The sequence below is a fragment of the Algoriphagus faecimaris genome (assembly GCF_900101705.1).
GTDB classification, from domain to species: domain Bacteria; phylum Bacteroidota; class Bacteroidia; order Cytophagales; family Cyclobacteriaceae; genus Algoriphagus; species Algoriphagus faecimaris.
On the sequence record NZ_FNAC01000007.1, the window covers coordinates 57,672 to 115,342 of the forward strand.

The 57,671-nt window shown below is 37.5% G+C and carries 43 protein-coding genes (2 of these 43 cut by a window edge); all 43 read right to left on the minus strand.

Annotated features, from left to right (window positions below):
- Positions 1-6,858, minus strand: partial view of a PKD domain-containing protein gene (locus BLQ57_RS21605; protein ID WP_087938293.1) — the 5' portion only. Its footprint begins 1,002 nt before the window's first position; only the first 6,858 of its 7,860 coding nucleotides appear in the window; it begins with the start codon at positions 6,856-6,858; its stop codon lies beyond the left edge, outside the window.
- Positions 6,859-7,027: 169 nt separating this feature from the next.
- Positions 7,028-7,981 carry a glycosyltransferase gene (locus BLQ57_RS05245; protein ID WP_087938292.1) on the minus strand — a complete coding sequence of 318 codons (954 nt, stop codon included), beginning with the start codon at positions 7,979-7,981 and terminating at the stop codon, positions 7,028-7,030.
- Between the two features lie 251 nt (positions 7,982-8,232).
- Positions 8,233-9,228: a hypothetical protein gene (locus tag BLQ57_RS05250; RefSeq protein WP_087938291.1), complete on the minus strand. Its 996-nt coding sequence runs from the start codon at positions 9,226-9,228 to the stop codon at positions 8,233-8,235.
- 12 nt (positions 9,229-9,240) lie between these two features.
- Positions 9,241-10,287, minus strand: coding sequence for a hypothetical protein (locus BLQ57_RS05255; protein WP_087938290.1), 1,047 nt, complete (start codon positions 10,285-10,287; stop codon positions 9,241-9,243).
- 105 nt (positions 10,288-10,392) lie between these two features.
- The gene (gene asnB / locus BLQ57_RS05260; RefSeq protein ID WP_169712712.1) at positions 10,393-12,243 is read right to left on the minus strand and encodes an asparagine synthase (glutamine-hydrolyzing); all 1,851 of its coding nucleotides are present in this window, start codon (positions 12,241-12,243) and stop codon (positions 10,393-10,395) included.
- 18 nt (positions 12,244-12,261) lie between these two features.
- Positions 12,262-13,560, minus strand: a complete 1,299-nt coding sequence (locus BLQ57_RS05265) for a phenylacetate--CoA ligase family protein (protein ID WP_087938288.1) — start codon at positions 13,558-13,560, stop codon at positions 12,262-12,264.
- Positions 13,561-13,564: 4 nt separating this feature from the next.
- Positions 13,565-14,596 carry a glycosyltransferase gene (locus BLQ57_RS05270; RefSeq protein WP_169712711.1) on the minus strand — a complete coding sequence of 344 codons (1,032 nt, stop codon included), beginning with the start codon at positions 14,594-14,596 and terminating at the stop codon, positions 13,565-13,567.
- A gap of 22 nt (positions 14,597-14,618) precedes the next feature.
- A complete protein-coding gene (locus BLQ57_RS05275; RefSeq protein ID WP_087938286.1) occupies positions 14,619-15,518 on the minus strand; it encodes an NAD-dependent epimerase/dehydratase family protein in 900 nt (299 codons plus the stop codon).
- Positions 15,518-16,702, minus strand: a complete 1,185-nt coding sequence (locus BLQ57_RS05280) for a glycosyltransferase family 4 protein (protein ID WP_217639524.1) — start codon at positions 16,700-16,702, stop codon at positions 15,518-15,520. The genes BLQ57_RS05275 and BLQ57_RS05280 overlap by 1 nt, the downstream gene beginning before the upstream one ends.
- Positions 16,703-16,707: 5 nt before the next feature.
- A complete protein-coding gene (locus BLQ57_RS05285; RefSeq protein ID WP_139162665.1) occupies positions 16,708-17,916 on the minus strand; it encodes an O-antigen ligase family protein in 1,209 nt (402 codons plus the stop codon).
- Positions 17,917-18,215: 299 nt separating this feature from the next.
- Positions 18,216-19,388, minus strand: a complete 1,173-nt coding sequence (locus BLQ57_RS05290; protein ID WP_087938283.1) for an acyltransferase family protein — start codon at positions 19,386-19,388, stop codon at positions 18,216-18,218.
- Positions 19,385-20,455, minus strand: coding sequence for a glycosyltransferase family 4 protein (locus tag BLQ57_RS05295; RefSeq protein WP_087938282.1), 1,071 nt, complete (start codon positions 20,453-20,455; stop codon positions 19,385-19,387). The genes BLQ57_RS05290 and BLQ57_RS05295 overlap by 4 nt, the downstream gene beginning before the upstream one ends.
- Complete coding sequence (locus BLQ57_RS05300; RefSeq protein ID WP_240507744.1) at positions 20,448-21,287, minus strand: glycosyltransferase family 4 protein; 840 nt, start codon at positions 21,285-21,287, stop codon at positions 20,448-20,450. The genes BLQ57_RS05295 and BLQ57_RS05300 overlap by 8 nt, the downstream gene beginning before the upstream one ends.
- 358 nt (positions 21,288-21,645) lie before the next feature.
- On the minus strand, positions 21,646-22,782 hold the full coding sequence (locus tag BLQ57_RS05305; RefSeq protein WP_169712710.1) for a glycosyltransferase family 4 protein: 1,137 nt from the start codon (positions 22,780-22,782) through the stop codon (positions 21,646-21,648).
- A 29-nt stretch (positions 22,783-22,811) separates the two neighbouring features.
- On the minus strand, positions 22,812-24,194 hold the full coding sequence (locus BLQ57_RS05310; protein ID WP_087938279.1) for a glycosyltransferase family protein: 1,383 nt from the start codon (positions 24,192-24,194) through the stop codon (positions 22,812-22,814).
- The gene (gene asnB, locus BLQ57_RS05315) at positions 24,194-26,056 is read right to left on the minus strand and encodes an asparagine synthase (glutamine-hydrolyzing) (RefSeq protein WP_087938278.1); all 1,863 of its coding nucleotides are present in this window, start codon (positions 26,054-26,056) and stop codon (positions 24,194-24,196) included. Before asnB (BLQ57_RS05315) ends, BLQ57_RS05310 begins: the two co-directional genes overlap by 1 nt.
- Before the next feature lies 1 nt (position 26,057).
- On the minus strand, positions 26,058-27,134 hold the full coding sequence (locus BLQ57_RS05320) for a glycosyltransferase family 4 protein (RefSeq protein WP_087938277.1): 1,077 nt from the start codon (positions 27,132-27,134) through the stop codon (positions 26,058-26,060).
- An 11-nt stretch (positions 27,135-27,145) separates the two neighbouring features.
- Entirely contained in the window at positions 27,146-28,951 is a 1,806-nt protein-coding gene (locus BLQ57_RS05325; RefSeq protein ID WP_087938276.1) for an ABC transporter ATP-binding protein, read from the minus strand.
- Between the two features lie 5 nt (positions 28,952-28,956).
- Complete coding sequence (locus BLQ57_RS05330; RefSeq protein ID WP_087938275.1) at positions 28,957-29,676, minus strand: hypothetical protein; 720 nt, start codon at positions 29,674-29,676, stop codon at positions 28,957-28,959.
- Positions 29,677-29,684: 8 nt separating this feature from the next.
- On the minus strand, positions 29,685-30,425 hold the full coding sequence (locus BLQ57_RS05335) for a class I SAM-dependent methyltransferase (protein WP_087938274.1): 741 nt from the start codon (positions 30,423-30,425) through the stop codon (positions 29,685-29,687).
- A gap of 6 nt (positions 30,426-30,431) precedes the next feature.
- Positions 30,432-32,813 carry a GumC family protein gene (locus BLQ57_RS05340; protein WP_087938273.1) on the minus strand — a complete coding sequence of 794 codons (2,382 nt, stop codon included), beginning with the start codon at positions 32,811-32,813 and terminating at the stop codon, positions 30,432-30,434.
- A 2-nt stretch (positions 32,814-32,815) separates the two neighbouring features.
- Positions 32,816-33,643, minus strand: coding sequence for a polysaccharide biosynthesis/export family protein (locus BLQ57_RS05345; protein WP_240507743.1), 828 nt, complete (start codon positions 33,641-33,643; stop codon positions 32,816-32,818).
- A 64-nt stretch (positions 33,644-33,707) separates the two neighbouring features.
- Positions 33,708-35,006, minus strand: coding sequence for a nucleotide sugar dehydrogenase (locus tag BLQ57_RS05350; RefSeq protein WP_087938272.1), 1,299 nt, complete (start codon positions 35,004-35,006; stop codon positions 33,708-33,710).
- Between the two features lie 215 nt (positions 35,007-35,221).
- Positions 35,222-36,913 carry a capsule assembly Wzi family protein gene (locus BLQ57_RS05355; RefSeq protein WP_240507742.1) on the minus strand — a complete coding sequence of 564 codons (1,692 nt, stop codon included), beginning with the start codon at positions 36,911-36,913 and terminating at the stop codon, positions 35,222-35,224.
- Positions 36,913-37,773: a glycosyltransferase family 2 protein gene (locus BLQ57_RS05360; protein WP_087938271.1), complete on the minus strand. Its 861-nt coding sequence runs from the start codon at positions 37,771-37,773 to the stop codon at positions 36,913-36,915. The genes BLQ57_RS05355 and BLQ57_RS05360 overlap by 1 nt, the downstream gene beginning before the upstream one ends.
- Positions 37,774-37,778: 5 nt before the next feature.
- Positions 37,779-38,531, minus strand: coding sequence for a glycosyltransferase family 2 protein (locus tag BLQ57_RS05365; RefSeq protein ID WP_087938270.1), 753 nt, complete (start codon positions 38,529-38,531; stop codon positions 37,779-37,781).
- A 6-nt stretch (positions 38,532-38,537) separates the two neighbouring features.
- Positions 38,538-39,221 carry a glycosyltransferase family 2 protein gene (locus tag BLQ57_RS05370; RefSeq protein WP_240507751.1) on the minus strand — a complete coding sequence of 228 codons (684 nt, stop codon included), beginning with the start codon at positions 39,219-39,221 and terminating at the stop codon, positions 38,538-38,540.
- Positions 39,222-39,277: 56 nt separating this feature from the next.
- Positions 39,278-40,480, minus strand: a complete 1,203-nt coding sequence (locus tag BLQ57_RS05375; RefSeq protein ID WP_087938268.1) for a hypothetical protein — start codon at positions 40,478-40,480, stop codon at positions 39,278-39,280.
- Entirely contained in the window at positions 40,481-41,473 is a 993-nt protein-coding gene (locus BLQ57_RS21645; RefSeq protein WP_087938267.1) for a glycosyltransferase family 2 protein, read from the minus strand.
- Positions 41,460-42,545, minus strand: a complete 1,086-nt coding sequence (locus tag BLQ57_RS05385; RefSeq protein WP_087938266.1) for a Wzz/FepE/Etk N-terminal domain-containing protein — start codon at positions 42,543-42,545, stop codon at positions 41,460-41,462. The genes BLQ57_RS21645 and BLQ57_RS05385 overlap by 14 nt, the downstream gene beginning before the upstream one ends.
- Positions 42,546-42,563: 18 nt before the next feature.
- Positions 42,564-43,430 (minus strand): glycosyltransferase family 2 protein, encoded by an 867-nt coding sequence (locus BLQ57_RS05390; RefSeq protein WP_169712708.1) that lies wholly within the window; start codon positions 43,428-43,430, stop codon positions 42,564-42,566.
- A gap of 328 nt (positions 43,431-43,758) precedes the next feature.
- Complete coding sequence (locus BLQ57_RS05395; protein ID WP_087938264.1) at positions 43,759-45,168, minus strand: hypothetical protein; 1,410 nt, start codon at positions 45,166-45,168, stop codon at positions 43,759-43,761.
- Positions 45,168-46,571 (minus strand): lipopolysaccharide biosynthesis protein, encoded by a 1,404-nt coding sequence (locus tag BLQ57_RS05400; RefSeq protein ID WP_087938263.1) that lies wholly within the window; start codon positions 46,569-46,571, stop codon positions 45,168-45,170. The genes BLQ57_RS05395 and BLQ57_RS05400 overlap by 1 nt, the downstream gene beginning before the upstream one ends.
- On the minus strand, positions 46,564-47,238 hold the full coding sequence (locus BLQ57_RS05405) for an acylneuraminate cytidylyltransferase family protein (RefSeq protein ID WP_240507740.1): 675 nt from the start codon (positions 47,236-47,238) through the stop codon (positions 46,564-46,566). The genes BLQ57_RS05400 and BLQ57_RS05405 overlap by 8 nt, the downstream gene beginning before the upstream one ends.
- Entirely contained in the window at positions 47,238-48,284 is a 1,047-nt protein-coding gene (locus tag BLQ57_RS05410) for a nucleotidyltransferase family protein (RefSeq protein ID WP_087938261.1), read from the minus strand. The genes BLQ57_RS05405 and BLQ57_RS05410 overlap by 1 nt, the downstream gene beginning before the upstream one ends.
- The gene (neuC, locus tag BLQ57_RS05415) at positions 48,268-49,392 is read right to left on the minus strand and encodes a UDP-N-acetylglucosamine 2-epimerase (protein WP_087938260.1); all 1,125 of its coding nucleotides are present in this window, start codon (positions 49,390-49,392) and stop codon (positions 48,268-48,270) included. Before neuC ends, BLQ57_RS05410 begins: the two co-directional genes overlap by 17 nt.
- Entirely contained in the window at positions 49,389-50,417 is a 1,029-nt protein-coding gene (neuB, locus tag BLQ57_RS05420) for an N-acetylneuraminate synthase (protein ID WP_087938259.1), read from the minus strand. Before neuB ends, neuC begins: the two co-directional genes overlap by 4 nt.
- Positions 50,414-51,040, minus strand: a complete 627-nt coding sequence (locus tag BLQ57_RS05425) for an acetyltransferase (protein WP_087938258.1) — start codon at positions 51,038-51,040, stop codon at positions 50,414-50,416. The genes neuB and BLQ57_RS05425 overlap by 4 nt, the downstream gene beginning before the upstream one ends.
- Entirely contained in the window at positions 51,027-52,172 is a 1,146-nt protein-coding gene (locus tag BLQ57_RS05430; RefSeq protein ID WP_240507739.1) for a LegC family aminotransferase, read from the minus strand. The genes BLQ57_RS05425 and BLQ57_RS05430 overlap by 14 nt, the downstream gene beginning before the upstream one ends.
- Positions 52,172-53,374 (minus strand): UDP-N-acetylglucosamine 4,6-dehydratase, encoded by a 1,203-nt coding sequence (locus BLQ57_RS05435; RefSeq protein WP_087938256.1) that lies wholly within the window; start codon positions 53,372-53,374, stop codon positions 52,172-52,174. The genes BLQ57_RS05430 and BLQ57_RS05435 overlap by 1 nt, the downstream gene beginning before the upstream one ends.
- A gap of 57 nt (positions 53,375-53,431) precedes the next feature.
- The gene (locus BLQ57_RS05440; protein ID WP_087938255.1) at positions 53,432-54,043 is read right to left on the minus strand and encodes a DapH/DapD/GlmU-related protein; all 612 of its coding nucleotides are present in this window, start codon (positions 54,041-54,043) and stop codon (positions 53,432-53,434) included.
- A gap of 45 nt (positions 54,044-54,088) precedes the next feature.
- Positions 54,089-55,408, minus strand: a complete 1,320-nt coding sequence (locus BLQ57_RS05445; RefSeq protein WP_087938254.1) for a UDP-glucose dehydrogenase family protein — start codon at positions 55,406-55,408, stop codon at positions 54,089-54,091.
- 15 nt (positions 55,409-55,423) lie between these two features.
- Positions 55,424-57,671: the 3' portion of an SLBB domain-containing protein gene (locus BLQ57_RS05450; protein ID WP_087938339.1), read on the minus strand. It continues 374 nt past the right edge of the window; only the last 2,248 of its 2,622 coding nucleotides appear in the window; its start codon lies beyond the right edge, outside the window; its stop codon occupies positions 55,424-55,426.

Genomic DNA, 57,671 nt, shown 5'->3' on the forward strand with positions numbered 1-57,671 from the left:
CCAAGTAAAGATCTCATCGGGAATATTCTGAGGTACACTTGGAGTGAGTGTTGCCGTCTCCCCTAAACAGATACGCTGATCCTCAGCAGTAATAGCCGTAGGTACTTCGGTTACTTCAATCTCTTGAGGAATAGCTATCTCACAACCAGCATCGTCCACTACCCTGATCTGATAATTTCCTACACCAATATTTAGGATTTCAGCAGAGCCTGCCTGATTGACAACAATTGAATTTTCAGCAGCTCCATCTTTGGAGAAATATACCGTGTAACTTGGGTAGCCTCCATTAATATCAAACCGAATGATTCCGTTTTCCAAACCACAAGTTGGGCTATCCAATTCCAGATTTGTCGCCTCTAGGGCAGCATCAGGACCACGTACCTCAATATCTTCCAACAAAATACTGCAACCTGCAGAACTCAATATTTCTACGGTGTAGGTTCCTGTACTCACATTAAATACTGGATCATTTACAAATGCCCCACCATTTAAACTATAGGTATAAGAACCTGATCCGCCTGTGGCGTTAACCGTAATTTGTCCCCCATCTCCAAAACATACTTCATCCACAACGGTAGCTGTACCAGAAGGAATCCCAAATACCTCTACTACACCCTCTCCAACAAAACCTTCACAGACCGAAGGTCCGCTAACTGTCACAAAATAGGTTAAAGTGGCCCCATTGGTATCAAATCCTGAAATATTCAGTACCCCAGTTCCTGAATCAAACTGATAGATCAATCCATCCGAAGCCGGCGTCGCACTACTGTTGATTGGCTGCGTCAATGCTTGATCAAAATACCATTCGAACGTAGTGTTTGAAGCTAGCGGGTCTAAGATTGGACTTAAGGTAGCCACATCATTAGCACAAACCTCCACTTCATCAACAAGGATTTGTGTAGGCCCATCGACTAATTCGAGTGTATTTGTACTTATACTACAACCTTCAGCGTCGGTAATCACAAGATAATATTCCCCTATGGTAAAGCCGTCAAGCTCAACATTCCCATCACTTGAGGTGTGGCTTTCTATGCTTGTCCCATTTCTGAATACTTCTATTTCATAAGGGGCCCAGCCTCCGGTGATTGTCGTAAATAACTTTCCATTTGCCGATCCACAGCCAGGATCTATTCCTGTCAATGGAGAGGCTTCGAGAGGGGCAGTTGGACCCTCAATGGTGAAATCAATTACCTGAGAACAACTAGCTGGCGTAAATACCTCTAGCTGATAATCTCCTGCCGGAAGAGTTAGAGATTCAATAGCAGCCTGATCCACCGGACTAGCGCCATCAAGGCTATAAGTGTAATCAGCGTTGGTTCCCCCTGTAAAACTGATTGTTCCATTACTATCCCCAAAGCAGGTGATTGGAGAAACTTCCAAAGTAACCGCTGGCGTATCGTAAATGCTCACTTCCACCTCTAATTCCTGTCCTGTACAGACCACGTAGAAATAATAGGTATAATCTCCTGCCGGAAGTCCTGTAATCAACAATTCAGGATTTAACCAATCAGAGTCATCTATGCTATACTCGATAGAAGCATTATCCGGATCGGGACCATCAGCTATTAAGCTCACCTGACCGGGCTCCTTGTACCATCTCACTTCGGTAGCCGCGGCAGGAGGCAAAGAAGGATCTGGAGCCAAATGAATGGGTCTAATCCGCACATCATTTCCCACACAATCATTGATTGGGGGTACGATTTGATACACTGGATCAGAGGATTCTTCAATTTCAAAATCAAAAATAGCTGGACATCCTTCGGCATCCGTAAGCAATAGAAAGTAAGTATCAGGAGCTAAATCAGTAATGCCTGTCTCTGTCCCTGGAACAATTGGGCCTGTTTCAGAACCTCTTCTCCATTCCACGGTATAATTTCCCCATCCACCGCTGATCACTAAATCCTGAATACTTCCATTGTCCAAATCACAAGATGCTCTGACAATCGTTGGATTATTGATTTCAATAGCTTGATCTGGTCCTTCTACAGTCACCGTTTCGGTGTAAACACATCCTATATCATTTTGGACTTCAAAAGTGTAATCACCAGCAGCTAGGTTATTATAAATCAAATCGCCCGTAAAAGGGCCTCCATTCATACTGACTTCAAAATTCCCGTTTCCACCACTTGGGTTAACGGTAATCGATCCATCCGTATCCCCAAAACAAGTGATATTGTCAATAGCAAAGCTAGCGGTAAGGGCTGGATATATCATGACCTCTGCTGTTTCTACCAGCGTACAAATACCCGGTCCCGAAATTTCCAAATAGTAATTTCTAGTTCCTTCAGGCAAGCCTTCAATAGTTAATTCCCCATTGGATGCGTCTATCTGATAGCTGATGCCTTCAGCATCTGTCCCATTGGTAACAGTCTGAGTCAAGGCTGCGTCCTTATACCATTTCAAAACAGGAGTAACTGGAAGCGAACTGGTAAACTCAGGGAGAATGACTGCCTCCAAACCTAGACATACTTCGCTTTCCATGGGCTCTAAAGCAACGGTCAAGCCATCATCATTCACCAAACTGACCATGTTTGAAACCGACAAAGAGCAATTATTACCGTCAATCACCTCTACCGAATAGGTACCTGGCTCTAAGTTTCTGATTTCATATTGATTTCCATTCAGACTATTAGAGAAATCTGTAATAGGCAGATTGTTAATTTGAATCGTGTAATCGGGAGTTCCTCCAATCAATTCAAAGGAAAATGATCCGTTAAATTCCCCACAGGTAGGGTTGGTGGAATTTACGTTTAAGATTTGAAGCTCATCGGGCTGGGTGATCTCTATTACTTCTTCAGAAAAACAAGGGGCTCCATCTTCCTGAATCCTAATTGTATAAACTCCTGCTCCAAGGTTAGAGAAGTCTCCTGAAGTATTGCCTTCACCTGTCTCAACAATCGTAAAAGTAAAGCTACCGCTTGGATCCAAACTCTCGAGACTAATCGTCCCATCATTACCCCCAAAACAGGATACATTTTCAGCGCTAAATATCGCCTCAGGAATTTTCAGGACTTCTACCTGAGCAGGTATCAAGTCATCAGGACAAACACCATCACCGGTAACTTCAAGGTAAAATGTGTAAGGACTATTGGAGTTGATCAAACCGGAAATGGTCAATTCTCCAGAAGTGATGGAGTAAGAGATATTCCCTTCTTGATCCCCATCGTTAATTGGTAGGTATTGACCGGGATTTGCTTGATCTTCCTTAAACCATTGATAGCTAGGAATTGCTCCAATCGTATTACTTACCACGACAGGTGTTAATAGTGCATCAGTTCCTTCACAAATAGATACATCTACCACATCAAATTCCGGAGTTGGAAGATCTTCCACTAGGATGGTAAGAGAGCTTGGACATCCGTTATCATCACTCGCCTCAATTTGGTAAGTACCCGGTCCCAAATTAGAGATTGTAAACGTATTCGAAGTGGGCTGTGTGAGATCTGTACCAAAAGAGGAAATATCAGCTCCATTTACGGTAATTGAATAGGTACCTGAAGCATCAGGGCTTCCTCCAGAAATCTCGAAACTTATCTCTCCATTATTCTCCTCGCAACTTGCATCTATAGCATTCAACTCAACTAACTCAAGAAGTGGGGGGGCTGTCAAAACCAAATCAGAGATAATGGCCTCACAGTTACCTGCATTACGTACCGTCAATTCGTAAGTACCTGGAGCTAAGTTGGTAAATAAGCCATTATTGGACTGGAAGCCATTACTGGTATAGCTGTTATTTCCAACAAGGCTGTAGCTAAAGTCTGAAAGGTTCCCGGAACTAACCTGTGCTTGAATGGATCCATTATTTGCTCCAAAGCAGGAAATCATATTTAAAACGGGTGTATCCAATGCCGGAATAGGATTCACTATGATTTCTGCAGGAATATAACCTTGATCGCAGACTCTGCTTCCATTTACCTGTAGATAATAGGTGTAGGGGGAGTTGGATGATGCTAGACCTGCAACTTGTAATTCATCTCCACTAAGCGTAAATGTTCCTTGCCCATCCGAGGCTCCATTGTTGATTTGGATATAATTTCCTGACCCGTCCTGATAGAACCAAGTATAACTTGGAGTAGAGCTACTTTGCTCTATCACCTGAGGGCTTAGCGTGGCTGTTTCTCCTTCGCAAATCTCGTCATCAGTCGAGTCAAATTGTGTAATGGGGTCTCCGGAAATAGTCATGGAGATTTGGGCTGTACATCCTTCAGTATCTGATACCAGAATGGTATAAGTTCCAGCTGCTAAACCTGGTATAGAATATAAATTTCCTGTAGGCGTCAAGCCATTCTGCACTGTCCCATTTAGCGAAACTGTATAGCCCGCATTACCCCCATCAATAGTAAAGTCCAGTTGACCGTTGGGATCCCCACAAAAAGCATTGAGGGTGTTGCCTTGAACCAAAGTGAGGGGTTGATCAGGGCCTAGGATTTCAAATTCGATGATTTCGCTATTACAAGCAGGGTTAGTAGAAGTCGCAAAAACCTCATAATTTCCTTTGGTCAAGCCGGTGAAATTTCCGGAAGTATTGGTGTCTACAATATTGCCACTTGGGTCCGTAAGATAATAAGTGATGTCACTTGCGTTAGCTTCATTAGCTTGAATACTCCCTGTATTTTCAAGACAAAAATCATCTGAGGTTTTTGAAGCAGTGAAGTCTAGTGGTGGATAGACTGTTACTCTGGCTACTGATAAAACATCTCCAATGTAAGGACAGAAATTACCACCAGGATTATCTTCTTTGGCTTCTACATAAAAAACATAATCTTTAAAACTATTCCCGTTGGAAACTAAACCCGATATTACAATTTCCCTTTCATTAATTATTTGAAAGCTGATCGTTTCCCCATCTATGACACGGGTACTTCCATTTGTTATAGCACCTCCAGCTCGGTCTGCCGACAAATACCAAAAAAATTCGGCTCCTGCATCAGAGCCAAAAGCAGGGTCTATGATCGGATTAAAATTAACCTCTTGCCCTTCGCATATTACTTGGTCATTAAGCTCAATATCAACCGGAGTTCCTTGTTCCTGATCAACTGTAACATCAATACGAGTCTCACATCTTCCATTATCGGAAGGGTTCCAAACTACAAGAGTGTAAGTACCAATATTTAAACCCTGCAATTCAAAAGAAGCTTCATCACCGGTCAGGGGACCTACACTCGCTCCAGTTTTTCCTATAGAAATCCCATTGAATAACCATTCATAATCAAAACCAGCGACTAAATCGCCTACAATTAGATCCGCTAATAAACCATCTGACTGACCATCGCAGGTAGGGTTTGTAATGGTTGGATCTTGGTTTTTTATTGGATCAGGGTTAGAAACTACCGTAATGGTGTTTGCTTCGGAAAGTAAACCATAATTATCAAGAACCTGGTAATAAATCTCTGCTGTTCCCACAAAACCTGGTTCCGGTATGAACCTAACACTTGCAGCGAATCGCTCTTCATCAAAATTACCTGTTGTCAATTCCTCCAATTCAACAGTAAAGGTTCCTTTACCAGGGAGGGTTATAGAATTATTATTTGGATCACACTTTTCGATACAAACGTTGGATAACCCACAGTTTGTCAGTGATGGATCACCTCCAGTAGGCGGAGAATTATCTGGTGGACCAGGATTATTTTCAAATAATTGAACGCATCTAAGGAACGAGTTATCGCTTGTCAAGTTTACATCAAATTCAAAGAGATTTTCATCCCCTTCACAAACCTCAGCACGTAAATCATCTATTTCGGGGATAGGGATGGACGCATAATCTGAAACTTGTGCTGTTACATTGCGAATTCTATGAAAATTTGTATTTGGAGTTCCTGTGGAAGCCGCAAACCCAATCTTTAAATTCTTAGGCGCAGGAAAATTATAAGGAACATCTGTAAATATATTTTCTAACCTAAGCGTCCCACCATTATTGACCAACATGTCGACAGTAACAAGATAGTTACCTCCACCGATGGGGAAAAGATCGATAAAAACCTTTCTATATCCATCTTGAGTACACAGTTCCGCCAAATTGTCAGCACCGATCTTAAACCTTCTTGCTAAATAATCAACAGGGTCCAATGAATTAAAGAGGTAATATCCAGGGTCAATCGGATCTGTGTAGACTAGCGGTTGTTCCTCATTTAAAAAGCTTCGGCTAAAAGTTCTCTTTCCATCAATGAATTGGTAATTCACGCTCTCTGGACCTCGAATAGCTATTGAATTATAATATTGTCTTTCATCTGGTACGGGACCAAACCCCTCTCCTGAAGGATCCTTAAATCCACCAAACCTACCCTCATATTCATTGCCCCAATTTCTGAAAGCATCAAACCCTATACCTATATACCCTCCCTTCAATCCTGGCTGATCTGGTATTGCAGTCATATTTACATTTCTCCTCCAAGGAGCATATCCCAAAGATCCTCCTAATCCTCCAATCTGAAAATCAGAAGGACCAATATCGCCATCAAACATGAAAAAACTGATTCCATCAGCAAAGGCAGGTGGGTTAATCCCTCCGTAAGCAAAATATTCAAAACTGACTTTGATTCCATAGGCAGAGGAGAAAGGTAAGTCTATAAAAACATACCCTCTTTCATCTGTGGTATTATCTGTCAATTGTAAGTAGCCGCCCCCTTCTGGATCTCCGGCTCCAGCTGTCAAAAAAGCAGGATTCGGAATACCATCAAAAACGGTATTTGCTCTTGTTGTTGAGTTTGTGAATGGTTCACAATAGGGAAAACCATCCCTAGGAATAATTACTGTCTGCGCTACAACTTGGTTCTGAAAAAAGGTCAGTAAGAACAGCCATGCTCCGAAAAAGAGCAGGAAAAGGGGATAATTTGGTGTTTGGGTAGAAATTTTCACCATACTTTCAGTCTTGACTACAAATAGGTCGCCTTACAAGCGAAAATTGTAATCATTTCTTAGCACTAATATCGTACCTATTTGTCAGCATCGATAAAAAAACACTAAAAATCAAAGGAATTAAAGAAAAATATTTCCTTTGATAGGCCTTTGATTGGAGATAAAAACCGGTTTAAGCCTCTTGGGAAAGTTGAAGGATTCTTTTGGCTTGCCTATCAGGAAGGCAATATCGATTGAAATAAGAATTCCCGCCCTGAGCTACTTTTTTTCTGTACTCAGGGTTCTTAAGTGCAAAATCAATTACGGGTGCAAACTCCGATGCATCTTGAATAAAATGCATCTCTTCACCATGCTTGGGGATAATGGGCACATCGATTTTAAAGTCAAAAGAGATGACGAAGCAACTGTAATTCAGGTATTCTGCCAATCTCCAGCTTACCGCATCTAATACCGCGGGGTTATTAAAACCTATAATGGATTTTCTTGACTTTTCAGAAAAAGCCACTGCCGGGAATTTATCTGTCAACACCGATTCAGGCATGCCACAGGGATCCCCATCCTGACGACGGACCATCCCTCCCTCAAATTGGATTAGTGGATTATTTTGGCAGGCCTCAATATAAGATTTTCGGATCTGATTGGCCCAAGATTCTTTCTTCCAAATACTTCCTGAAAAAAACATGTAATTCCCCTCCTTAAATTCAAAAGGATAATTGAAAAATTCAGGTCGTCTGTATAGAATATAAAACTGTCTTGCAAACTCCTTCAAGCCAAGTTGATGGGCTCCTTTCCATCCAAAAAGCTGTACGTAATCCCAGCAATTATTGATAGAATAATGAGGAAATATCCCCTGGACCTTTTTCCAATTGTAATCTTCTCTTTCTTTCAACTTATTGGTGGCAAAATAAAGATCACATAGCTCGTAGGCCTTTTTATCTACCCCGACAGGATCATCATTTTCTATAACTATAATTTTTTCTTTGTATTCAAAAACCAAATACGGTTTACCATTTAAATGGGCAAACTCAGGCTGAGGGGAAAATCGCAGTTGAGCAACTTGACTTAATCCCAAATGAAAATAGCTGCAATAGTAGTTTGGGATATTTAAAAAGGTAATTTTTTCCATAGGAAAGTAGTATTGAGGTGAGGTTTAGTCTATTGGCAAATATTGAAAGCCAGAAAAATGAAATCTGATTATACGCTATTCTGCCAGTAGACGAATATTACCTTGAGTTTGAGATGGAAGACCGAAGAAGTCCAAGGATTGGCATTTACTAATTCATTTGAACTTTTAAAAAGGCTTCTGGCACAGTTCCGTATATCCAAAAAAAGAAAATCACTTAATTCCAGATAAAAGTAGTTCGAGTTAATTTTTGTTTATAGCGAAGAGAGAATGCGTGAGACATAGGCTACAGGTTCAAGAAACTGACTGCACCATTTTTTGTTGTTATGCTGGATTTCTTTGTAAAATTCATTTTTTCTCAGCTGATGAATCAGATCAGGTATGAGAGAGAAGTTATCCCTTGTACCCGTGGATAAATAATGCATTCCTTCTTGAAAACCTTCCAGGTGGATAGTGATGGGTGTGCTGATTATAGCCTTTCCAAATAGCGCGTACTCTCCTATTTTCCATCCTGGTGTATCCTTAAGGCCATCATCAGCTACCCCAATATCACAGTTTGCCAGAGTTTTCAGGTATCCTTTTTTCTTGGTATCTCTCACATCTAACAAGACATCATTAGCCGTTTTTCTGGCAAATTCATCCGGGTATAAACCAACGATAGATTCTGGGAAAGTTTTCTTGATGATTCGACAAGCATTCGCTCTAAAATGATTTTGCTTTCGTCTTCTCTCTTTCTCCTCAGGGTCATCATTTCGATCAGGATCCCATAGTCTGGTCATGAATATCACCTTTCCGGAGGAATCCCTTTCACTACTAAATTTTCTAATATTAATACTTCCGTGAAATTCATTAGTAAACCAACCCCAAGCGTCTGAGGCTCTAATAAATTCAATAAAGGAGCCTTTTTTGAAGAAGATGGATGAGTCCATTTGTGACATCAAACGAAACGGCTTGTCAGCGAAATTCACATGAAAATTTAAGGGAAATATATTGTCGTAAGATTCTAAATCCAGAGGGTTCAGAGATCTTTTAAAATAGGCGTCATAATCATCGGGAGAAGCAATCAATTTCCTGTCATCTGAGTAATCGAAAAACACTATCTTTTGCTCCACATATAAAATGGCTCCATTCACATGAATTTCTTCATTCAAGGTAATACGGAGTTTCAGTTTTTTTGCTTCTGCATAAATCGAAAAGCTATACAGAAACTGATTGTGATGTGTGGTCCAAGCTGGGATTTGGATTTTCATTTTTTTTAAAGTCTAGTGGCTTTCTGATTTAATTACCTGGCTTAATGTTTTTGCCACATAGTGAATTAGCCCCCTCTTTTGATAATATTCCTCCCAGATCTCCCTACATGTAGCTTGGATTTTCAATAGTTCTTCTTCGGACTTTGATTTAAAATAAGTTACGAGTTCCTCTACAATATCTTCTTTTTTCTCAAAGGGAATAATTGGAATCAATGTATTGAGCTGGTTAAATTCCTGAAAAGCGATTCTTTCATCGGTATCTACAAGGATTGGTATTCTTCCCATAGCCAAAGTCTGATAAAAACGGACTGAGTAATTGCCCATCCCTCTCAAGCAAACCGTAAATAGATTCCTATTGATGTTTTGGTAAAACTCTTTTTCTACTTTCTCTTTTTCTTCCGGACTAACAGCCCCTCCCTTGTATTGATTTCGTAAAATAAAATCAGTTTGGATTCGTGAATCCTTTTCAAAGTAATTCAATAGCCTTTTGCGTTGAAAGGCTGGTAAAAAAATAGGTCCCGGATTGGATAGTGTAAGTCCAAGTTTGTTTCTTACTGCGGTCCCGGCAAAAGTGAAAAAGTCTTTTAAAGCTTTTAATGGATGACTTGTAGCTTGCCCACAAAACCCAACATTTGGGATGTCCTGAATAGGTGTAGCTTCCCATGTTGGGCCAATCCATTTTAGGTAGGGATCTTCAGCTAAGGTGGCAGGAAGAGCAATTTGATTGGGTTTAGTTTTATAAGCTCCTGGAGTTAGGATATAAGCGTTCTCCACTTCTACATCCACTATAAAATCTGAATTTGAAAATAAAGCAAATGGTTTGCTGTGCTTTTTGGCAAGGTTGGCACTTTGTTTAATTAAGCTTCTCCCCTCTTTATCCAGTAATTCTGTAATAAAGACTGGAATAATAACCCAATCTGAATCTTCAATGGTAAGAGATAAGCTGAACTCTCCAAGAGCAAGGGAGGCGATTTCTATCTCTTTACTTTTAGTATGAGTGAAAATCTCAAAAACTCTTTTATTTTGATAAGAATATGGAGGGACAAAAATTTTAAGCACTGACAGAAAGAAAATGGAAACTGGAAGAGGATTTTTAGGGTAGCGCTATGCCTGAACCATAGGATGAGCGGCAAGAAGGCATTGAGTGATTAATAAATCAACCCTTTAAGCACCTTCAAACTGAATATTGAACCATAAAGACAAAAAGAAAAACTGCTTGATCATGGGCAAAAAGGACTTATCTCCACCTTCGAACCTGTTCATCATTTTCCTAATGTCAATTTTATCAAAAGGATCCATCTGAAAAAGTTTACAGCGAGGTATTTCTTCATAGCTTTCTCTAAAGTCTTCTCGACTCAGAAGGTACCTATCCCAAGGAATAGAGAAACCTATCTTGGGATGATTTCTAAGGTAATCCGGAAGTTTTTGTCCGATACTTTCAAAAAGCAATTTTTTTCCTTTGCCGCTAGTATCAAACCAATCGTCTCCCAAACTTGCTATACCTATCACTAAATTGGGATCTAAAAAAGGATCTCTACATTCAATTGAAGCTCCCATGGTAGTTCGATCATTCCTATCATTTAGGGTGTAAAGATGGGTATGCTGCTCGAAGTAAAGTAATTGTCTTAAGGGGTTATTAGGATATATTTCTTTAGATTCTTGGAGGATTTTCTCCTTGTAGCTTACTCTAAAATCTGATTCAGAAAATCCAAATTGACTAAAATCAGCAAGAAAATGTTCATTGCTGTTTGTCATTATTTGTAGGTTTTCATTCCCTTGGGACAGGTATCGCTTCATTTTTTTCCAGCGATCAGCTTTCACAAATGAATTGGGTAAAAAAGGTAAAACTTGTAAAAGCTGATACCTCAGACGCTTATCATGAACCTTATACCTCACATAGCCTCCCATAATTTCATCAGCACCTTCTCCACTAAGCAATACAGATACTTCTTCTTTGGCCTTACGGGATAAGCCTAATAAATGACCGTCTTGTAAGTGCATTAAAGGCTCATCATTATTGATGATAGCCTGCCTGATCAGACTCATCAATTCATTCCCCTTAAATTCAAATGTATTGAATAATACATCTCTGCTCTCGGCAAAACGTTTGGCCAAGCTCGATTCATCAAATTGATAATTAGAGATAGAGACATTCCAAGCACTTAAGTCTTTATATCCTTGGCTAGACTGACTGTATAAAACAGAACTTGAATCCAAGCCTCCACTAAGCATAGTGCCTACCCGGACATCTGCAATCATTCGGTAAGCAACAGATTGATCAAAAGTAGTCTGAAACCAATTTAGAGGATCATTGATAGGGGCGTGATTTAATGCTTCATTTTTTAAATTAAACCATCGTACTACCTTCTTTGAATTAGTTGCCGTAGAAATACTAAAATAGTGACCTGGTAGGATTCTTTTGACAGACTGGAAAACAGTAGATTCTCCTGAAACGTATCGATAGAACAAAAGCTCCGAAAGTACTTCAGCATTAATATTTTTATTAGCCCCTGCTTGAAAAATAACTTTTGGTTCACTACCAAAGATAAATTCTTGATCATTCTCCAGATAAAATAAAGGCTTTACCCCAAATCTATCTCTAGCAAGGAAGACTTCTTTCTTGCTGAGATCATAAAAAGCAAAAGCAAAAAAACCATTTAATCGAGAGAGGACCTTCATCCCATATTCCATCAAAAGGAATAAAAGAACTTCTGTATCAGAAGAGGAAGAAAAGGAATAACCCTTTGCCTTTAGTTCTGGATAAAATTCTTTGAAATTAAATATTTCCCCATTGAAGATAAGGATGTAATTACCATCTGAACTATAAAATGGTTGATTCCCAGACAAGCTCAAATCTAAAATGGATAGTCTTCTGTGGACCAATCCGACATTATCCTTAATAAAAAATCCTGATGCATCTGGTCCTCTATGGGCAATAGATTGGCCCATGCTTTTCAAGGATTCCTCCAAAATAGGTTGATGATTATACTTTATAATACCGGCTATTCCGCACACAATAAATACTGTTAAAATTTAAAAAGGAAGGTGAGAAATAAAATCTCTTAATTTCCCTGACTGCTGTCTAAAATCATGATTTTCAAGAAGTAAGATATCGATATCAGAAAAATACTTCTTTGATTCTTTTAAAATCAAATTTGTCAAATCCTCAGTTATTGGTTCTTTTATCCAAATCTCAAGTTTACCTTTCTCGAATTGATGAGCCTGAAAATCAATCTTTCTTTGACTATTAAAATAAATATTTTTGAAAATATAATACAAGGTTAAACTCGGATAACTTTGATGTTTACCTAATATTTTTTTTCCTATTCTACCTGTTACCTCCACTATTATTGGGCCTTGCATTCCACAGGAGCAGCGAAAAGAATCAGGGGCTAACTGTATTTGATCGCCTAATTTATATCGAATAGAAGGAAAAGAAAACGATTGGAGATTGGTAACCACAATACCCAAATCATCAGGATCTTGCTCCACATATACTCCCTCCATATTGATGTGCATATTCCCATCAGGACATTCAAAAGCAATAATCCCTGATTCTGTCGAACCATATTCATTGACGATTTTATGTCCATATACTTTCTTTGCGATTTCTTGGTAATGAGGGAACACTTTCTCAGATGTACCTTTTACCAATTTCAGTTGATTAAAATTAACTTCCTTCCCTTCCATTAAAAGGGCTAATTCATAAATCATAGAGCTATAGCCCTCGATAATTTTAACCTTACCTAGCTTGGATTCTAGTCTTTTAAGTTTTTTGGACTCATAATCAAACAGTCTAAACCGATTTACCGTGAAATCCATCATACTCAACTTAAGTCTTTTAAAAAAATCACTGTTATATCCCCAAAAATAAAGTTTTCTATCCCAAGGATTTGCACCAAACCAAGAATAGCCTCTCCAAATAGCAGCCCGATTAAAAGAGTCCCATGATTCGTCTCTGAAAAAGGTCAGAATTTCTCCTGAAGTACCTGAGGTCTCTACAAAAAAACGCTTTTTAAAGAGTTCTTTTGGAGTATGGATTTCCTCATTTTGACGAATCAAGTCAGACTTTTGCGTAAATGGGATTTTTTTAAACTCCTCAATAGACCAATTTTCATCGGGGTCAAAACCTACATTTTTAAACCTCTCTTTATAAAATAAGCTATGCTTGAAAGCAAATTTACAGATCTCTTTTAACCTATTTTCATTGAGTAATTTAAGTTCTTCAAAGCTTAAATTTTCTGTTCTTTTTAAATCTTCATAATGATTAAAAATTGATGGATTTCTTCTCTTAGCCCCCCGGAAGAATAACCATTTATGAAATCTACTCATGGTCTTAAGCAGAGGTTTTGGTAATAAAAAGGGATTTGTACTTCTCCCAAATCTTTTGCATGTTTTTGTTTAGGTCCACATTATCCTCAATAAATTTCCTATTGGAAAGTATACTATCTTGAAAATTGACGGCGTTATTCAAATAATTGGAAATGGACAACGCGAGGCTTTTAGGATCATTGACAGGTACAAGAAAGCCATTTTCAGCATCTTTAATAAATGCTCTTGTGCCTGGTAAATCAGTGACTATGGGAAAACAGCCTGAAGCCATTGCTTCGAACAAAGAAGCCGACACTCCTTCTGTGGAAGGTACCGAGATATACATACTAGCCCTCTGAAGTAAGCCTGGTAAATCTTCATTTGGTATTCTACCCGTAAATTGAACCATTTCTTCAAGGTCCAAACTCTTAACCCTTGCTTCAAGTTCAGTCATCAATTCCCCATCACCAACGATAATCACTTTAATTTTTATTCCTTGGTCTCTTAAAATTACAAGAGCGTCCAAAACATCAGCATGATTATATACTGAAGTGAGAGATCTAGTGACAATAGCCAAATCTCTCTGTTTTTCTTCAAAGCCTATAAATTGGTACAAGTCGAGGTCTATGCCTTTAGGCAAGATAAGAATGCGATTAGGGTCTGCTTGAGCATCTAACATTGCAGGGACCATTACCTCACCCCAAGCATGGATCAAGTCTGCATTTTGATACGCTTTGCTCTGAAAAATTGGTTTTACTTTGAGGGAAAAATTAGTGAGCGGCCATATATCAGTGATTCCCTGCTGAGCGACGACACGTTTTTTTGCATTTACAAAAAGAGAAAAGAAACCATAGCTTGTAGATCTTTCAGCAAGAACTATGTCATAGGATTTTTTAAGATTCGTCTTGAAAATTTGAAATAAAAACACCAAAAACATGAATATCCTGCCTAAACGAGTTTTGGTAGACTTGACTTCAAGAGTATCTATTTTCAGACCCGAAACATTTTCGATACCCTTAATCCAAGTTTGGGCATCAGCACGATACGTCTCTCCCAAGAAGAGAATCTTTTTTGGATAATTACCTTTCAATTTTTTCTAAATCTAAATTTCCAATTACCGGCAGAGGATTCCATAATAACTCATACCTTGCCTTTCTATCGTCAAAGGTTAAAGAGAAAGTGAGCTTTTCTAACCTATATGAATTGATTGGGAAAGCAGAAACGCGATCTCCTATTTTCCCTGCTAATTTCACCCATTGAAGGGGTAAGGAATGAATCTTTCTCTTATGAAATTTCGCAATATAGCTTTCCAGCTCCATCAATGTAGGGTGAATCCCATCTGTAAGATTAAAAACCCCTGATTTGTTAAACAAAGTAGGAATTAATCTCCCTACATCTTCCGCTAAAACCATGGATTTTTTTGAGTTTAAACCTTTAATCCTAAAGTAGTATCCTCGTTTTATGGCACTTATCATCGCTCCAAGATTGCCAGGAGCATTTTTAGAGCCTGCGACTAAAGGAAGTCGAAGGATGGTAAGCCTAATATTATTTTTATTCGCATAATCACTTAATAGCTTCTCGGCCTCCAACTTGCTTTTTCCATAAGGAGTGGAAGGATTTGGAATTTGTTCTTCTGAAATGAGCTCTCCTTGGTCCAAACCATAGACAGCCACAGTACTAATCAGTACGATACTTTGAGGTTTGGATTTCAAGGCATCAATTCCCAAAAGCAAATTTTTAGTCCCTTCTACATTTACTTTAAAGAATAGCTCCTCCTCTTCCTTAGTTTTTGGCACTCTATGGGCTAGTCCTGCATTATGGATCAAAAAATCGCAGGTAGATAATTTTGGAATATCATTAGAAAGATCTACCTGAATATCATTACCATGTCCTCTCCCCAAGGTGAGCACATTTTCTGGTAGAAAGGGGAGAATATACTGCCCCAAAAATCCGCTTGCCCCTGTGAGTACTACTTTCACTAATTAAGTGATTCTATTTCTTCTATAAATTTATTGCTGAGCACTGATCGGTCAAATTTTAATTTTGCAAGTTCCCTTGCATTTTGTCCCATTCTAGAAGCAAGAATTGGATCCTCAATCAATTGGCTCATTGCGCTGGCAAAACTCTTTGGCTCCTCAGGGTCTACATTGAAGCCACAGTCATATTCTTTCACAAGATCTGCTATCCAACCTTTCGTAGATTGAATTACCGGAACTCCAGCAGCAAAGGAATCAAAAAGCTTATTCGGAGAATTAGTGTGAAGAACTGGGATATTTTTGAATGTCACGAAGCTTGCTGTCGCTTTTGAAAACCAATTCACTACCTCTGTTTTTGGAATTAGTCCCAAAAAACTGACCTGCTTCTCAAGGTCGTACTCTTTGGTCATTGCCATTAACTTTTGCTTCTCGGCCCCATCTCCTATGAAGATAAAGCGATAATCTTTTCTTTGAAGGGCGTGTAATCCATCTAAGATTTGAGCGCATTCGTCCATATAACCCAATGAACCGGCATAAATAAACAGAGGCAAGTCGGGTTGGGCGGAAGATAGCATTCTACCATGTTTTGCGCCGCTTTGAAATAGCTCAAGGTCAGCAGAATTGGATATGATTAGCGTTTTCGCATTTGGTTGAACTTTCAACACTCCCTCCTCCATTCCAGGAGAGCAAGCTACCACAAGATCTGAATTTTTGTAGACCATCTTTTCAAATCTCAAGGCTAATTTTATAAAAAATGGGTTCTTCAGCTTTCCGAGTTCTATCCCTCCCCGAGGCCAAAGGTCCCTAACCTCAAAAACCAAAAGCTTATTCTTTATGAATTTTGCTACCAAACCAGGTAATGCCGTAGTGATAGGACCTGAACTAGAAATAATACAATCAGCGGGCAAAGCAAGACCATAATATATGGCTACCGTAGCAAATCTAATGGCATTAAATGCTCTTGTGAAAAAATTATCTTTATTAGAATCTGGAGAATTAATAACGATTAAATCCACTCCCTCAATATTCATTTTCCTAATGAAACCCTCAGCTTTAATATCGGACTTGTAATAGGGTGAAGTTACCACAGTGACTTGATGCCCCCTCTCCACCCATCTACGAGTAAACTCATAATATCGGGTACTCCACCCTCCTTTTGGTGTACCAAAATATTGATAAAAAATCACAATCCTCATTTTTTATCCTCCCCTTCTACCAGTATAGGTGTAAACGTCTGATTATCCTTTTTCTCGGGCTGTTTTGTCTGCTGAGGATCTGAAATTCTAAGCATACTAAGTCCTATCATTAAAGGGGAGACGAAAGTCCTCATTGCTGCATGGAAACTTGTAAATAATCCTACTGCAAATAATGCGAATAGCAATCCAGACAGTGCTGGATTTGGACTCGACCTGACTACCTTAAATCCATAGTAAGATAAAAGGATAAAATAAGCTAAACCAAAAAGCCCGTGCTCTGCAAATAACCTACTCAATTCGACGTGGGCTACGACACCGGTCATTCTTTCTCTCAAATACCTGGAAGCTGCCACGCCCACCCCCGTAACTGGGTGATCTGCCCACAACTCTAAGTCACCTAAAAAGATGTCCAATCTACCAGATGTTATCAAATTGAGATCCTTTTCTTTGGTCCCTGCATAAGAACCAGCAGTTTCTCCCTGATATCTCAGAAATAACATACCATTGGTTATTCTATTGACTACAAAAAAAGAACCTAAAATCAACACAAAAGCAGGAATCAAGTATTTTCCAATTCGGACCAATCTGTATTTGGTTATTTGAATCTTAGAAGCAGTTCTCAAGTAGTATAGTACCACGAAAACCCCTAAAAAACCTGTCATCATTCCTCCGCGTGAGAACGTCAATAAACCCTGAACAGTAAAAAGGATAAGTATCAAAGCATCAAGCCATCTAAAACCAGTTAATCTCCATCTATTGATCCAAAAGATAAAAACAAAAAAAGCAGCTAATCCCAAGCCTGTGGAGACCTGATTAGAACCGAAACCTCCTGCCGCTGCTGAGTTGGCACTTAAACTAAACTCAACTTCTTCGATATCTGGTGTTCTAAAAATTGCATAGGAAAAAACAGCAACCATTGGGTATATCATCAACCTTAAATAATGAAGCATCATGCTTTTTGAGACTGTTTTTCCTCTGAAAAAAAGAATTGCAAGTGCTGCATTTAGAGGTCCCATAAAATTAAACATGATATCCAAAAAAGAAACTTCACCTGATTTCTCAATTAATAAGCCTGGTATGAGAAAAATAACCATCCAGAATGCCGGCCATTCAGTTGTTCGATATTTAAAAATACCTCCAATTAGTAGTAGAAAAAGCAGGTATTTACCCATTTCGTATGGAATAAATGGGGAAGCTCCCGCCATTCTAGCAATGATTTCAGATGAAATCACATAAAGTATCAACGAAATGTATAAAGAAGCAGGTGCATTAGGTCGCAGTAAGATAAAAAGTGAAGATAATAGGACTAGATAAAACCAGCCTATCAGTACAAATGGTGTGAATATTGAAATCAAACCAAGTAAAAGATGGACAACGATCCAAAAGATTGGATTTTCAAATGTGATAAAATATTTAATCACCTAACAAAATTTTATGATGGATGAAATTTATGAGGATTCTAAAGTAAGTAAAACACTGAAAAGTTAATCAAGGTAAGAATAGACTATCTAGTCTGAGCCAAATTTAATTTCTTGAGAACTTTTAAGTGCCAATCCTTTTCCATACAGGGTTTTTCAATGAGCAGGTAAAAAACAGAAGAGATGATCATCAGGCCTATTAATACCGGAAACAGGTAAATCCAAAAGTTTAGGGAAAATGTATTTCCAAAGATGTATTTCTGAGCCAACTGTGAAGTAAGACCAAAGAAAGGTAAATGAAGTAAATAAATGGAATAGCACATTCCTCCAATGAGGTAAACCCAGGATCTTGTGAAAAACCAATTTAAAACCCAAGATTTAAATGCGGCTACAAAAAGAACGAAAATTGAGATATTAAAAAGGACTTGATTGATGAAACCAGCTTGTGGCTTGTACCAATAAAAAATACCTATAAGACTACAAAAACCTACTAGATCCCAGACCCAATTTTTTTTGATCAGCCACCTATTCTTTTTTAAATAGAGGTAAGCAAATACGATACCCACAAGAAAATGACTGAAAAACCCAGTAATATTAGCAATCATTCCAAAAGTACCATGCGAAAGATAGTAACCTCTAAGGTAAATGGACCCCAAAAACAGGAAAAGCCCTATCAAAATGGCCTTAAGTTTTGAAGAATTAGGACCTAGGACCCATGCTGCCAGAAAAGGAATCAATAAATAAAACTGAACCTCTGTTTCCAAACTCCAGGTCACTGGATTGATCACTGAATATTCGTTAAAGATCAGCGTATGCACATAGAATATTGTGGCTAGATAATTTGGCAAAAGATCTAAAAATGAAGCTCCTAATAGACCAATGTGAACACAAAAAAAGGCGGTAATAGCAACTAAAAAAGGCGGTTCCAGCCGAGTCAACCGACGGATAAAATAATTTTTTAAATCTACTTTTCTTCCACCAAACCAATACTGGTTAAAAAAAGGAATACTCAATATAAAACCACTTATTCCAAAAAATAATTTAACACCCAAATCCATTCTAGATAGCCACCAGCCAGCAGTAAGGATTCCTGAGGTTTCGACATCCATTAAAACCTTACCGTCTAAATGCCTCCATAATAGAAAGTGGAAATGAAAGACCACTACTGTAGCAATAGCCAAAAATCTAAGTCCATCAATCTCAGGTATAAAGTTTTTACTTGATGTCGATCTCCGAAAAGTCCTTACCCAATAATTCATAGTACCTGAAGCAGAGATACGTATTTTTGGAAAAAACCTTCTCCGCCATATTCTTTAAAAATTTTGGCTTTCAACTTCTCTCCCATAGACTTAGCTTTTTGAGCATCCGAAATAATCGTATTCATTCCTTCAGCTAGGGCAACAGGGTCTTTTGGGGATACTAAGATCCCTAATTCAGAAGAAGATATTACCTTCGAACAGTCTCCTACATCCGTGCAAACCACAGGTAAGCCTGCCAATCCATATTCTAATAATGCTACTGGCAATCCCTCTGAATCTGAAGATAAAATTCCTGCTTGACAAGAATTCAAAATTGCGGATACCTCATTTTCAGGTCCATGTACTTCAACAAGGTCTTGGAGATCATCAGTATTGATGGTGGCGATTACTTGCTCTTTAATGGACTCCTCTACAAACTCACCTACCATCAAAATTTTAAAATCATTTCTTTTTTGAGCCAATATTTTAGTGGCTTCAAGTAAGTTCATGTGATTTTTTTGTGAACGGAAATTTGCCAAATGTAAAAAAGTAAACAGGCCTCTTTCGGATTTACTTCCCATGATCAAAAAGGGGAAGTTTTTAATAGTAGCAATGTCTTTTTTCCTTTTAGGAAGAAGGCTTTTCCAATAGGTCGACAGCTTATCGTTGACACATATAATTTTATCTGTCCACCTTAGAAGCGGAAGCATTTCTTTCCGAGGAAATTTATCCAACTGATCACTTAACCCAAAGTGATCATGCCAAACTAAAAGAAATTTACCTGAAATAATTTTTAGAGCTACAGCCCAATAAATAGAGGTACTATGTGCATGAAGAATATTGGGCTGATATTTCTTTTTTAATTGGGTCAATCGAATAAAAGCAGCAAAATCATAAAAAGCTTTTTTATTTAAAAAGTGAACTTGTACAGCATTTGGAATATGAGCTGACATCCCACCCGTGCGACGGCTTACAATGAGGTGACTTTGGTAACCTTTCTCCGCCATCACTGCGGCTATATTGATACTCATACGCTCAGTACCTCCCATTTCAAGAGTATCAACCATCTGAAAAAAAACTTTAGCCACGAATCAAAAGATTTTTAATCTCTGATTGAAACCTTTCAAGAGTAAAAGCTCTAGACCAAGTCATCGCTTTCTCCACCTTTTTTCTATAGTCTTCAGGATTTTTAATTAGTGCTTTTACACCTCCGATAATCTGTACGGGGTCTGAATCTATTAAAAGCCCTCTTTTCCCTTGATCTACCATTTCAGGAACGCAGGAAACTCGGGTTGTAATAGGTAAACATCCCCAAAACATAGCCTCTGCCACAGCTTTTGGCCACCCCTCGCTTTTAGATGCAAACAATAAAAAATGAGATTCAAGATAGGCTTTTTTCAAATCAGAAGAATTTACATTTCCATGGAGGATGATTTTTTCATGAAGTGAATTATCAGCAATAAATCTCTCAATAATTTCTCTTTCAGGACCCTCTCCATATAAATGCAACTCGCTTGGAATACCTTCATCTTGAAGCAGCTTCAATGCCTTGCAACTAATAATTGGATTTTTCCCTTTGACCAAGCTACCCACAAAAATAAATTTTAAGGGAAAATTTAATTCTCGAGGAATTGTAGGTTGAATCTCATTATTCTTGTAAGTAGCTGTAAAAAACGGTTTCAGGTTAGGATTTGCTGCATCCCAATCACCATACACTAAAACTTGCATATTTTTAGTGAGAAAGCGATTGGCTAAAATCCATTGTTGCAACCTATACGTAGCAGGCTGTTTGCTTTTAGGGTCCCAATTACCTGCATATTTTGCTGTTTTCGGTTTCCTTGGAAAAAAAACTTGTGCCAAGCAACCCAATAAGCCCATATTCCCGGGGCATCTCAAATGAATATGATCAGCGGCTTTCATTTCCTTAATGATCTTTAGGAAAATGCTTGGAATAAGAAAAGTAGATTTAAATTTTGATTTCCAAGCCAATAAATCGAACGAAGAAACAGGGATAAAATTTATTCTCGAATGATCATAAGGGAGATCTATAGGATCAATAGCTTGATCTAAAGAAAGTGGGGCTATGACAACGACCTCGGAAACATACCGAAACCATAGGTTCATTTCCTTGACATAGGGACCATAAGCAAAATATTTGCCATTGACCTGCTTATGCTCTACATGCGTCACGATTAAAAATCTCAAATCAGAACTAATTAGTATTCTATTGATGCGACCCTAAGATGAGGGTGGGTTTTCCTATTTCAAAAATTTTTGATTAGTTAGAATCAGCCGCAGATTTTAAAGACCGATAGTACTTAAGATTTTCTTCCAAAATATTTTTAATATTAAACTGAACATTAACCTTTTTGCAAGCATTTATTGCTCTTCTCTTCATCTCTTCGGAATCATTGAATATTTCGATTAGCTTCTGCGCGATATCTTGGGGGTCACGTGGATTACACAGCCAACCTGATTCCCCATCTTCAACTACCTCAGGACCTGGCCCGGTGGTGGTGTAAAGGACTGCTCTTTGCATAGCCATAGCTTCTGGTGCCACTAAGCCAAGTGTCTCGATATGGGAAGGGAATGCACAAACATGTGCTTTAGCATAAATCATAGGCAAGTCAACTTGGTCCACTGGGCCATGAAAAACAAACCTTTCCTTAAATTTTACAGGGATATAAGAGAGTAGATTTTCTTTATACGATTTACCCGAAGAATCTTTCCAATCTCTACCATAGATATGTAACTCAGATTCAGGAAACTTTTCCAATACTTGTTCCATTCCTAAGACCAACTGACGAATCCCCTTTTTCTCAATTAAAGTACCAGCAAAAACTATCCGAAAAGGAACAATTTGTTCAAATGGCACCGGTTTAAATCGTTGAAGGGCAATAGGATACATTATGACTTTTACAGGTCTAGGGCTAATCTTTAAAAACTTTTTTGTATGCTTTACCACATAGTCAGAAACGCCTATAAATGCATCTGCTTTTTTAAATGATCTTGTTTCTTGGAATGCTTTCCATTTATTCAAAGGTCTCTGCTCCCCTTCTGCAAAAAAATGATGTCCTCCATGTAGTCGAATTACATACTTAATCGTGGGTATTTTAGCTAAAAAAGCTAGGCTTAATTCTGAGCCTTCAATAATATCGATTGGGTTTTCTGCATGAATTCGCTCAACCTGCTTATTGATTGCATGATTATTATGGATCCAAGCAATTCCTCTTTTCTTAGAGAAAGGGACATAGTATATGTTTACTCCCTCTCGATCAATGATTGAGAAGTCTTCTGATGTTCCATTTATTACAGAGACTTGATGTCCTGCTGCGACTAAAGAAGGGCAAAACACACCTAAAAAACTTCCTATTCCACCGTGTGGGAAACCTGGGACAGGGTATTCATTGGTCAAAAAACAAAAGTGCATTTTAAATTTCGTTATTAAGTAGCCTCTATTAAAGCCTCAGCTATACGTTCTGAAGCTGATTTATTAGAATCAGGTTGAACAATTCTTTGTAACCATTTTTTTCTATCAGGGGCGAAGTTTCCTGGACTTTCTAATCCCTCCTTTACTTTCTGATAAATCTCATCAGGTGAATAAATGTATTCCACAGCTTGAAGTTCTTTCATTGACTCAAAATGCTGAAATTTATAGATAGTTTCAACACTCCAATTCTTTGGTTTTTCGAGATGGTCATAATTTAAATAGAAAGCAAGATTCCCGAAAACTGAAAAATCTAAGGCCATAGTCGAACCCATATTAAGCACAACTTTACAATGGTAGGCAAGATTGACTAGGTCTATCAAATCTTCAAACAAAGGGAAATAGCTCCCCCAATTATTGCCCTTCTCCCACTTAGGTGGCGCTAAGATAAGTTCAGGAAATTCCTTTAATACCACTTCAAATCGTCTAACAGGCTCCACCGGTACAGGTCTTACTATCAGTTGGATATCGCTATCGGCAGCTAATGCAGTTGCCACATCTCTAAGATACTTCGGGTCATTTGGCGATGTGAGAGAATCACAACCCGAAAAACATACCCAGTTTTTTTCAGGATTTAGTTTGAACTTCTTTGCAAACTCTGATTTGGAAAGAATTAATTCTTTTTTAAAATAAAAATCAAACTGAGGAGTGCCAGTCACCTTAATGTTTTCTTGGGCAATTTCAGGATAATACATTGCCATTTCACTTTTCATAAAGTCACTCCATACCAAGTATTGATCCGTTTTGAAGGGAAGTCTAGCTTTTGGTAAATTATCCCATGAAAAAATAGCTGTAGAGGTGCGGATTCCTAGTGACTTTGCTGCTTCAATTTCTGGAGTAACTGAGTATACTCTTTGGTGGGTACAAAAGACTAAATCAGGATTTATTTTTTTTATTTGTCTTAGTGCTTCTTCAAAACGTTTTGTCTTTCGAATTTGACTAAATCCTATTTCTTCTAACCTAATAGCCTTCTTAAAGGACGGAGAAAGACTTCCAATTACCCGAGCTAACTTAAAAAGAATTTTTCCAGATATGGAAGAGGCATTTTCTGTCCAATTAGTCATAATCGTGGGATTACTTGTAATAGATGCATTGACAGATAATCTAGCATATCTAGCAGCTTCTCTTGTCAATTTGACTAGAAAGCCATCCGCTTTATGAACAAATTTAAATTGCTCAAACTTGGTATTCAAACGTTGTTCTGTCAACTCAATGAGCCTAGAATCCAAGCTATGCCAAAGGATGATTTCATTTCCTCCTTTTTGTAAGTAGGGTATTATATCTGAATACAAATAATTTCTAATACCTATCCCGTCAGGGATTAAAAAACAAATACGCATTAATTAATATCTAAATCAACCTCAATATCGAGGTGAAAAACCCTAAGCCAAATCTCCATCACTAAAACACCAAAAAGAACTCTAGCTAGTTTTTGTTGTGGTTTTATCCTGTGAGACTTTAAAATAGATTGTATTCCTTCACTATTAAAATTTAAATAGGATTGGGAAAGCCCTTCATTTAGAAATCTCTCCAATATATTGCCCCATTCTCCGTACAGATAATCTGAGTACGGAAATGAAAAACCCTTTTTACTACCTTGGTGCTCATATCCTGCATAATCTCTGTAGAGAGACCTCGTGACCTCCTTATCAATTCCTGAAGGCATCAATGCTGAAATTGGTGATTTGAAAGACAAATCCACCAAACGATGGTCCAAAAATGGTGCTCTCACTTCCAAAGAACTTGCCATAGAAGCTGCATCTACTTTAAATAGAAAATCCGATGGTAGACGAGTGAGCATATCAACTCCAAAAGACAGCTTTTCCAGATTTTCTTTATAATTAGGTTTTAATTCTTGAGCTTTCTGGTAAACTAAATTCAGTGGCTTACCAGACAAAAAAACCTGATTAAATAAACCGTTTAAATTGGTCTTTGTATAAAACCCATCCCAACCTGCCAATCGAATTCTATTCATATCTGACAGGTACTTAGAAGAGCCATTTGGTGAGATTTTTTGGGCAACATCAATCAGGAATTTTCCAAACACTCCAAAGTTTGAAGGATGCTCTTTGTACAAAATTGGCTTTCTATATGAACCAAACACCTCATCACCAGCGTCTCCAGAAAGCATTACTTTGGTGTGAGAACTTACTTGATTCGTCACTAAATGTGTTGGGATTAGAGATGCATCTGCTAGTGGCTGAATGTTTTTTAAAAGCTTTGCTAAAACCCCTAGAGATCCCGTATTTATAGTAACAACTTCTTGTTTGATTTCAAGTTTTTTAGCAAACGTAGAGGCCTGCCCTACCTCATCTGTCGAAGGGTCCCCAGTCGACATGGTAATAGCGACTATATCTGACTTAATTTCCTTGGCTATAGCAGTTACCAAAGAGGAGTCAATCCCAGAACTTAAAAAAGTGGCAACAGGAACATCTGCATGAAGTTGTTTTGAAATAATTTCGGTTAACAGATCATTTGCTTGCACTTTAAGGTTTTCAAATGAAATTTCATTTTCTTGACCTTTGGGAAATTCATAATACGTTTCCCAATTCAAATGACCGGATTGTATCTCCAAATAAGTTGACGGTGGAAAAACCAAAACCTCCTCATAAATTGTATGACTAGAATCGATATACATTTGTTCCATCAAATCAATGACAGCTTCCTGATTTATCGTTAGTGTTTTTGGATAAATTTGTTTAAGAGCACGAAGTTCGGAGGCAAAATAAAAAGTATCCTCGCTATCAATAAAAAAAATAGGTTTTTCACCAAATCGATCCCTAGCAATGAATACCTCTCCGGAATTTTTGTTGTAGATGAGGAAGGCAAACATTCCAACTAACTTCTTTAAGAAATCCTTGCCATAAAAATGATAGGCTAACAAAAGAACTTCAGTGTCTGATTGAGTTGTAAACGAGGCTCCTTTGGCCTGCAGTTCTTCTCTTAGGATTAAATAATTATAAATCTCACCATTAAAAATAACGACTAGTCCTAAATCATCTCTATGAAAAGGCTGATTTGCAGAAGTAGACAAATCAATGATAGACAACCTGTTATGCCCTAAAACTACTCTTTGGTCAGACCATAAAGAGCTAGCATCTGGCCCCCTATGGGATTGCAAACTTAAAGCAAGTTCAAGAGAATCTTTCTCAGAGAGACTTGTACTCGCTGATTTCTTTACAATGCCAACAATTCCACACATATTAGGATTCTAATGCGTAAAGAAATTTATTTTCCCAGTCTTCTAAACTATGATAACTAGCCAAAAATATAGGATCAGGAGTATAAGAATTTAAAGTTTTCATGGCATTCTCGATTTGAATTTCCCATTGACTAAGAACATTGGGAGAAGAAACCAAAAAAGAAAAAGACTGGCCATTAACCACCTCCGGAATACCTCCATTTTCAGAAGCAATTACAAGATTACCACATTTAGCAGCCTCAGTTAAGGTTAAACCAAAGCCTTCTTCCCAAAGAGAGGTAAAGCAATACAAATCGCTAAGTTGCAAATATATTGGAAGATCATCATTTGGAACTCGCCCAATTGCTGAAACACGAGAACCAAAATGTGGGATTGGTTGACTGTTACCTATCACTTGAACTTTTAGATTTGGGTACTTCTGTACGAGGCGAGGTATTAATTTTAGAAACAATTGAAGCCCTTTTTTTGGTCTATCATTAGATAGCCAGGTAATTACTATATCATCTGCTAAAAACCCTTTATTAATTTTAGCTAGTTTTTTATCCCCAGCATTTATTGGATAATATTTTTTTGAATCAACTCCATTTCCAATAATAAATACTTCGGGAGTAAATTCTTGATGATTACTTTTTGTTTGATGATAGCCTAATTCTGTAAGAAAGAGAACCTTATCTACCTGATTCAGCCAATTACCAGTCGTCTTAAACGAATGACCATGATATGAATAAACCAGTTCGAAATCAAAACCCATTGGTTTTAATTGGGCGAATCCTGCCAAAAGCATAATATCGTCCATCACAACAACTTGAATTTTTTCAGAAGGCTTATAAATTCTTTTGAATTCCTTGAGGTAATTTGCCGTTCGAAATAAAGGCTGGGAAAAATGCGGAAATAAATTTGATAACCTATTTATCGGTCTTTTTTTACAAAAAATATATTTTTCGTCTACTGTTTTCGTAGGTCCAAGATAGAAATTAAAAAAATCAATTCTTTTACTTGTAAAACTAGCTATTCTTTGGGTCCAACTCCCAATTTTTGATGCTGATAACTCGGTACTTGAAACTAAAATTCTGATCAAAATAATTGAAGTTAAAACTCTTGTAATTCAACCATTCTTCTGAATTGCTCATTTCTTTTTACCAAATCTTGAAAACTTCCTGATTCAAGAATCTCGCCTTTAGCCATTAAAGAAATAACGTCTGCCTTTCTAACTGTACTTAAGCGATGAGCAATTATCAAAATCGTATATTTTCCCATAAGCAAATCAATATTGTCTTGAATGAGCTTTTCTGTCTCTGAATCAAGTGCAGAAGTAGCTTCATCAAAAATCAATATATCAACATCCTTATATAGTTCACGAGCAATTGAAATTCGTTGCTTTTGACCTCCACTTATCAATATTCCGTTATCACCAAGTTTGGTACTGTCTCTTTCTGACAGGGTATAAACGAATTCATCTAATTTAGCAAGTTTTAAAGCTCGTTCAAACTTAGATCTATTTATATCATTATCTTCACCCCATAGCGTGATATTATTATAAATAGTATCATTAAAGATAACTGGCTCTTGGGTGATATAACCAAATCGTTTTCGGTAAGAAGAAAGATTAATCCCATTTCTATCCAACCCATTAACCGAAATCACTCCACTACTAGGGTTAAACAATCCAACAATAAGATTAACCAAGGAAGTTTTTCCACTTCCACTTTCACCAACGAAAGCATAGGTTTTCAAGGATTCAACATCAATATTAACATTTTTTAGTACTTTAAAACCATTGGGATACTTGAAATCTACATTTTTAAGATTTAGAGATGAAATACGATCAATTTGAGGTTCTAAAGGTATAATTTCTTTGCCTTGATGAAATTCATCAATTAAATCAACAGAAGACCTTAATCCACCAATGTTGGAAATAAAGCCTTGCCAACTCCCCTGTAAGGTAACCACATAATTGAGAGCTCGGTATAAAAACATTAAACTCATCACTATGGAAGCCATTGTTCCCCCTAAAAGGTTTACTTGTATTACAATAATTAAAACCACTATAATCAAGATAATTGGCTCCCTAGCACTAGACATGATAGCATTATACAAACCAATTTTTCTTTGATTATTCTCAATTCTATCTATTATATCCCTAAGTTTGTCCTTATAAGAACCAAAATAATCAGTGGCTTTCAAGTATTTAAAATTGTGAACTGCTTGAACAAGATAACTTTGGTAAGTATGTCCCAAGTTAGAAAGACCAACTGAAGCTATTTCTGTATTTTTAAACAAAATACGGAACAAGATATTGGACAAATATCCACCTACACCGACAAGTAATGCAAATTGAAAATTAGTAAGCATCGCCAATCCAACATAAACCAAAAGTAAAACAGCATGTTGAACGGAATTAAAATAAGCTAAAAACCCATAGGTAAGTTTAATTCCTTCTGAACCTAAAGTATTTTGTACTTTACCAGAATCCAAATTTAGGAAATTCTCATAGCTTAAGCTACCTAGACCATCTACAAGACCAAATCTTAATTTTTTAACAAATCGGTTTTGTATTTTTATTTTATACCAGCCATCCAGCAATTTTAAAAAGGCTTTTAAAATAAACAATATAACCATTAAAATAATTACAGAATTTAAATTAACATCTATTCCAAGACTAGCTACTCCATCTAAAAGAAACTGAAGTTCACCAAGGGATTCTGAACTTTGGCTTGGATCAGCCGAACCAGCTGCCAATTCAAAAACAGGGATTAAAAGGGCCAGACCGAAGCCGTCTAGAAGACCAACAAAAATACTGATAGAAATTAGAATAAAAATTCTATATCCTATGAAAGAATAGAAAAAGTTAAAGTGTCTGAAATACTTTTCTGAAATTTTCTGTATAATTTCCATAATAATCAAGCCCTATGCTTGAAAACAAATTTTTTGAATTTAAAGTACAGATTATACTTTAAAGTTTTAAGTAAATTGAATTTTACTTTTTCATCATGAGTACCATCATAGGCATCATAAGCTGGATATAAAGGCCAAAGTTGAAGTTCTCCTCCATCAACTAAATATAGTAAAATTGCCTTCATTTGAATATTTTCTAAATAAACACCTTTTGATTCATCTAGGTACTTATCAGCACAAGGAAGAAAGTAATTATAGTAGAAACTCTTTTTAATGATCATTAACCGGGTATCAGCCCACCTGAGATTACGAGTTGGATTAACATAAATCTCATGATCAACACCATTAACGCCACTTAATAGTTGTGAAATATTTTTAATAATATATCTACCTGTAATCTTGATAAGATAGTCTACTTTATTCAAAGCAGTTGAATTTTCTAACGCAAATTTAAATATCTCCATCTCTCCAAATGACTTCCCCAAATAGCTACGCTTTGAAAGAAATGTATGATATTCAAATGATTTACTTTTCTCCTTAATTGACTGGATTTTTTTCGAACTATAATCCGAATTTTCAACAAAAACTACTTCAAAACCTTTCGAAAGGTAAAAGTTGATCGCTTTGAAATAATCATCTTCTCTTTTAGAAACATCAATTCTTCCTGAATGTAATTGGCCTTTAAATGGCTTAATGGTGCCTGTCAATAATAGTACAAAACTCATCTTGAATATTATATCACATTTGACCCTTCATTATTATCTCCTTTATAAATGAAAATCAAATTGTGGTAAAAATGAATACTTGTTATTTTTTTATCAAAATAGTTTGGCTCATACTTAGAATCAGGAAACTCAGCATGGTTCAAACCATGAATAAACTTCTTAAAGTAGCCAACTGCAGTAGTGAAATTATCAGGATTTTCAGGGTTTCCTCCATATTCTGGCCAATAAGAGGTTTGTACATCTTCAATGACATAAATCCCTCCATCCTTAAGCTTGGGGAACAAAATCTCAAAGGATTTGATGATGTGTTCATTAATGTGACTTCCATCATCGATTATAATTTCAAAACCACCCACTGAATCAGAAAGGGATTCCAAGAAAGCTTGATCGACTTGACTTCCCGTTTTAATTTTAATTCTGCCCTCTTCTAGTTGGGTTTTATCATAAATATCAATACCATGGATTTCAGCACGGTCAAAAAACCTTTCCCACATCCGAAGAGAGCCTCCTCCTTGCTGAGGGTCTTCATAACCTCCTATACCTATTTCCAGTACTTTAATTTTCTTTGATTTAAACCTTTTGAAGTGAAAGTAGTAATGAGGAGTATAAAAATGTTTTCCCCACTTGTCTGTTTTAAAGGTTGTTGCTAAAAAATTTAAGTCATTTGTTTTCCCGAATGTTCTAACTCGATTGTATAATCGAATCAACTTTCTTCTTCTTTTGAAGCTGATATTACTAAAATTAAGCATGTTGTATTATTTGGTTAAGTTAAAAAATGATTTCTTTTTGCTATCATCCTCATAGTAACCATAGCCATAACCATAAGTGTAACCATATCCATAAGTCACCTTGCTACCATCAACACCGTTGAATATGGCATAAATATTTTTTAGGTTTTTACTTGATTTTAAACCATTTAAGGACTCGACAAAGCTTCTTAGGCTATAATTCTGTCTAAATACAAATAAGGATAAATCTACATGAGGCAACAAATCAAGGGTTTCGCTTACCAAACCTATAGGAGGCGTATCCAAAATTATAACATCATATTCTTCTTTAAGGTCCTTAACTAGCATTTCAAAAGTATCTGTGAATAATAGTTCAGCAGGATTAGGGGGAGTGGGACCAGATACCAAAACGTCTAAGTTTTCATACTCTGTTTTTTTAATTGCATCTCTCCAATCCATCTGCCCACTTAGAACCGTAGAAAGGCCCTCATCATTTTTAATGTTGAAATCATCGAAAATCCGTGGTTTTCGCATGTCACAACCAACCAAAACAGTTTTCTTGCCCGTTAATGAATACACAGAAGCCAGATTCATGGCACAAAAAGTTTTTCCTTCTCCTGATATAGTAGATGTAACTAATATTGTTAATTGCTTTTCCTTTGGGGTTATAAATTTAATATTAGCCCTTAAAGACCTGAAACCTTCTGCTATCCCAGACTTTCCTTGTTCAAATACGACAAGGTTTTTCTTTTTCTTGTTAAAGAGAATTGTAGAAAGTAAAGGCAATCTTAACTTTTTCTCCAAGAATGATACATCCTCAATTTTTGTCCGTGTCAACTCACGAGCTATCACCAATAAAATCGGTAGAAATAGACCTATAAATATCCCAATAGCATAGTTCCTTGTGGGTATAGGACTTACAAGAAAACCTCCTCTCGCGGGCTCAATTATCTTATTTTCTGCTTTATTTGAAGCCCTAGTAATTGCCGCCTCGGCTCTTTTTTCCATTAAAAAATTATAGATATTCTCATTTAAGGCAAACTGTCTCTCTAGTCGAATTAGGTTTTGCTCAGTTTCAGGCAAATTTCTAAAAGAACCCTCAATTTCAGAAATACGACTTGTTAAATCCTGAATCATCATTTCTGAATTAGCGTCAACGTTACTTAGAAGCTCTCTGATTGAAGCATTAAGATCTCTTATTTTATTATTAGTGGCTATCACTTGAGGAGCTTGCTCGGTTAAAGTTGCCAGCTGCCTTGACTTTTCTACTTGTAATTCCAATAGATTCGTAATGAGAGAATTCAATATTGGGTCTTCTATTCCTATTCCTGAAGGAACGACCAAGTCATTGTACTGCTCTCTAGCTAGATAAACTCCTAATTGCTTATAAAAAGACCGCTTGAATTGCTCCTGTCTTAGCATCGTTTCAAGCTCAGTAAGCTGACCAAAAACCTGACTACTTTCAGCTTCTAAATTATAAGTTTTATTACTTGATCTAAAGGTTTGAAGCTCGTTTTCAAATTGACGTAAACTATCTGAAACTCCAGCTACCTGACTTTCTATAAAATTGACTGTGTTTGTGGCGATTGAATTTTTCTCTTCTAGCTCTAATGATAAATAAGTTTCCATTAAACGGTTAATGTAAACTTCACCTTTTTTTACATTAGGAGTATTTAAGCTTAATTCCAGAATTGAGCCTTCCTTCCTAAGCGTTTCGACTCTTAATGAGGAAGAATATTGATCAACTAAAGATTCCAAATTTCTAAGCTTAATTAATATTTCTCCACTTTCTTCTGCACTAGTATTTGTAACTTTTAATTTAAAATTATTTGTTTGGATCCAATCGCCAAATGCGAATTTCTCTTTCTCAGGAATAATTTGGAGCTTGGTTCTTGACCCATCGGGTAAATACTTATGATAAGATTCATCCTCAAAAGCTATTGAGAAGTTCTCCTTATCTACCCAAGTTATTGTTAATAGTCCCCCAACCACTTGAGGAGCGTTCCAATCCACTTCAATTAAAATTGGATTAGAGCCATAAACTTCATTGTTAATGAATGTGCTTTTTTGATAATATTCAACTCCGAAGTTTAACTGAGATAAAGCCTCTCTTGCAATAGGCCTAGATTTAAGAATTGTAGTTTCATTAACAAGTCCAGTCCTAGCTGTCCCTTCTATTGTAGGTGCTTCAAATAGAGAAAAACCTTTGTCTGTATCCTTGATATAGAAAAGTCCAGAAACTTTAAATTGAGGCACTGACATCCTGGTATAAATGTAAGATGCTCCTAAGAAAATAAGAGTAGAGACTAGGATGTAAGGCCAAATAGCCCAAATCTTCGGTAAAACGGATTTTATATCGAAAGTGCTGTCCTCGTTAAGGAAATCCCTTTCTTCTTGATCAAAACTCATATTTAATTGTTTCTTATAAAAGTAAGTACTAAGGCTATTGCTGTAATGGATGTTGAAATTAGTGTAATCGTCTCAACAAATGTATTACCCGCACCAATTGCACGGACCTTCATAGGCTCGGCGTAAATTAAATCATTTGGCTTAAGCCAATAAAATTCAGAGTTCAACAAGCTTCTGTCCAGCAGATTTATTTTATGAATCTGTGTACCGTCCGGATATTGTCTTAGGAGTAATACTTGATCTCGCTTTGCTACTCTATTCAAATCCCCCGCAAAAGCAATAGCTTCAAAAATGGTTACTCTATTTTGAAGTAAAGTAAACTTTCCTGATCTATTAAATTCTCCCAATGCACTAAATCGTATTCCTCCTAATCTAACTCTAACAAAATACTCACTTTTATTGACGTAGCGACCAACTTCCTTTTCTACAATCAATTTAGCTTCTTCTGTAGTCAGACCAATTATTTTCACCTTTCCTATTAAAGGTAATTCTACCTCCCCATTATCATCGATTGAATATCCATTCATGAAAAATATATCTCCAGCTCCCTGACCACCGGCCATTTGGTTCATCCCTTGCTGAGATGCATTAACCGACCCTAGCAGTTCGTTCATTTGCGGGTCTGTGGTGAAAATATTAATTTCTACAATATCGTTGATCTGAAGAAGATAATCCTCCCTTAGGTAGGGATACTTTTGACTTGACTCAACAAGCGGCCCCGTTGACTCTAACATTTCTTGCATGTAAACTAGCTTCTTATTGGGAACGCAGGAAAAAAGAAAAACTGCACTAAACCCTAGTAAGGCAAAATATTTTTTTAGAAATGACATAGTTTTAGATGAATTATTGTTCAAAAAAGAAAGAAATTCAGGAATTATACAAATTTAAACATTCTTATAATCGACCATCCACATCATCTTTCTTCAAAATCCCCTTTACATCAAAAACTACCTGATTAGAAGATTTTTTAATGGATAAGGCTTTAAATTTTTGATGAGCTACTGCCAAAATCACAGCTGAATATTGATTGAGTTTGGGTGAATTTTCTCCGTTTAAAATTTTTATCCCGTACTCATGCTCTACTTCCGATGCATCAGCCCAAGGGTCATAAATATCTACATCAATGTCAAATGATTGAAGTTCGCTAAAGATATCAATTACTCTAGTATTTCTCACATCCGGGCAATCCTCTTTGAATGTAAATCCTAAGATCAACACCTTTGAATCAATCACCTTGAGATCCTTTCGCATCATCAACTTGATTACTTCGGTGGCTACATGTTTTCCCATGCTATCATTGAGCCTTCTTCCTGCCAAAATGATTTCGGGATGATAGCCTACTTCTTGAGCCTTTTGTGCAAGATAGAAAGGATCTACACCTATACAATGCCCTCCAACAAGACCGGGCTTAAATTTCAAGAAATTCCACTTGGTTCCTGCCGCTTCCAATACTTCTTGAGTATCAATTCCCAATAAGTTAAAAATCTTGGAAAGCTCATTGACAAAGGCAATATTAATATCCCTTTGGGAGTTCTCGATCACTTTTGCAGCTTCTGCCACCTTGATTGAAGGTGCTTTGTGTGTGCCGGCTGTAATGACAGTCTTATAAAGTTGATCTACATATTCAGCCACTTCTTCATTACTGCCAGAAGTGACTTTTAGGATTTTTGCAACCGTATGTTCTTTATCACCAGGATTGATTCTCTCAGGCGAATATCCTACAAAAAAATCTTCATTAAACTTTAACCCTGATACCTTTTCCAAGACAGGCACACATTCCTCTTCAGTGACACCAGGATAAACCGTAGATTCATAGATCACTACATTTCCCTTTTCTAAATAGTTTGCAATATTCTCGGATGCTTTTAACATGGGTGTCAGAACGGGTCGGTTATGACGATCCGTAGGAGTAGGTACGGTCACAATATATACATCAGAATCCTGTAGGTGAGATGGATCTGCCGTTGGGAAAAATCCTACTTCTTCTGAATGAGATGCCAATAAAACGGCTTTCAACTCCTCATCCTCTACCTCTAGGGTAAGGTCTTTTCCATTTTGAAGCTCATTAACTCGCCTTTGATCAATATCAAATCCTATAACCGTGAATTTCTTTGCAAATTCCACTGCTAATGGCAATCCCACATAACCTAAGCCTATAACGGCTATTTTTACTTCTTCTAATGGTTTAAGCATTGATTTTGTTTTTAAAAGTCTATTTAAAGCTTCGCCCTTTCAGTCCCAGTGACTTAGCTCCAAAAATCAAATATTTTATTGATTATGAACAACTTACTTTTAACTAAAGGACACCACTTTCATTATTAAATCTAAAAAAGTGAGTACTAAAATTACTCAGTAAGATCAAAGGGCAAAACTAATGGATTTTTGGTGAAATAAAATCTTGAAATATGCTAGTTTTTCTTAATGGCATAAATCAAGTGCAACTGACCGAAAAATGCTATTTTTCCTTCTCCTGCTGAAAAATCCTGAGAAGATAGACTGGCAGATTCCCATTGATAATTTGAGCTTCGAATAAACTGCCCTTTAGCACTTATTAGAAGATTTTGCCACTGATGATCCCAAAGCAATCCAAGACTGAAGTCGATCCAAGGCTTTTTCTCTGAATTTTGCCCAAAGGCTCTATAGTAAAAATCCTGATGATTTTCTAAGCGCTCAAATAAGACCCCGATCTTATTCATTTTACGCACTTTTGATATTTCAAGAGTTTGAACATTTGACCCCACACCTGCTCCTACTCCTAGCGCCTCTCCTCTATTAACAAAGCCTCTTGCCAGACCATGGGTATGCCAAGTCTGATTGCCAATTAGTCCTGAGTAGCGAATGTAGCGATTAACCGACTCCTGCTGATGAGTCAGCTCTCCCCGAACCTGAATAAATTGATCAGGTTTTTCCAATTGAAACAGTTTTTGAAACCCCATCAGATAAGCGCGGGCATGTTCGGGATTCATGATAAAATCTCTCCAATCGAATGCATGGTCTCTTCTTCCATATTCTGAATAGACTTCGAAATTTCCCTTATTTGAAAAATACCTAAAGGAAAGGACTACCTGTTGATCTTGCCCTCTACTATCGTATTCCACCGAGTTTCCATTGGTGAAAAGAGTTTTCTTTTGGAAAACTTCAAAAATCGGAAACCAATCATTAAATGTATTCCCTCTGAATTGATTGTATTGTTGGAATGTTCTCGAAAATCCAACAAAAAAATTCTTAAGAAAAGAAGGATTATAGCTTAGATGTATGGCATTTAAATACCTCCAATCTCCATCAAATCGTCTAAATAAGGCCCTATTTAATGAGTCTGATTGAGAAGGGGCTATCTGACTATTCTCGAGCCTACCTACTATTATTTCAGTTTCAACATTACCTATAAATGTCTTTAAGGGTCTGTTAGTCTTCAAACTAAAATGAGGAAAACCCTCTGCATTATCGCTGAATGTCAAAGAATTAAATTGACCGGGGCCCCACCAAATATTTGCCGTAGATAGGGATAAATCCATTGGACCAAATTCTAATGCCAAAGAACTCTGTCCCCACCAGAATCTTGAAATGGGCTCATTCCCGAAACGCTCAGGATTATCTCCATTATTCCAATAAAAAAATCTTGCCCTGGTTACCCTATTAGAAAAATTATCTGAAAACCCTTCAAATGGATTATTGGATGCGAAGACAAATTCCGGCTGAAATTGTATCTTCAGAAAAAATAACTTAGCAAAAAAACCTCCGGAGAAATATGATTGTAAACCTACATTGGGAAGCTTCCCTTTATTTCCCCAACCATAGGGCCTTTTTGAATTAAAACTTGTCGAATTAATGGCTGGTAATATTCCAAAGGAGTAACCTTTTTTTCTGATCAGTTCAGGGAAAAAACTTAAAACCAAGGAGTCCTCCTGATCTTTATATATTCCTTTTAAATCGAACGGTCTTATAAAAAAAGAAGACTGCTGACCAGAATTACCTAGCAACTGTGCCCTCCTCGTATATTCTTCCACTACAGGAAATCCAGCATTTAGGCTTTGGGCGGAAGAATTATTTGCTGCCCAAAACACCATTAAAACTAAAAAAAACAGAAAACGCTTCTCCACTATAATCTCCCGGGTTTTTTACCCAAAAATACACCCATAGATTCCATGGCTTCTATCCATCTCAGTGATTGCTTAATTAGGCTAAAAGACAGCCGACGAGTAAAAGTCCTGTCACTTAAGTTCCAAATATCTTGGTGATCAGAAATCCGAATCCTAAATTTTCCCAATAGTTTCACAAAAACCATCAACCTGTTTGGGGATTTAGGCAACCTCCCCCCAAAGCGTCGTGCTTTTGTTGCTAGTTCATCCCAAGACTCTCTCGAAGGGTGTTTAATGATCATTAAAGGAGCATAAGAAATCTGGAAACCAGCTCTAACAGCACGATTACAAAATTCAGAATCCCCTCCCGTCATCATTTTGGAATTAAAGTCGCCAACAGCTTCAACCACTTCTTTTCGTACAAGTAAGTTTGCTGTCACTCCAAAATTTTCTTTAGCAACATACCTTTCATTTGGAAAAGCAAATGCGCGATCAAAATCGACAAAAACATTATCGGCCTTAGAAAAAAGCTCAATTTTACCGGCAAAAACTGACTGTGAAGCATTTTCAAGCAAATCAATCGCTTGCTTTATCCAATCCTTATTGGGAATACAATCCGAATCGGTAAATAAATAAGCCTTGCCCTTTGCAAGGGAAACTCCATGATTTCTGGCAGCATAAGAGCCTGGACTTAATTCATCTACAAGTTTTAGCTGATAAGGGAAATCACCTAAGTCCACCTGCTTTGCGCCAGCTTCATTATTGACCACTATCACTTCGAATAAATCAAGTACACCTTCTTGATTTTTCAATGATTCCAAACATATCCTTAATCGGTCCCAGTCCTTAAAAACTGGGATAATTACAGAAATCTTAAACAAATTTTTTACTTCTTTTTATTGAGATAAGTCTTCAGAACTCCAAAAAATGCATAATGAACAAAATAATAACTGGCTTTAAAAAACGAAAGATGTTCAAAGTCACGGTAAACTTTCCATTGATAGGAGGCAGCTTTCCATTTATTACCCGATATAGAATCCGACCTCAGGCGATATTTAGCCAAAGGGACATTGAGTCCATAGGCAAAAGGCGTCATTTTTAAAATCTTCAACCACAAAGCAAAATCCTGCCTACGAGAAATATCAGGCATGTACACCTTTCCGAGTACTTCAGTATCATACATGGCTGTCAAACAACCGATCGAACAAGTTTTCAACAATTCTTGATGAGTGACTTTATCAGGCACCTCCTGCATTCCCATTAATTTACCTTCTTTGAACTTACGATATGCTGTAAATGTAAAAGGGTAATTATTTGACCTCATAAAGTCCAACTGACGCTCCAATTTATTCGGCTCCCATAAATCATCACTATCCAAAAAGGCAATATACCTTCCTTGCGCAGCTTCTATACCCCTATTTCGAGTGATTGCAGCACCCTGGTTCTCTTTGTTTTTAAGTAATTTAATTCGCTCATCCAACTCCTCATATTTGGAAAGAATAGACAGTCCGTTATCTGAAGATTTATCGTCTATCAAGATGAGTTCCCAATCTGTAAAAGTCTGATTCAGTACAGAATTAATCGTATCCTCAATAAGTGAAAAAGAATTGTGTACAGGCGTAATAATAGATACCAGCATCAATTATTAAAATTTAGCATAAAATCCCTTCATTGTTTCTTTTAAAGCCTCGGCAAATGAAACTGTTTTTTGGCTTTTTAGCAATTGCTTGCCGATAAACAAAATCCCTAAGCCTAAAAAAGGGGAAAAACCATAGAGCCTTTTGATTATAGCTCCTTTACTTCTAAAATAACTAGCATCCAGGACCTTTCCAGAGCTTTCTAAGGGATGAAAAACGATAACCTCCGGTACATATATTACCTTTAGACCTGCATCAAGGCAGTCATTCAAAAAAATCACCTCTTCCCCACTTTTGAATTGGGCACCCAGTCCAAAATTTTCATCAAACCGAATAGAATGCTTTTTAACACTAGAAGATCTCACTGCTATCTCTACGGACGAAACTTTATAAATGCTACTCCGAGTATGTGTGAATTTGGTGTCACTGTAAGACGATTTATAGGCTAAGCCATCTGGAGTTTGTACCCGGAATGTGATTACATCGGCATCAGGGTATTGCTCAAAAGCCCGAATAATCTTAGATTCTAAATCATCTACAAAGGATACATCATCGTCAGCAAAAAGGATAATTTCCCCTTGAGCCTTATCTAAAGCTCGATTTCTACTTTTGGAAAGGCCCCTCTCCTTAAATTCGAAAAAAGAAAATTTATAATCCTCTACACGCCTACTTCCGCCTCCTTGTGATATCACCAATACAGGAAACGAATATTGCCGAAATCGTTCAATCGAGGTTGACAGCGTCGAAATTAGTACTTGAAAAACCACTTTAACCTAGGAACATATTGAACAAAACCCTGAGAGACCAACATGGTCAGCAGTATGGTAGCTGGCAATCTGTGTCTCACCGCACCAAGAAGATGAAACTCAAAAAAGCTGGACATCGCCACATAAATCAAAATAAAGGTAATCCATAGCCAATGATTTTTTATTGTATTAAGAGTAAGTAGCAATAAGAAAAGAACAAACAGAAGGTATAAGCCATCTGCAAAATAAGCAAGCTTGGTCCAAAATGGTATGAAAATCAATACCGGGAAGGGAGCGAGCAAAAACTGGAAAAAGAGACCTGGGAATGAAATAATCAAATCAAACCAAGAGGTCCATTCTACCTCGGGGTACGTCACACCAGTTTCAAAGTAATTCAATCGCTGCACATTTCTAAAAAGAGCTAGACTCTCGGGAGATATGGAGATTTTTAGAAGAGCCTGGGATATAAAATTGAGAGCAACAAAACCCAAAGGAATGAGAAGCAAAGAAATTACAATTTTGGTACTGTGCCTCCAATTGAGGCTGAAAAAATACTTCGTGAGGATAATTATGAAGAAATACAATACCAATTGAATTCTTAGCATAGCAGCAAGGCATATCCCTAAGATTAGAAATAAATTAATCAGCTTAGGTTTTGATACACCATAAAAAAACAATCCCAAGGCCAAAGTGAAATAACTTTCTCGGAGCGGAGTAAATGAGTAAATAATAATAGAAGGCATCAAAAGCGAGAGAAGTAAGAAAAATCGCTGGCTCCAAACCTCCTTATTTTGATACATTTGATTGAAAGCGGCCAATATGAAAATCAATCCCGATTGGAATAAAAGGATATTAAAAAGAAAATAATTGAAAATGGATTTTAAGGATAGCCAATAAACAGGAATAGCCAAATACTTATAACCGATTCTGACGCCAATAGATTGATTGTCTGGGGTAACCCCCGTTTCCAAAATTCTCGTAAACAACCCTGTGTCAGGGAAAAAGGGGATCAGCTTGAAATTAAAATCTATCAAGCCAATAAGCATATAAAAAAGAAGTCCTCCGAAAAAATGAAACCGCAGAAATTTATCATCTGAAAGCAGAAGGGATTTAGCCAAGAAATAGAGAAAAAAGTAAACGCCAATGAAATAAAAGGGTAAACTCAAGAGGTCCCAAAATTCAATATTTTCGTAATAAGCTTTCATTTATTGCTTATTGATTGCCAAATGGAATTTATAGATGCCAAAGGCCAATAGTTTTCTTGATCGTCGAGGTCTTTTCAAAACCTTTTCATGAAGAAAAATCATCAAAGAAACAGAAAAGGGTAATTGTAAATTTTTACAATCCGAAAAATAAATTCCTTTAATCAATTTTAATTGTCGCCTATCAATCACTTCCTCAAATCTGAACATCAAGTAAAGAAATAAACTATAGGTCTTCGACAAACCATCGCACCCAAGGATTACTTTGATTTTTTCTAAGAAAATAATTCCCTGATTCAGGATGAAAACCCTTTTATCAAGATCGATTTTAGTATGGAATGCTGATTTGCGATAAAAAGAAGTAGGCAATGAGTGATCATCAATGAAAATTGTGGAATCCTTTTCAGCCAAAGCTCTGATATGTATTTCCACATCCTGAAAACGAAGAAGACCTTCATCAAAGCCTCCAATTCTATTAAAAAAAGACTTTTTCCAAACCACACTACTAGTATGCCAGGGTATTTGATAACCTAAAAATAGATCTAATAGCTTTTCTTTTTCAATACCAATCACTGATTTGGAATAAAAGGGAGTGGTATCTTCAATGGTATCGACAAAACAGACTGTTTTAAATACCGCAAGTTCAGCCGCATCCCTAGACTTATTGACTCTATGCTCTAGACAATTAGGAGCAATAAGATCATCCGCATCAAGAAATAAAAGGAGTTCGGCTCTTGCGTTTGAAACGCCAAAATTCCTACAGGAATTCGCACCTTTTGGGAGGTGATCTGGTCTACGAAGACTCTTAAATCTTTGGTCTATTAGCTGAAAAGAATCAGAAATCTTTACAGAATCATCCTCAGAGCCATCATCGACTATAATGCACTCCCATTCTTGAAATGACTGAGAAGAAATCGACTGGAGCGTTTCTTCTAAATTTTTAGAATTGTTGTAGCATGGGACTACAACAGAAATTACTGGTTCAATTACTTTTATGAATTTGAAAGTATTGTCTCATATAGGACAAAAAGATCACAGCAAGGCCCAAGAAAAACCCAAAAATAATTGAAAATGCAATCGTAAGGGGAAGTTTAGGAGCGGTAGGCCTGTTTAAAATATAAGGAGGTTCAATTTCTGAGAAAATGGGTCTTAAGCTATTTAGTTTGATTTTTGCCAATTCAAGCTCTTGGGAAATAGTCCGGAATAAATCAAATTTCAGATTGCTTTCTGCGCTTAAATTTTGCTCACGCGCCCTCAAACTTTCCAAAACTACTCCTTGATTCTGTTCCTTAAATCTGGTGAGTAAATTTTGAGCAACTCTATAGTTTTGCTCTGCAATAGCATTTTGTCCTTCCAAATAACTTACCTGGTTGGATTGTTTTTCAAGAACATATCGACTTGTGTATTTCTCTAATAGCTCTCGAACCATTTTTGAAAATTGATAGGACAATTCTGCTTCGGGCATATCTGTACCTAAGGTCAACAGATTCCCCTCGGTAGTAATACTAATTCTTTTCCCAATCTGTCCCATGGCATAAAGCTCAAGTGGGGCATATTTTCCTCTAATCGAATCTTCATTCAAAAGTGATTCATCAATTTGGGGTGTACCCTTAAGGATCGATAGAGGACTTTTTAAGAATTTAATAATTTCATTTTCGGGTTTGGTTTCAACCAAATATTTAAATAATGAAAGGGAGTCAGGATAAATTTCACTCTTGACCTTGGTGAACATCAGCTCTTTAAGGAATGGTTTACTTTGAACAATCACCGGGTAGAGCTTTGGGTCCAAGAAAGCCTGATCTGAATTAGCAGAACCAATATTAACACCTGACATTTGCGCCAAAGCGCCCAAACCGCCGGAATTTCCACTTTGCACATTGCTTTCCACTAGCAATACAGTATTGAGTTGGTAAGAATTCGGAGACGCTGCATAAAAGCCCAAACCAAAGATTAGTACTATACTGATAGTGATCAAAAGTAGATAAAGCCTAAACCTCAATAATCTCAACAAGTTGATGAAGCTAAACTGGTTTCTTTCTAGTATTTGTTTTGTTTTCTGCGAGGTCATGGATTAAGAGAAGCTTATTTACTGTCTTTGAGCTGCTTTACCTTTATGGGCTAGTAGAAACATTTCTTTGATTCCAATCCACTCAAGATACCAAACTGCGAAAAATAATTTGATCTTATCAACTAAGTAAAGGTCTTTTCTGAATAAAAGAGAAATTCGCGGACGAAGCATGTTGAGGGTAAAAGTAAATTTTTGCCAAACTGAATAATTTTCAAAAAATCTATAAAACATTCCACCGGAAGTTCTTTTCTTCTTTGAAATCAGATCTCTAAACCTTTTTCTGGCAGGGTGGTATACCAAAGCATCTTCCCCGTATTTCATTTTAAAACCCAATGCGCTAGCCTTTTGGGTCCATTCAAAATCACCACCTGACATTAGATTTTCGGAAAAGTCTCCTACCTTCTCAATTACTTCTTTTTTGACGAATAGATTGGCTGTAATACTTTGTCCTCTTTCTTCTACATTCCTTTTTTGATTAAAATTAAATGTTTGTTCAAAAAGAAAAGTAAGTTCGTCACCATCTTCTTCTTTGAAAAATTCGACTTTCCCACCAACCAAGTCAAAGCCGTTTTGGATATAATCAAATCCTTGTTTCAACCAATCTTTATCTGGAATACAATCTGAATCGGTAAAAGCTATTAGCTTCCCTTCAGCAACAGCCATTCCCAGATTTCTGGCCGAATAAGAACCCGCACGTTTTTGAGTGAGAATTTTAGCATTTTCCGGAAGAGCCAAAAAGTTTGGCTTAGGGTCTTTCGGATCATTATTGACAACTAGGATTTCAAAGTTACAATTAGAAAGACTTTGGTTTTGAAGACTTTGCAGACACTTGGCAAGCAAATCCCAACTTCTATATGTAGGGATAATAATTGAAATTAACAGCACAATTAATTTGAAAATATATACACTGATCCAAAGAATAACATTTTCTTATGAATATTGGAATTTGAGTCAATTCAAGGATTAAATCTCAAAGAATTAGGTTAAATAAATAGCTGCCAGATTTTGAATTTCAAAACTCATTTAAAATGGATACGGGTATGAAACCAAGTAAAATGATAATTATTAATAAGCCAACTCTATAATTTTCAGATCTCCTGAATTCCCATAAGCTGTCAATCAAAAGCAGGGGCAATACCCCATATTTAAGTTTCTATGATTCAAATTCCGATCATTTGAATATCCAATAACTAACAATGTTAATGAATAAATATTAGAGAAGCAGATCTAAAACGTAATCTAAGTTATTAGACTGTATTTTTCTCTTTTTACCTAAATTTCTTTGTATTGCTGATAACAATTTTTGAGTATTGGAATCGATTTCCCCTTCTGCCAACCCATTATTAATTAGATACTCATAAGTAATTTCACCATTTTTTTCAAGGATGATACTAAAAGTACCTAAATCAGCTGCCTCTGCAATACAACCCGAAAATTTAGATATGTGTAAATCTACCTCTTTTAAAAGAATTGGCAAAGGTGTTTGATTAGCTTTTTCCCAAAGCGAGTCATCATAAACATTCAAGGCTTTTAGTCGAGAAATTATTTGGTTTCTGGTCGAGTAACCTATCCTAGGATGCAAGCGAAAAAGCCAAGCTATTTCCCTTTTGCTTTGAGATATTGCCTCATAAATATATTCATCAATGGGCGAATTTACTGGCTGAAGAGTGAGTAATACTGAAGGCTGATTGAGACGTGAATAAAAAGTTGAATGGTTCAAAAAGTAATGCCAGGGGTTTCCCCCATTTAATGTTTTTAAATTAGGATACTTCAGGTTTTTTGTCAAAAGAGATTCAGTTTGAGCATCCCAAAGCCAAAATAAATTAGGAAGGATAAAATAGTCACCTTTAAATCCAGAATATGCCGGATGGTAAACTCCTTGACTACCATGCTGAATATCAATGCATTCTATCCCTTTGTGTCGAGCGGAAATCAATAAGCCGAAGCATGGAATATTATAATAGGATAATAAGAAAACTTTCTTAGGATGGGTTTGATCCAATACCCAGTCAAATGTTTTTTTCCACCAAAATACTTTATTCAAAGTCACCTCAATTTCTGAGCGGGTAGAAAAATCAGGAAAGTTAATTTTATCTTCTACGAAAGAAACAAAGCCATCAATCCCATCCCAATTTGAAAAATCAACTTCATTTTTTTCATATAAACTCTCAAAGTGATGATAAATAAACTGAATATTGAGCCCTCGATTTCTATAGGTTTTTTCCTCAGTATATTTTCCGTACTCTAAAAAAAGAATCTTCTTATTTTTATTGATGAAATAATCCCCAATAGGGTCATAAAATTTATTAAACGATTCGCCTTTAAAATTTTCTCTAAAATTACTCCCACTAAAGAACAGAAAATCAGTCGAATTCAGTTTTAATTTTTGAAATTTGAAAGAATTGATCTTTCTTTTCAGAAAGTTTTTGAAAGCATAAAAAATAAGTAATAGCCGCGAAACTTCCTTTGGCTTAACTGAAATCCCCCAAAATATTCTTAAAAACAGAGTACTTTTCAGGATCGGCCAGACCTTTACATCGTTATATTCCCAATTTTCGGTAGCATTATTCTCTTCAAACCTATTTAAAAACTCTATGATTTCTTTTCTCTCTTTAAAATCCATTATCCAAACTTCTTTTTGAATAAAAATCCTAATCTCATTGCCATAAGTAACGCAATAATTGAAACGATTAGTTTTATTTCTTCATCAACTTCGACCAAGTAGTAGGCTAGAATCGTCAGAAGAAGGGTTAGAACCAACCATTTAATTGGATGATAATTAACATAATTTAACTTTTTAACAGAGGGAATAAAATACCCTGCATAGCCCATAAACAACAATGAAACGAAGGTAGTATAAGCTGCAATTTCAAACCCAAAAAAGGGGATTAGGATAATATTTGAAACCACATTAATCAAACCAGCTATAAAAGTAACCTTCCATATCACATGGGTTTTTTCAAGGTAAAACAATTTGTTATTTGCCCCCAAATACATGGGTCTGTAATTGTATCCCATTATAATAATTATTCCCAAACCATACATTTGAGAAAGCGTCTCATTTCTGATGAGAAAGGAAAAAACCTCCTTAGACCAAATTGAAATTAAAAAAGTCAATACCAAAAATCCGATCTGCAACAGAAATACCAAATTCCTAGCCTCCAGATCCTTTCCCTTTTTGTATGCTTTCATCATCATAGGACCTACGGCTAGTCCAGCTGCATTTCCTAACTGCTGAATCATGTTTCCTATCGTATAGGCAGCACTGTATTTCCCCACATTATTGGTACTCACTCCTACCAAATCCATTACCATTTTATCAGAGGAGTTCAATAAATAACCTGAGTAATAATGAGGAACAGTTGGTAGACTCACCTTTAAAAATCGCCTGATTGATCGCCATTTGAAATTAAAAATTGGAGTCAGATTTAATTGGAAGTTGACAGGATAATAGTAGGAAGCATTGGAGAGTACAGTCGATATAAAAGTCGACCAGAACCAGCCCATATACCCCAGTTTCAAATACGAGATAAAAAACAAATTGAGGAGGACGCTTACTATTCCGAAAATCGCCGTCCTAGTTGCAATTTGAATAGGTTGCTGTTTAAGTTGAAAATAGGTACTCCCTATGGTAGCAACCGGTCCAAAAAGGACAAGTGGAGCGACATTGATTAAAATGATCCACCATCTATTAACTTCGGCAACTTCAGGAATAACCAAATAGATCAATAGGGATAAGATAAAGGCATAAAAAAAATTCCAAAAAGTCAAAAAACCATAGATTTGTCTCCAAGCCCATTTAAATTGTGAAGGTGATTTGTAATACGAATTCACTAAAATAATCCGAAGTCCTAGAAATGATAATACTGAAATTGCTGCAGTATAGGCCGTCAGTAATCCTGCAACTCCAAAATCCAATTCCGTTAAATCTTGGGTAATGATTGGCAAGACAAAAAATTGAGCAATTTTTGGGACTTGGGGAGCCAATCCATAAATTGCCGTATGGCTAAAAAGTTTTTTAATCATTAAAAAGCAATTCTGCTAACAACCAATCTCGATGGTTATCAATGTCATGCGAACTCAACTCATCCATTTCATACTTCCTTACCTTTTTAAATTCATGGATAGGCTTTTCTTTTAAGGTTTCGCATTTGATGATATATATCGCTCCGTTTAGCTCATATACCTTGGGACAATCTTGTCTTCTAATAAAATTACCCTCTTTGGATTTCACTAACCAACCCTGCTCATTCACTTCCCTCAAGACAAAGTAGGGGTTTGAAGTTGTTTCTTTGACCGATACGACCATTTCACAAGAGTTATCAAATAATTGGAGTGCCTCTTTAATATGCTTTCCTGTCCTAAATGGTGAGGTTGGCTGCAGAAGAACCAGGTTATCAGGAAAATAGCCTAAATTTTCGTAAAACTGGAGTGCATGAATCAAAACTTCATGGATTCCTATTTCATCTGTGGCCAAAGATGCCGGCCGGAGAAAAGGAACAGATAAACCCATCGATTCGGCTACCTCTTTTATTTCTTCATCATCGGTTGAAATACAGATAACCGAATCTTCAAAAACTTCCCTTGCGGCCTCTATTGTATAGTGTATCAAAGGCTTCCCGCCAAGTAGTTTAATGTTTTTCCTTGGCACTCCCTTTGAACCACCTCTAGCCGGAATAACTACTAAGGGCATCAAAACTTGATTTGCTTTAGGTCCTTTTGAGCTTTATTGTAATCTTCATGCTTTCCAATGTCTAACCAATAGCCTAACAAGGGATAAGCCACAACTTTTTTACCTTGAGCAATCAATAACTCCATCAAATCAGTCGCATTAAAGTGACTTGATTTTGGAAGATGATCAATCACTTCTTTCTTCATCAAATAAATACCAGCATTGGAATAATGGGTGTAAGTAGGTTTTTCCTTAAGGCCTGTAACTTTTTTTTCTTCCGTTTCCATTACCGCATAGGGAATATTAACTTGGTAGGGTATGCAGGCTACAGCCAAATCAGCCTCTTCTTTTTGGAAAAACAAAAAGAAATCTTCAAAATCAATAGTGGTCAATAAATCTGAATTCATCATCAAAATATGATCATGGACGAAATCATCAATTAAGCCGAGAGCACCTGCTGTTCCTAATGGCTCTTTCTCCCATACGTATTTTACACGAATACCCTTGTCAGACCCATCCCCAAAATATTCTTCTAGCTGTTTTCCTAAATACCTGACAGATAACCAAATATCATCTATTCCAAAAGCAGCCAATCGATCAATATTATACTCAATAATTGGTTTATCGCCTATTTTCAGAAGAGGCTTGGGTGTGGTATCCGTCAGTGGTTTTAAGCGTTCTCCCCTTCCCCCTGCCATAATCAAAGCATCAACAGGTAAATAAGATTTTTGATGTTTGAAATTGATCACACTGATGATCTGCATCTGCGGATTTACCACTGGAAAGACAGAAAAATGCTTTTTCCTTAACTCTATAATCTCATTTAAATCATACTTTCCTTGTTGGATATATTTTGGATTGGGTTGAATAAACTCTGATAAGTGATTTTCAAATCCTAATCCTTTGATGAATCCTCTTCTCAAATCTCCATCTGTCAAGGAACCTAATAGTCTATTGTCTTGGTCTACTAAAAACAAGATCGCATCAGAAGCTAAAGTATCCAGTTGCTTTAAGACTTCCCGGACAGGCGAGTTGATATCAGCAATATGCCTATGAAAAGTTTGCATAAGTTTCTTTAAGTATTCCTAAAATAGTTTGAGAAGGGTTGGGCTGATAGTAAGGATTTGTTCCTTCAAATTGTTTTTGGGAAAAAACCTTAGCCTTTTTTACAATTTGATAAGAATCAAAAGGTAAATGGAGGACATTCTCTCCTGCCAATCTTCCCTTTTGCCTATCGCCTAAGTTAATCACGTATTTCTGAAAAGTGGCTGCTTCTATTATTCCGCTTGAGGTATTTCCAATCATTAATTTAGAATACTTCATACAAGTGAAATAGGATTGGGTTCCAAAATTTTCTATGATTTTGATCTTCTCCTGCTTTTTTCTTAGCTCCTCAAACGCCAATCTGTATACCATACCAGCAGTATCCGGATTGGGCATGGTAATGACGACCTGATAGTTGACCGACAACTGCTCCAAGGCCAAACAAACTTCCTTACAGTACTTCTCATTTAGATCAAATGCAACTGTCTCTGGATGTACCGTTACCAGGATAGTGCCTAAATGGAGATCAATCTTCCATTTCTTTTCAAACTCATCGGGGGAAAGTAATCGAATAGTAGCCAAATTCTCCAAACTGAGTGAGCCGACATTAAAAATTTCAGCATTATTATTATCCAATAATTGAATCAACCGGTTTCTGAAAGCATCAGTCGAAACAAAATGAAGATTACTAGATAGGGAGATACTATGCCGATAAATATTGTCTATTGCCCCCAAAGTAGTTTCTCCTCCATGTAGATGGGCAATTTTTACTTGAAAGGGTACTGAAGCCGCAACCGCTGCTGCCATTTCAAATCGATCTCCCAAAGCAAAAACTACCTCAAATTCTTGATGGTTTTCTTCCCAAAATTCAGAAAATTTCAGAGCCGTCAGGGCATAACCCGAGGCAACCGCATTCGGGCTGTCTCCCAACAGCAAGGACTCTATTTTTCGAAATACGTTGAATCCATCGGATTCTATTTGGGCAAGCGTATAACCATGGAGCTTTGACAAATGCGTTCCAAAAACAATGATTTTGAAAGAAATTTCCTCATCCTGCTCCATCGCCTTTAACAAGGGGAGATAAATCCCATAATCAGCTCTGGAACTGGTTAAGATGCCAATTCTAATCATCTTAGATTTTCCATTGAAATTTTTGCTCCCTTTGGCAAGTCAAGCAACAATTCTTTTCCGATGATATAATCAATTTCCATAGGTGAAATACCATCTCCTGGCCTCAACGAAATCAAGTCATCTTGACTCAAAACATCCCCCTTTTTGATTTCACGCTTTAAGTGGAGACTTTTTCTTGCAATCAGAATATTCTTTTTCTCACTTTGACTCGGCTCCTTAATCCCATTGCCGCCTATGGCTTTTTCTATATTCCTAATAGCTTGAACCATGGATTTCAATTCAATAGGTTCAAGGGAAGCCGCGTGGTCTGGACCCGGCAAGCCTCTATCCAAAGTAAAGTGCTTCTCTATTACCCAGGCCCCAAGGGCTACTGCTGCAATGGGAACTTCTATACCCAAGGTATGGTCCGAATAACCCACTTTCACCCCTAGTTCTTCGGCAATTTGCCTCATTGCCAAAAGGTTTACATCCTCCATCGGTGTAGGGTATTCAGTATTACAATGAAGAACGGTCAGTTGATTCTTGTCAATACCCTCTAGGAAAATAACTTCAAGGGCTGCTTTCACCTCTTCTAAATTTGCCATTCCTGTGGAAAGAATCAGGTCTTTCCCTTTTCTGGCAATGTGCTGTAAATAGGGTTTATTGGTTAGTTCACCCGAAGGAATCTTATAAAAGGGAATGTTCAACTTGTTTAAAAAATCAATACTCTCTGAGTCAAATCCTGTAGAAAGAAATTTAATCCCTTTTTTTTGACACCTTTCAATTAGGACCGGATACCAGTCATCGCCCATCTCCAACTTCTTGAGCATGCCGAATTGGGTATCCTCATCTCCCTTCATATTATTCTTTTGATAGACTGCCTTCTGAGCTGTTGGATTGACAATTTTTTCCGCCTTGAAGGTTTGGAACTTGACAAAATCTGCTCCCGCATCAGCAGCAACATCAATCAACTCCAATGCCTTGTTGATATCTCCATTGTGGTTGACTCCTGCTTCTGCTATTATAATGACAGGTTTGACACTCATAACTTTCTCAGCTTATTACCGACCCATACCCCTTTCTCCAAAAGATCGGAGGTAACTACACTGCCCGCACCAATCACATTTCCGGCATTTATGGTAAGATTTTGTCTCACCACAGCATTGGCACCAATAAAGCACTCCTTTCCAACAGAAACATTTCCACAAAGTACCGCTCCCGGCCCAATATGAACGCAATCGGAAATTTGACATTCATGCTCAACAATACAGCCCGAATTTAAAATCACCCCCTGTCCTATTTCAGACCCTGCGTTCACTAATACATTTTTTCCAATGTAGCTGGATGGCTGAATGAAAGCTGTTCGGGAAATGTTGGCACCTGGATCAACTGCTACAAATTGATTCAATTGATGTTTCTGGAAAAATGACAATATTTTTTGTCGGATTTTGTTGTCACCTAGGGAGGGAAAAACAAGATGATTTCCAACAATGGATTTTACATCTACTTCTTCTTCGAAGCCAAAATATTCCAAGCTGTAGGGATTCTTTTCCGCAGCCTTAAAATCAAAATAGCCTTTTACCTCATATCCAGCATCCAGAAGTGACTCAATAATCACATAAGCATGTCCTGAATATCCAAAAAGAAAAACGGATTTAGATTCTGACACTGCTGGGTATATTCACGATCCTTTCCTCCAAATATTCTGCATTCTTTTGCCCATCCCTGAAGCAATGCCGGTACATGGGTAAGCGGTACATCAACTGCCAAATTGGACGTGTCATCGTTTTTGAATCATTGGTAGCTTTTAAAAAAGCACCCCGCTCTTCCAAATTTTTCAGCTCCACACACATCAGCCAATAATTGGCTCTAGTGTTTTCAAGTTCTTTTCTAAAAGTTATACCTTGAGTTTTGAAAAATTCCGAATAAGCATCTGCCAACTGCCGCTTATTTTCTAAAAAGCCATCGAGCTGTTCTAACTGAGCACAAATCAATGCTGCATTCAAGTTCGGCATCCTAAAATTGTAGCCCAGCCGATCATGATAAAATTCATACGAATGAGCCACTTTGGCTGTCGTGGTCAGGTGTTTCCCGGCTATTCCAATTTCAGGGTCATTGGTCACAATCATCCCTCCTCCTCCAGAGGTCACAATCTTGTTCCCGTTAAAGGAAAAAACACCAAGTTTCCCTAAACCTCCGGTATGTTTCTCCCGGTAATAACTCCCCAAAGATTCGGCGGCATCCTCTACCACAGGAATATTCCATAAATTACAAACCTTTAGCAGTTCATCCAGATGAACCGGAAACCCAAAGGTATGCATTGGAACACAGGCTGAGATCTTTTTTCCGGTTCTCTTATTGTAGGTACTTGATTCTCTCCTTTCTCCAAACTCTTCCAAAAAGTCGGAGACTGATTTCGGAGAGAGGCCCATGGTATCATAATCCACATCCAAAAAAACAGGTTCTGCCCCGTTATGTTGAATAGCATTGGCTGTGGCCACAAAGGTAAGTGCCTGAGTAATTACTTCATCTCCTCTTTGTACACCTGCCAACTGAAGGGCTATTTGCAAACCGGCTGTCCCGTTGACCACAGCAACAGCTTTTTTGGTTTGGCTGATTCCTGCCATCATCCTCTCAGACAAATCCACATATGCCCCCACAGAGGAAACAAAGGTAGATTCCAGGGTATCCATTACATATTTTCGTTCGTTGCCCATAAAAACAGGGGCGTGAATAGGGATGAAGTCCTTGGTTTTGAACGTATCCTGTATAAACTGAACGGTTTCCTTAAAGGGCATCATCACATTTTGGCATCCAGGTACTTTCCGGTTTCCTTGTGGTCAAAAGCGGGTAATAACTCATGGAAAAGAGTAACCAGATCTGCCTTTTTCCACTGCTTTTTCTCCATCATGGCATTTATTTCAGACAGGAAGCAATCCAACTTATCGTCTTGGTAAGGGAGGCTGCTTTTTACTATTCCTAAATTGTCAAATCTAGTTAGATCCAACGTTTCACCCTCCATAAAGAATTCTTCAAAATCCTTCTCTCCTGTGGTATCGCTTTGGGTAAAATAACAAGGCCAGGTTTTGTTGTTTGCATTCAGTGACTGGCTAGTGGAATTGAAAAACTTGCGGGCTTCATCTTCCGTGGAACAGATGTAAGCTTGGTAACCCAATTGCTTCAAGTAGTTTACTGCAATCTCTGAAAAGGTGATCAAATGTAATTCTTCGCTGAGTTTGGGAAAGAAAATATCTTTATTATCTCCCAAAAGGCAGGACATCAAACAGAGCTCGCCAGATTCCTGGGGGCTCACAAAATATCTCTTGATATCATTGGGAGCTACTATTGGTTGTCTTTTTTGAATACGTTGGTTGAACCCATGAAGCAAGGACCCATCCGAAAAGGCAACATTGGCAAATCTTGCCGTAGATATGGAAATATCTTTACTCTCACGCATTAAAAACAGCTCCATGATTCGCTTGGAAGCTCCCATCATATTCACGGGGTTGGCTGCTTTATCAGTGGATACACAGAAATACTTCCTTACTCCTTTCTCTTTGGATTGCCGGATGGTTTTCAGGGTATTTAAAATATTGACCTCAACCATTCTCATCAAGGTATATGGATCTTTCTCACTCCTTACATGCTTTAGCGCTGACAAGTTTAACACATAATCATACTGTCCATCTGATTCTATAAATGTATCATAGATTGGAGAGGCAATATCCAAGGAAAAAGTTCTGAAATCACCGTCAATGTAGCCAAAGGAGCTTCTAATATCTCTCACAAGCTCTACCAGATTGTTTTCACTGATATCCACTACGTGAAGCTTTTGAGGATTTCTCTTGAAAATCTCCTTGGTAACGGCTTGCCCAATAGATCCTGCACCTCCAATAACCAAAAACCTGGAATTGGATACTAAGTCAGATAATCTCTTCTCATTGGAGAAGATATCTTTAACAAAGAGTAACTCTGTTCTTCCAATTAAATTTAATAGGTTCATGATTTCTAGCGCTATTCTTTTTAAAAAGATAAAGTAAAAAGTTTATTGTATTCCATCCTATAGGCTAGCTGGAACACCCTTAATTTTTAGACCTGAAGGAAAATCCCTTGTAACCACTGCCCCTGCACCTACCACTACCTCATCTCCAATTTCTATTCCTGGCAATAACACCGCTCCAGCTCCAATTCTACACATTTTCCCCACTTTTACTCCTCCCAAAAGTATAGCTCCTGGGCCAATCTCTGTGTAATCGCCGATTTCACATTCATGATGTACATGCGCTCTGGTATTGACCAAAACTCCCTTACCAATCCTCGCTTCGGGTCCGCAAAAAACCAATTCCATGAGGTCTGAAGCCTGAGCGAATGAAGATTGATTAATCGAAGAAGAACCTAAAATTGGAAAGTGATTCCCTCCAAGCTGATGCAATTTTTCTCTTAAATGCTTTCTATGAATAGGATTTCCTACGCCAAGACAGAATTGCGGGTCCTTTTGGATAAGTTGAATCAAAACTTCCTCATCAGTAATTACTTTATCTCCATACGTGAAGGAGTCTTTCTTCGAAACATCCTCATCAAAAAAATAAATGGAATCGTCCGAATAACCTTTAGAAATCAAAAGAGAAAAAACTTCCAATCCATGTCCTCCGGCTCCGGCTATTATCATCATCTAAATTGAATCTCCTCGATTCGAAACCGAGGAGATTCTTTAAAATTATTTTGATCCAATTCCGTAGTGAACAAAACCCAGTGTATCGAGGTATTTTTTATCATAGATATTCCTTCCATCAAATACCACTTTGTTTTTGAGTAGCTTCCCAACAGCATCCCAGCTAGGAATTCTGAACTCAGACCATTCGGTCACCAAAAGCAAGGCATCTGCATCCACACAGGCATCGTAAGCATCTGTACAATAAGTTACCTTGTCGAAAATGTAATGCTCACGAGCTTCCTCCATGGCTTTGGGATCATAAGCTCTTACTTCAGCACCGGCTGCACGAAGCTCATCCACAATAACTGCCGCGGGAGACTCTCGCATATCGTCCGTGTTGGGTTTGAAACTCAAGCCCCACATGGCAAAAGTTTTTCCAGAGAGATCGGCTCCAAAATGAGCTTTTACTTTATTGGCCAAAATATGCTTTTGATCATCGTTGACATCTTCTACAGATTGAAGTACTCTCAAATCATATCCATACTCCTTAGCAGTTTTGATAATGGCTTTCACATCCTTTGGAAAGCAAGAGCCACCATAACCTACACCGGGATAAATAAATTTGTTACCAATCCGAGGATCAGAACCAATACCTTTTCGGACCATATTCGCATCTGCACCTACCTTTTCGCATAGATTTGCAATATCATTCATAAAAGAAATCTTCGTAGCCAACATAGCATTTGCAGCATACTTGGTCATTTCAGCTGAGGGTATATCCATATAAATAATCCGCTCACCACTCAATTGAAATGGTTTATACAAGCGCTGCATGATCTTCTCAGCTCGCTCATCATCCACACCGATCACAATTCGGTCCGGTCTCAAAAAGTCCTCAACGGCAGCACCTTCTTTCAAAAATTCAGGATTGGAAGCTACCGCGAAAGGCAAATCAGATCCACGCTTATCTAATGCTTTCTTTATAGCGGCACGGACTTTTTCACCTGTCGTTACCGGTACTGTACTCTTGGTAGCTACTACAATATAATCGGTCATTTTCTGACCAATCTCATCAGCTACCCCCAAAACATATTTCAAATCAGCAGAACCGTCCTCACCTGGAGGGGTTCCAACCGCAATAAAGGCCACTTCCGCACCCTGAATAGCCTCTCCTAAGTCCGTACTAAAATGAAGCCGTCCACTTTTATAATTGCGAACCACTATTTCTTCCAAACCTGGCTCATAGATTGGCATAATGCCATTCTTTAGCTTATCAATTTTTTTCTGATCGATATCCACGCAGGTTACCTCAATCCCTACATCTGCAAAACAAGCACCTGAAACAAGCCCAACGTACCCAGTTCCTACTACAGCTATTTTCATAAATTTTATATTAAATTAATTACTAAATAATCTCTCTACCAAAATCCCTAAAGTAGCCAAACTGGAGGCAATTCCTATCCAGCCTGCTGCGTTCATTCGTTCTCTTTGTGGTTTTTGAGGTATGACAATCTCTGCCCCTGGTTCAATCGAAGGATAGTTTTTAATCCCCAAAAACCCTCTTGTTTGGGCGGCATCCCCATTGGCATAAACTACATAGGCCTTTCCCTTTCTTGCGTTTTCGGTAAAGCCTCCCGCTTTCGAAATGTAATATTTAAGCGTCCTACCTTTTTCATACCTAGCAGTGGTGGGCAAAAGAACCTCTCCTACCATTCTCACAGTTTGAAGCTGCTTCGGTACCTGTAAAATATCCCCTTCCATCAAGATCAAATCTGCTTCCGAGCCGGGGTTTTTCATAATGAATTCAAGATTGATCCCAACCATATCTTCTGTTTTAAACCTAGCTTGATTGAGCTCAGGGTCAATACTCAATGTATCTGAAAAAACCATCACCTGATCCATAGAAGACTCTTCTAGCCTCTTGGCTTTCTTTTCTTCCTCTATATCAGTTAACTTCTTGTCTACCCTTTCAAAAAGCATTCTCTCTGCCTCATTGAGATTTCGGTTAGTTTCAGGATTTAATCTCTCCCAAAGCTGCTTTAAACTTTCTTCCCTAAGCTCATCCTCTGACTTGCCTTCGTAATAAACTGTCCTACGAATCAGATTGGCTCCTTTTGGATAGGCAAATTGAGAAAGTCCACCTGCCCTATTTATCAAATCAGATATTCGTTCATTTGCATTTTGAATAACAAACTCCCCGGGGTACATCACTTCTCCCCTTACCGAAATAAGTTGTTCTCTTTCAAATCCGGGACTCCTTCTGATAAAAACATGATCAAATGGACTTAATGGCAATGCCTCTTCTTCCGGGCTTAATTTCAAGTTGGGGTCAATCGTAAGTGTGGAAATCTCAGCAATTCTACCACTAGTGGCATCCCTTACTCTTCTGGCAATTTCTATTGAGCTATTTGCAGCCGACTCTAGGAATCCCCCTGATCTTAAAATCAAATCCCCAACAGTCATTTGCGAGGCAAAAGGATAAGTTCCGGGAAAGTTCACCTCCCCAGAAATTTTCACGTAGTATTCCTCCTGAATATCATATCGGTTGGGAATAAATAATAAGTCTTCATTCTTTAATTCTACATCGACCGCATTTCCCTCCAAAATCCCGCTCAAGTCAATAGGCAAAGCCCCAAGGGTCAAATCAGTATTGGTACGATATAGCGTCGCCCTAGATAAAAATGCTTCTGGTCTCAAGCCCTCTGCCTTTTCAATCAACTCAGAAATGGTCATTCCATCTTCTAGAGAAAATTCACCCGCTCGATTGACAGAACCTACCACCTGAACCCGATTGGTAAATCGGTCTAAAACCTCCCCTACTAAAATTTCATCTCCGTCTTGAGGCACAAAAACCTCGTATTGATCAGAAGCTACATCGATTACTTTTCGCCTATCTTGGTCAAATCTACGGACGGTTACTCTATCTCTGAATGCCTTGGAAGAAAACCCTCCGGCAAATTGATACAAATCAGCTAAGGATTCACCTGGTTTTACCTCAAAATATCCTTCTCTTCTTACTGGCCCCACCAATTCCACTCTTGATTGAAAAGGAGGCACTATGATCACGTCATTATCCTGCAAAGTGATATTACTGCTTTGATCACCTTTGGATAGAAAATCATAAATGTCAACAGTGGCTTCTAGCCTGGAATTCCTATAGACCTGAATAGTTCGAAATGCACCATTTTCATTTGGTCCTCCCGCTGCATAGAGAGCATTGAATACTGATGCAAAAGAGGGTAAGGTATACGTTCCTGGCTTGACTACTTCCCCTACCATCGAAACTTTGATCGAGCGGATATTACCCAATCGAAGCTGAAGAAATGAGGAAGGAGAACTCCCTAAAAGGCTGGAATAAATCCGTCCTAAACTGGTTTTTAGTCTGGCCGTCGCAGCTTCTACACTTGCTCCTCCTACTTGAATTGGACCCAGATTAGGAATAAAAATTCTTCCCTCTGGACTAACAGTCAAGTCATAGGCCTGCTGTGATGCTCCATAGATATCGATAAGAAGCTGATCTCCTGCTCCAATGATATAGGACAAAGGAGTAGGAAGATTAAGACTGGGGCTAAAGTCTAATTGTCTATTGTGAAAAAGTTTAAACCCAAAGATTTTCTTCTGCTCTGGAGTCAAATCATAGTAAGGA

Bases quoted from the DNA above. Each gene is read 5' to 3' on its own strand.
- BLQ57_RS05245 (WP_087938292.1), bottom strand. From the start codon at position 7,981: ATGGAAAAAATTACCTTTTTAAATATCCCAAACTACTATTGCAGCTAT.
- BLQ57_RS05250 (WP_087938291.1), bottom strand. From the start codon at position 9,228: ATGAAAATCCAAATCCCAGCTTGGACCACACATCACAATCAGTTTCTG.
- BLQ57_RS05265 (WP_087938288.1), bottom strand. From the start codon at position 13,560: ATGAGTAGATTTCATAAATGGTTATTCTTCCGGGGGGCTAAGAGAAGA.
- BLQ57_RS05285 (WP_139162665.1), bottom strand. From the start codon at position 17,916: ATGGCGGGAGCTTCCCCATTTATTCCATACGAAATGGGTAAATACCTG.
- BLQ57_RS05290 (WP_087938283.1), bottom strand. From the start codon at position 19,388: ATGAATTATTGGGTAAGGACTTTTCGGAGATCGACATCAAGTAAAAAC.
- BLQ57_RS05300 (WP_240507744.1), bottom strand. From the start codon at position 21,287: ATGAAAGCCGCTGATCATATTCATTTGAGATGCCCCGGGAATATGGGC.
- BLQ57_RS05310 (WP_087938279.1), bottom strand. From the start codon at position 24,194: ATGCGTATTTGTTTTTTAATCCCTGACGGGATAGGTATTAGAAATTAT.
- asnB (WP_087938278.1), bottom strand. From the start codon at position 26,056: ATGTGTGGAATTGTTGGCATTGTAAAGAAATCAGCGAGTACAAGTCTC.
- BLQ57_RS05325 (WP_087938276.1), bottom strand. From the start codon at position 28,951: ATGGAAATTATACAGAAAATTTCAGAAAAGTATTTCAGACACTTTAAC.
- BLQ57_RS05330 (WP_087938275.1), bottom strand. From the start codon at position 29,676: ATGAGTTTTGTACTATTATTGACAGGCACCATTAAGCCATTTAAAGGC.
- BLQ57_RS05335 (WP_087938274.1), bottom strand. From the start codon at position 30,425: ATGCTTAATTTTAGTAATATCAGCTTCAAAAGAAGAAGAAAGTTGATT.
- BLQ57_RS05340 (WP_087938273.1), bottom strand. From the start codon at position 32,813: ATGAGTTTTGATCAAGAAGAAAGGGATTTCCTTAACGAGGACAGCACT.
- BLQ57_RS05345 (WP_240507743.1), bottom strand. From the start codon at position 33,643: ATGTCATTTCTAAAAAAATATTTTGCCTTACTAGGGTTTAGTGCAGTT.
- BLQ57_RS05350 (WP_087938272.1), bottom strand. From the start codon at position 35,006: ATGCTTAAACCATTAGAAGAAGTAAAAATAGCCGTTATAGGCTTAGGT.
- BLQ57_RS05365 (WP_087938270.1), bottom strand. From the start codon at position 38,531: ATGCTGGTATCTATTATTACGCCTGTACACAATTCTTTTTCACTTATT.
- BLQ57_RS05375 (WP_087938268.1), bottom strand. From the start codon at position 40,480: ATGAAAGCTTATTACGAAAATATTGAATTTTGGGACCTCTTGAGTTTA.
- BLQ57_RS05385 (WP_087938266.1), bottom strand. From the start codon at position 42,545: ATGACCTCGCAGAAAACAAAACAAATACTAGAAAGAAACCAGTTTAGC.
- BLQ57_RS05395 (WP_087938264.1), bottom strand. From the start codon at position 45,168: ATGGATTTTAAAGAGAGAAAAGAAATCATAGAGTTTTTAAATAGGTTT.
- BLQ57_RS05400 (WP_087938263.1), bottom strand. From the start codon at position 46,571: ATGATTAAAAAACTTTTTAGCCATACGGCAATTTATGGATTGGCTCCC.
- BLQ57_RS05405 (WP_240507740.1), bottom strand. From the start codon at position 47,238: ATGCCCTTAGTAGTTATTCCGGCTAGAGGTGGTTCAAAGGGAGTGCCA.
- BLQ57_RS05410 (WP_087938261.1), bottom strand. From the start codon at position 48,284: ATGCAAACTTTTCATAGGCATATTGCTGATATCAACTCGCCTGTCCGG.
- neuC (WP_087938260.1), bottom strand. From the start codon at position 49,392: ATGATTAGAATTGGCATCTTAACCAGTTCCAGAGCTGATTATGGGATT.
- neuB (WP_087938259.1), bottom strand. From the start codon at position 50,417: ATGAGTGTCAAACCTGTCATTATAATAGCAGAAGCAGGAGTCAACCAC.
- BLQ57_RS05430 (WP_240507739.1), bottom strand. From the start codon at position 52,172: ATGATGCCCTTTAAGGAAACCGTTCAGTTTATACAGGATACGTTCAAA.
- BLQ57_RS05435 (WP_087938256.1), bottom strand. From the start codon at position 53,374: ATGAACCTATTAAATTTAATTGGAAGAACAGAGTTACTCTTTGTTAAA.
- BLQ57_RS05440 (WP_087938255.1), bottom strand. From the start codon at position 54,043: ATGATGATAATAGCCGGAGCCGGAGGACATGGATTGGAAGTTTTTTCT.
- BLQ57_RS05445 (WP_087938254.1), bottom strand. From the start codon at position 55,408: ATGAAAATAGCTGTAGTAGGAACTGGGTACGTTGGGCTTGTTTCAGGT.